Here is a 55455-nt window from a genome sequence, read left to right on the forward strand (position 1 = left end):
TGCGCTGCGAGTCCGAACATCCCCAACGAGCCGTGGACCCGGTGCGGCTTCAGCCAGGATCGCAGATGACGTCGGGCGTGCGATATCTCCTGGTACACCGGAAATAGTTCGGTCAGGCGCACCTCGGGTTCGGGTTTTCTGAAATCCGCGTACAGCGCCTGGACAACATCGGCTTCGCGGCGCTTCATCGTGTCCTTCAGTCGCGCCAGCATCGCCATTCGCGCAGCCAGGGTGAATTTGGTCCTGTTTGCGATGGCCGCTCTGCGCTGGGCCGCAAACAGCGCCTCGATCTCTCCCCCAGTAGCGGGATGAACCGGTGCAGCGGTGACTGCGGTGGCTGCATGAACGTTCACTCGGTTCTCCTCTAGGAAATTGTCAGCTTGCCGAGCCGGCAGGTGATCGTCCGCTCGAATGGATCACCTGTAAAGCTCATAGTCCTCCTTGGTCGCACCACATTCCGGGCAATGCCAGTCGGCGGGAACGTCCGCCCACCGGGTGCCTGGCGCCAGGCCTGCATCGGGATCGCCAAGGGCCTCATCGTAGAGGTGGCCGCAGGTCACGCAGTACCATTTCGCGAATAACTCGGCATCCACCGCAGAACCCGACGGTTGCGCCCCTTGGTTGGCCTTGATCATCGTTCGTTGCCTGGGCCAGCGCCGAGACCGGCATGTTCGCCGACCGCACCCGAGCCCAGCGGAATGAAATCACCTTTGTCGCGCACCGCACAATCGGGGCAGGCCCAGTCGTCGGGAATCTGCGCCCACGAAGTATTGGGCGCAAATCCTTCGTGCACTTCCCCCCTCATCTCGTCGTAAACGTAGCTGCAATCGGGACACTGATACCGGGCCATGGTGCCCTTCCTTTGACGACCTAAATCTTTGGAAAATTTTTTGCACGAGCCTCTCGGCTAGCCGCACAAGATCAGTCCAGTCGCCGCATGACCGTTGCCCGCGCCGCGCTAGCTAGCGTGACGCGGAACCGAACTTGCGTTCAACCTGCTTCCTGCGCGCAGCGTCGATCTGAATCTTGCCCAGATCCCCGCCAGCCCATGCCACGACACGGCGGTCCATCACCGACCGGAACAAGGGCGGGATCATCGCCATGAAGAACATCCCGGGATAGCCGCTCGGCAACTCCGGCAGGTCCTTGAAGTCACGCAGAGACTGATACCTGCGGGTCGGATGCGCATGGTGATCGGAGTGCCTCTGAAGATGAAACAGGATTAGGTTCGAAGCGATGTGATTGCTGTTCCAGGAATGGCGGGGCTGGGTGCGCTCGTAACGCCCATCCGCCATTTGCTCGCGCTGCAGCCCATAGTGCTCAATGTAGTTGGCGCTGGTCAGCTGCCACCATCCGAAGGCGATCTGGATAGGCAAGAACACCAGCAGCTTGGGGTCGGGTCCGAAGGCCAGCAAAAGGGCCGCGTAGAGAACCACGGTCATCAGCAGCGGCGGGATGATCTCGTTGTCCAAACTCCAAGTACCTTTGCCCGCACGCTCCAGCCGCACCTTTTCCAGGTTCCAGGCGCGCCGGAAAGCACCCGGAATCTCGCGCAACGAAAACTTGTAGATGTTCTCGCCCATCCTGGACGTCGCAGGATCTGCAGGGGTCGCCACGTCGCGATGGTGGCCTTTGTTGTGCTCGATGAAGAAGTGGCCATAGCCGACCACGGCCAGAACGATCTTGGCCATCCATCGATCAAAGGCTTCCTTTTTGTGCCCTAATTCATGGCCAGTGTTCAGCGCCAGGCCGTTGGCGATGCCCATGGACAAGGCAAGCGCGACAACTTCCCACCAGGCCATGGGTTGGGTTGCCACCCACCATGCCGAGACGATGAGCGAGGCATAATGCACCGGGACGGTAAGATATGTGAGAACTCGGTAATACCGATCCGCCTCCAGGCGCGGCACCGCTGCTTCCGGAGGATTGTTCTTGTCATTTCCGAACCAGACGTCCAACGCCGGAATGACGACATACCAGATGACCAGCGTAAGCGCGTAAAAAACACTCAGCCCCGTTCTGCTCACGAGGTAGAGGCCTATCAACGGCGCTGCAGGCCAGACGACCGACAACATCCATAAATAGCGCTTCCTGTCCACATAGCGATCTGGCTCGGTATGGCTTGCCGGATTTCGTGCAATGGCGGTCATCTGGCATTCTCCTGATCACGCTGAAAGACAAGGCCACCGCTTCTCGATTCAGCTTTGGCGCTTCCAGCAGGATGTTACCAACAGCTTCACGGGACAATACGACTAAAGTGTGGTAGTCACAGTCCTTCGCCTCCCCGTTGGGAATGGCGCGCAGTGACTCCTGGCGCGTCACCACACCAGTTACCTCCCCACACCTGTGCGTTGATGTGCTTGTGCTAAGGCACCGCTACCGGATAGGACCCAAGCACCTTGATCTGCGCCGAATGTGCCTTCAGCTCGGCCAGCGCCAGCTTCATGGGCTCGTCCTCGACGTGGCCGGCCAGGTCGATGAAGAAGCCGTATTCCCACTTGGCATGGAGGCTGGGCCGCGACTCGATCCGGCTCATGCTGATGCCATGGCGCGCGAACGGGCTGAGCACGTCGAACAGCGCGCCCGGCTTGTCATGGATGAACACCAGCACCGAGGTGCGGTCGTGGCCCGAGGACGGGAAGATCTGCCGGCCCACCACCAGAAAGCGCGTGGTGTTGTCCTTGTCGTCCTGGATCGGGCTCATCACGACTTTCTTAAGGCCATAGGCGTGGACCGCGCTCTCGCCGCCGATGGCCGCCGCATCGTCGCTGTTGCGGGCACGGCGCGCGCCCTCGGCATTGCTCGACACCGGCACCTTCTCGGCCTTGGGCAGGTTGGCGCGCAGCCAGCCGGAGGTCTGCATGAACGATTGCGGATGGGCGTAAACCCGCTCGATGTCCTCGAGGCGACCGCTGCGCGACATCAGGTACTGCTGCACGCGCAGTTCGACTTCACCGCAGATCTTCAGGTTGGAGGTCAGGAACATGTCCAGGGTGATCTGGATCGTGCCCTGCCCCGAATTCTCCACCGGCACCACCCCGAAGTCCGCGTTGCCGTTTTCCACTTCCTGGAAGACTTCCTCGATGCTGGCCATCGGCAGGCCCAGCGCCGAGCGGCCGAAATGCTTGAGCACGGCCTGCTGGCTGAAGGTGCCTTCCGGGCCCAGATAGCCGATCTTCAGCGGCTCCTGCTGGGCCAGGCAGGCCGACATGATCTCGCGGAACACATGCACCAGCAGCTCGTCGGACAGCGGGCCTTCGTTGCGGTCTATCACCATGCGCAGCACCTGGGCCTCGCGTTCGGGCCGGTAATAGTCCACTGCCGCGGCGAGCTTGCCCTTGGCCTTGCCGACCTGGTGCGCGAAGCGCGCACGCTCGGCGATCAGCGCCTGGATCTGGCGGTCGATGCTGTCGATCTTGGCGCGCACGTCGGACAGCGCCGGCGCGGCGACAACGGCCGGCGCCTTGGCAGGTTTCGCGACGGGCTTGGCCTTGGCGGCTGCGGGCTTGGTGGATTTGTTGGTCATGCGCGGTGATCCGTGAAGCGAAGTTTTGACAGCGATGAGAGCAGAGCGAGTTGGCGCGGGCATCTTGTTGCGGGAGCGGCCAAGTCGGCGATGGAGCCTTACGCGAAAGCCTCATCGCCGCCATGGCGACTCCCACCAGAACAGCAGACGATCAGCCGTTGCGCTGCTGGAACTCGCGCATGAAGTCCACCAGCGCCTGCGCGTCAGACACCGGCAGCGCGTTGTACAGCGAGGCACGCAGGCCGCCGACGGCCTTGTGACCCTTCAGCCCAATCAGGCCGGCGGCCCTGGATTCGATCAGGAAGCGTGCGGTCAGCGTCTGGTCCGGCAGGAAAAACGGGATGTTCATCCGCGAACGCGCCGCCGGCACCACCTGGTTGCGGTAGAAGCCGCCGGAGCTGTCGATCGCGCCATAGACCAGCTGCGACTTGGCCGCGCTGCGCCTGGCGAACTCGCTGACCCCGCCCTGGTCGAGCATCCAGCGGAACATCAGCCCGGCCAGGTACCAGTTCCAGGTCGGCGGGGTGTTGAGCATCGAGTCGCGCGCCACGTGGGCGCGGTAGTCGAAGATCTCCGCCCGCGGCTGCCCGGCGCGCTCCAGCAGGTCGCGGCGGATGATGACCACCGCCACGCCGACCGGGCCCAGGTTCTTCTGCGCCCCGGCGTAGATCAGCCCGTATTTGGAAACATCCAGCGGCTCGGAGGCGATCGAGGAGGAGAAGTCGGCGAACAGTGGCACCTTGCCCACCTGCGGGGTGTCGCGGAACTCGACGCCGTGGATGGTCTCGTTGGCGGTGATGTGCACGTAGGCCGCATCGGCACGCAGCTGCCAGGTATCGCGCGGCGGGATGTCGGTAAAGCCACCGGCTTCGCTGCTCGCGGCCACGTGCACGTTCACGTAGGGCTTGACCTGCTTGATCGCGGTCTTGCTCCAGTGCCCGGTAACCACATAGTCCACGGCCTGGCCGGGACCGGCGAAGTTCAGCGCCAGCAGTGCCTGCTGGGTGGTCGCGCCCCCGGCCAGGAACAGCACCGCATGGTCGTCCGGAATGGACAGCAGCGTGCGCAGGTCGGCCTCGGCCCTGGCCGCCACCTCCATGAACTCGGCGCTGCGATGGCTGATCTCGACGATCGAGGCGCCCACGCCATTCCATTCCAGCATTTCGGCCTGCGCCTGGCGCAGGACGGCTTCGGGCAGCGCCGCAGGGCCGGCGCTGAAGTTGTGGACGCGTGCCATGGCAGCCTCTTTCAGGGGGCGCATAGTATGCCGCAGCGTGAATCGGCAAAGGTCCGCGAACGCATCCACGCTGGCGCGATTTGCGTAATGCGAGGGAAACGCAGTGACGTGGTCCCCGAAAAATCTGGCCCTTGGCGGGAATTTTCCGGCGTGTCGTGCGTTCAATTGGTTGCCATTGTGACTTTCACAGGAGATGTCCGTGTCCATCCGCCACGCTCTGAAGCTCAAGGACCACCAGGTCACCGATGAAGCCATCTACCGCGGGCGGCGCGACCTGCTGGGCCTGATGGTGGCCATGCCCGCGCTGGCGCTGTCTGGCTGCAGCCAGGCCCAACCCCCGGCGGCACCCGGGGCGGTGATCACGCCCGAACAGGCCCGCTCCGGCTTGCGCACCAGCGAGGAGCTGACCAAGCTCGAGGACGTCACCAGCTACAACAACTTCTACGAGTTCGGCACCGGCAAGACCGATCCGGGCCAGGCACCCAGGACGCTCAGGACCTCTCCGTGGACGGTCGAGGTCAGCGGCGAGTGCGAAAAGCCCGGACGGGTCAACCTGGAAGACATCCTCAAGGCCGCCCCGGCCGAGGAGCGGATCTACCGCCTGCGCTGCGTCGAGGGCTGGTCGATGGTGATTCCCTGGACCGGCATTCCGCTGGCGGCGGTGCTCAGGCCGTTCGCGCCGACCTCCAGGGCCAAGTACGTGGCCTTCACCACCTTGGCCGATCCGCAGCAGATGCCGCAGATCCGCTACCGCTCGATCAACTGGCCGTATCGCGAAGGCCTGCGCATGGACGAGGCGATGCACCCGTTGGCGTTCCTGGCCACAGGCCTGTACGGCAAGCCGCTGCCGCAGCAGAACGGCGCGCCGCTGCGGCTGGTGGTGCCGTGGAAGTATGGCTTCAAGAGCATCAAGTCGATCGTGCAGATCCAGTTCGTCGAGAAGATGCCCGAGACCGCCTGGCACGACCTGCAGCCCAACGAATACGGGTTCTTTTCCAACGTCAATCCGCAGGTGGACCATCCGCGCTGGAGCCAGAAGACCGAGCGCCGCATCGCCGGCAATGCCAGCAAGCTGTTCGCCGAGCGGATCCCGACGCGCATGTTCAACGGCTATGCCGACCAGGTGGCGTCCATGTATGCCGGGATGGACCTGCGGCGATGGTTCTGAGCAGGCAAAGCGCCGCGCCGGCTGCGCGCAAGCGCCGGCCCCGGCCCAGGACGCCGGGCTGGCTGATCGCGGCCAAGGTCGTGGTGCACCTGCTGTGCCTGACGCCGCTGGCGCTGCTGGGCTGGCGGTTCTGGGAGGTGTTCAGCACCGGCAGCAACGCCCTGGGTGCCGATCCGGTCGCCACCATCGAGCACTTCACCGGGTTATGGGCGCTGCGGTTGGTGCTGATCTGCCTGGCCATCACCCCGCTGCGCCAGCTCACCGGGCGGGCCGAATTGATCCGCTTCCGCCGGATGCTGGGGCTGTACGCCTTCGCCTATGCCACCGTGCACCTGTCGGCCTACCTGGGCCTGGACCTGCGCGGTTACTGGACCCAGATCTTCACCGAGATCCTCAAGCGCCCCTACATCACCGTCGGCTTTATCGCCTGGCTGCTGCTGGTGCCGCTGGCGATCACCTCCACCAGCGGCTGGATCGGCCGCCTGGGCCGCAACTGGGGCCGGCTGCACAAGGCCATTTACGCCATCGGCGTGCTGGCGGTGCTGCACTTCTGGTGGCTGGTGAAATCCGACATCCGCGAGCCGATGCTCTATGCCGGCATCCTGGCCGTGCTGCTGGCCTGGCGTGCCTGGGTGGCGATCAACCGACGCCGAACAGCAGCAGCAGCGACAGCAGCCCGGCAAGTCCCGCCGCGGCCAGCAGCAGCCAGGGCCAGCGCTTCATCGACGGCCCCGAAGGCTTGACCGTGGTCGGCGCGGCGGCCGGCGCCGGGTCTTCGCCTGCAGCCGATGCGTCGGGATCGGGCTGGCCCCAGGGAATCTCCACCACGAAGCGCGACTGCGGGTCGAAGGCGACCTGGTCGCCTGCGCCCAGCAGGGCCTCATGCACCGGGAGGCCGTTGACCACGCTGGTCACCGCGCGGTCGTGATGGCGCAGCACCACGCCCCCGCCGTGCAGGCTCAGGCGGGCGTGCTGTGCGCCGCTGTGCGGGCCTTCGACGCGGATGTCGGCCTCGCGCGAAGCGCCGACCACGCAGCCGGCGCCGATTGGGAACGCGCGCCCGTGATGGCGCCCACCGATGCCGCGCAGGACGATGCGCGGATCGGGTTCGCCATTGTGCGGGGCCGAATGCGGGGCCTGGGCCACGGCCTGGCCGCGCACCAGCACCTCCACGCCATCGACGTAGACCGTATCGCCGGGCCGCAGCATCGCCATGCGCCGTACCGGCCGGCCGTTGACGTGGACCCCGCGCATGCCGGGCGGCACCTGCAGCCACAGGCCGCGCCGATCCAGGCACATCTGTACCAGCAAGGCGCCGGGGACGGCATCGCCCACGCCGATGGTGCCGCTGGCTTCGCGCACGATGCGATGGACGCCGGTGCCGAGCGCCCGGTCTGCGGTCCGGCCCTGCGGGAAATGGAGACTGAGGTTGCGCACGCGGCGCGAGCCTAGCATGCAGCCGCCGCGCTTGGCGCTGCGCGCCCGGCTTGCGCACAATGCATCTTCCTCTTTTCGCGCCAGCGCCATGTCCCGCATCGAAATCCAGCATTCCCACGGCAAGACCCCCGCCCAGAGCCGCCAGGCCCTTGAAGAAGTGGCCGGCAAGCTGTCCAGCCGATTCGGCGTGCGCCATCGCTGGGATGGCGACACGCTGGCCTTCGACGGCCCCGGCGTGGATGGCCGCATCGCCATGCAACCGGGCGTGCTGCATGTCACCGCCGAGCTGGGGTTCCTGATGTCGGCGATGAAGGGCCCGATCGAATCGGAGATCCGGCGCGTGCTCAGCGAGCGCTTCGCCTGACCGTGGTCTTCCCGGCCGCGCGCTGGCCCGCAGCGGATTTGCGCGGCTGATCCCAGCCGAACGGATCGGGCTTGCCGGCGAACAGCCGCCGCGCACTGGCGCGTTCGTGGCGATGGATCTCCTGCAGGAAGGCCGCCGCATCGCCCAGCAGCGCGAAGGCCGCGAAGCCACGTTCGAGAAAGCCCTGCAGGTCGGCCAGCCCGGTGGCCCGTGCCGGACCACGCGAGAGCCGCAGCAGCATCGCCATACCCGGCAGCCGCACCGCCTGGGCCAGGCCTTGGCCGACCCGCACGATCAGGTCGATCTGGCGCTGGCGCAGTCGCCGATGGCCCACCTGGCGATAGGCCAGCGCGTAGAGTTCGGTGTCCAGGGTCTTTCGGCGCGGCGCCAGCGCTTCCAGCGCCTGCGCCATGTGCAGGTCCAGCGCATGGGTCAGCGCGTCCAGCTCGATCGCATCGGACAGCGTGGCCAGCACCGAGGCCGGCAGCAGCCTCTGCATCATCGGCACGATCCTGGCCACGCTGGCATCGCGCCGGCTGAAATCGTGGTCGCCATAGACCTCGGACAGGAAGAACATCGCCGCATCACGGCGCTGCGGGTCCTTGAGGAAATGCCCGAAGCTGCGTTCCACGCGCCATGCCTGCCATTGCCGCAACGGCGAAAGCCAGCGCGAGCCATTGCGCGGTTCGCGCTGTCCATCATGCAGCGCCTGGTGCCAGGACAGGCGCCGGGTCAAGCGTGCGGGAATGGGATTGCCTCGCGCCATGGCCTGCATGATCCACGCGCCGCCATCGCCACCGCAAGCCGTGTTGGTGACGTGGCGCTCACCTGCGGCCGTGGACACTGCGCTCACGCCCGCACGCGGGCTTCCCAACATCCGCTCCGGAGGCACCGCATGGCCGCCAAGAAGACCAGCCGCACGCGCAGCACCGCATCGTCCGAACCATCCCTGCAGGAACAGGCCGAGCAGCTCCAGCGCAAGCTGGGCGAATCGGCGCAGCAGATCTGGCTGGCCGGCGTGGGCGCCTTCGGCCGCGCGCAGACCGAAGGTTCGCGCCTGTTCGAGACGCTGGTGAAGGAAGGCAGCCGCGTCGAGCAGCGCGCCGGTAGCGGTGCCGGCAAGGTGCGCGAGGCGCTGGACAGCGGCGTGCATGGTGCACGTACGCGCGCCGCAGAAACCCTGGGCCGGGTCGACCAGGCCTTCCGCGGCAAGGTCCAGGGCGCCCTGAAGTCGCTGGAGGTCCCGACCCGCCGCGAACTGGGCGCGCTGCTGGATCGCATCGATTCGCTCAACGCCCTGCTGCGCCGCTACAACGGCCAGGCCGACACGCCGGGCGCCAAGGCGCACAAGTCCACGGCCCGCAAGACCGCCACGCGCAAGACCGCCGCTGCCGGCGGCCCGCCGGCGCGCAAGGCCGCGGTGAAGAAGACCACGCACAAACCCAGACCACGCACCGCCGTCACGAAGGTCGCCGGACCGGCGGCGGGCGAGGCACCGGCGAAGAAGGCCGCAGCGCGCAAGGCGCTGCGCTGAACATCCTGGCCACCCGCCTGCGGGGTGGCAACGGCCGCGGACCGGCCCGATTCGTGTCGCAGAGCATCGCCCGGCCTGGGCAGGATCGTGCCAGGCCCGCCAGTGCCGGCTTCAGTAAGGCGCCCTCCCCTTGACGAATTCCAGCCCTGGCCGGTCTTTTCGTCCCGGCCACGTCCCCCGTGTGCGCGCTGACGTCCGAAGGCGTTCTCCTTAAACTCCTTCTCCTGTTTTACCGGACGAATTCAATATGCCTTCCTGGCTGATCGGGGTCCTCATCGCCCTGGTGCTTGGTCTTGCCGCGACCTTCTATTTCTGGATGATCCGCCGTCGGCAGGATGAAACCGCCGCCGGCCTGCTGGCCCTGGCGGCGCTGCGCTGGCGCGACTTTTCGCGCCTGGTGCTGTCCTCGCTGCAGTTGCGCGGGCTGCAGCGGCTGTCCTTCAAGCCCGAGGATGTGCGCAACCAGCATCCGAGCTATCTGCTGGGCGATGGCCAGGGCAAGCACGTGCTGCTCAGCTGCAAGCATGGCACCGCTTACCGCATCGGTTCGGTCGCCATCGAGGAACTGGCCTCCGAAGCGCGCTTGCGCGGCGCCCATTACGGCATCCTGGCCACCGAAGGGGTGGTCGATGCCGCCGGCCGCGAGAAGGCCGAGCGTTCCAGCGTGGAAGTGCTCGATGGCGCGTCCCTGTGGGCCGAGGTCAAGCCGATGCTGGACAGCGCCACCGTCCAGCGCGTTGTCGGTCAGGCCAACGCGCTGGCGCGCCGACGCATCGGCCTGTGCTGGATCCTGGCCCTGCTGATCGGCGTCCTGCTCAGCACCGTGCTGACGGTCAACGACGCCGACCCGCCGAGCGCATCACAGTCCGCCAGCACACCGGCGCCGGCTCCTGCCGAACAGCGGGCAACCACCAGCGCCCTGCCGCAGGCCAGCCAGCCGGCCGCGCCGCGGGCGCGGCCGACCGATCAGGAGCTGGCCCAGCAGCGTGCCCAGGTCGCCAGGGCGCTGGCCACGACCGGTGGCCTGCGCCAGCCGACGTGGATCTCCGGGTCGACCCTGGCGGTGGACGTGCTGGCCAGCGAAGCGGTGGTGATGGCCGCGGTCTGCGCCGAACTGGCCAGACATCCAGACCTGGCCCTCTCGCGGATCCAGCTCAATCCGGCACCCGGCAGCAGCGATCGCATCCGCTGGCGCCAGTGCGAAGCGCCGCCGCTGGCGGCGCCACCGGCCAAATCCTGAAAGACATGGAGGCTTTCGGCGCCCGCGATCCACTGCGCGGGCAAAGGCCTGAACCTGCCCACCATCCTGAGCTCACCGCGCCTTGGCAGCAGTACCCGGGCGACAGCCATGCCATCCATTTCCCCTGTTTGAACGCGCCTTGGGCCGCCGCTTTCAAGTGCCTTACGTATACCAAAAAAATAAAATATAAGTTGACAGGAGCGCCTGCGAGCCGGACATTGCCCGCCCGCTGCCCCCAAGCGCCCGGTCCTGGGACATCCGGCCGCGCCTTCGCAAAGACGATCCTGTTCGATGACCACGCTGCTGCTCTCCCATGGCGCCATGCGCCACCCCATCGCCCGCCTGGCGATGGCCCTGTTCGCAGGCCTCGCCATGCAGGCCGCCGACGCCGCCACGCCCGATCAGGCGGTCACGCTGGATGCGGTCAAGGTCGCGGCCAAGCGCGACGATGAGATCGAACCGGCGCGCAGCCAGCTGGAGCGGGTGGCGGGCGCCGGCAACGTGATCGACCTGTCGCAGGCCGCCGACGGCCGGAGCGCTGGCACCGCCGACGTGCTGGCCTACCAGCCCGGCATCCATGCGCAGTCACCGGGCAACGAGGGGGTCAAGGTGTCGATCCGCGGGTCGGGCATCAACCGTGCGCCCGGTGCCCATGCCTCGGGCATCTCGGTGTCGCTGGACGGCCTGCCGTTGACCTTCTCCGGTGGCACGCCGTACGAGCTGCTCGAGCCGCTGTGGGTCAGCCGGGTCGAGGTGCTGCGTGGGGCCAACGGGCTGGATCGCGGCGCATTGGCCCTGGGTGGGGCGATCGACTACATCAGCCGCCGCGGGTTGGACTCGCCGGGCCTGGAACTGCGCCTGGAGGCGGGAAGTTTCGGCTACCGCAAGCGCGCCCTGGGCGTGGGTGGCGTTGCCGGCGATGTCGATTACTACCTCAGCCTGGTCGACAGCCAGACCGACGGTTACCAGCAGCACGCCGCCGGCGACGGCCGGGGCGCGATGGCCAATATCGGCTGGCGCATCGATCCGGACCTGGAAACCCGCTTCTTCCTGCGCTGGCGCCAAACCGACCACCAGACCCCCGGCCGCCTGACCCGCGCGCAGATCCGCGACAACCCGCGCCAGGCCAACCCCGGCTACCTGGCCATCGATGCGCAGCGCCCGCAGCATGGCAGCACCTGGATCGGCAACACGACCACGCTGCAGCTCGATGCCGACACCACGCTCCAGGCCGGACTGGTCTACCACAGGTTCCCGATGGACCTGAACGAAAGCCTGTACCGCCAGCAACTGGACTACGCCGACCTCAACGGCACGCTCGATTACACGCATCGGCACACGCTGTTCGGCCGCCACAGCATCACCACGCTGGGCCTGCGCTTCACCCATGACCTGGACGCCAACGTGCGCGAGTCGCTGCGCTTTGCCAGCAACGGCTATCCGGCCGGCACCCTGACCCGCAGGTTCGAGCACCTGGGCACCGACGTGGTGCTGCACACGGGCAACGACATGGCGCTGACGCCCCGGCTGCACCTGGTGACCGGGCTGGCGCTGATCCACACCGCCCGCCAGGTGCAGGTCACCTGGCCCAGCAGCGGCGGGCGGCTGTCCGAACACGACTGGGACCACGCGCCGCGGATCGGCCTGACCTGGCAGGCCACGCCGCAGGCGCAGCTGTTCGGCAACCTGAGCCGGTCGGTGGAGCCGGCACATCCGTGGTCGATGATCTGGAGTTCCAGCCAGTTCTTCGCCGGCAATGGCGCCTCGACCGGCCGCCAGCGCACCCCGGTGCAGCTGGACAACCAGCGCGCGGACACGCTGGAACTCGGTGCGCGCGGCGAAGCGGCGCTCGGTCGCTGGGAGCTGACCGGCTACTACGCCCACGTCCGCCACGAACTGCTCGCGGTCGAGGTCCAGCCCGCGCCGAACCTGATCGTGACCGAATCCAACGCCAGCCCGACCGTGCATCGCGGGATCGAGGCCGGGTTGGACAGCACGCTGTGGCAATCCGGCACCGCCCGCCTGTCACTGCGCCAGGCCTATACCTTCAGCGATTTTCGCTATCGCCACGATGCGCGCTTCGGCGACAACCTGCTGCCCGGCCTGCCACGCCACTTCTACCAGAGCGAGCTGCGCTACGACCATCCCTCCGGCCTGTATGCCACCATCAACACCGAATACGCCTCCAAGATGGCCGTGGACTACGCCAACAGCTTCTGGGCCGATGCCCATGTGATCTTCGGCACGCGGCTGGGCTTCGATGCGCCCGGCGGCCGCTGGCAGGGCTGGCTGGAAGCACGCAACCTGGCCGCCCGCCAATACGCCGCCACCGTGACCCCCGGCTACGACGACGCCGGCGCCGACGCGGCCCGCTCCACGCCCGGCGAAGGCTTTGGTGTGTACGCCGGCTTGCGCTGGCGGTTCGAGTAAGTGGGCAGCTGGCATCCCATGCACGGCAACATCGCCGTGACACGACGTGCGCGGCGGCCGGGCTAAGCTCCAGGGTCCCTTCTCATCCCGGAGCTGCGCACATGGCCAAGGTCCTCGTCCTGTATTACTCCGCCTACGGGCACATCGAAACCATGGCCGGCGCGGTGGCCGAAGGCGCGCGCGCCGCCGGTGCCACCGTGGACATCAAGCGCGTGCCGGAACTGGTGCCGCAGGAGGTGGCCAAGGCCTCGCACTACAAGCTGGACCAGGCCGCGCCGATCGCCAAGGTCGAGGAGCTGGCCGACTACGACGCGATCATCGTCGGCGTCGGCACCCGCTTCGGGCGCATGGCCTCGCAGATGGCCAACTTCCTGGATCAGGCCGGCGGTCTGTGGGCCAAGGGCGCGTTGAACGGCAAGGTCGGCGGCGCGTTCACCTCCACTGCCACCCAGCACGGCGGGCAGGAAACCACGCTGTTTTCCATCATCACCAACCTGATGCACTTTGGTCTGGTGATCGTCGGGCTGGACTACGGCTTTCAGGAAATGACGACGCTGGACGAAGTGGTCGGTGGCGCGCCGTATGGCGCCACCACGCTGGCTGGCGGCGACGGCTCACGCCAGCCGTCCAAGATCGAGCTGGACGGCGCCCGCTACCAGGGCAGGCGGGTGGCGGAGGTCGCCATCAAACTGCACGGCTGACCTTGCGCTGGCTACAGGAAGAAGCCGGGCATGGCCCGGCTCTCGATCAGCTTCTGCAAGCGGACCCGGCTGCAGGCGTCCATCGGTACGCGCACGATCAGGGCAGGCGACCTCCAATGCCGCCGCTGGCAGTCGTGGGCGCGCACCCTGGCACCGGCGCCGGTCGACCCGCGGCGTGCGCCGGCAGGACCCGGTCGTTGAACCAGGCCGGCCGTCATCCCCCGCCCCGCTTCACCAGGGCAGCGCTTTGCCCAGGTGAGTGAAGCTGCCATTGGGGCCGTCGGCCTCCAGCAAGGCCATCTGCACGCTGCTCCTGGCGCCGGTGGCCAGGTCGAGGTCGCCGTGGCCACCATTCATCTCGGTCCTGACGTAACCGGGATGGATCGCGTTGACCTTGTGCGGGGTGTCGCGCAGTTCGTAGGCCAGGTGCACGGTCCAGGCATTGACCGCGCTCTTGGAAGTGTCGTAGGCCGGGATCTTGACGTTGTAGATCGGCGAGGACGGATCGACATGCAGGCCGAACGAACCCAGCTGGCTGGAGACGTTGACGATGCGCGCGGCCTTGGACGCCATGAGCAGCGGCAGGAACGCCTGGGTCACTTCGACCACGGCGAACACATTGGTGTCGTAAGTCGTGCGCCAGGCGTCCAGGGTCTGGGCGGACGGCGCCTTGCCTGGATCATCGACCAGGATGCCGGCGTTGTTGACCAGGATGTCCAGGCGGCCGTGTTCGGCCTGCACCCTGGCCACGGCTGCGGCGATGCTGGCGCTGTCGGTCACCTCCAGCGTGATCGGCTCCACGCTCAGGCCTTGGTCCTGCAGCGTCTTGGCCACCGCCTTGGTGCGCGCCGCATCGCGACCGGCCAGGTAGGTGTGCACGCCGGCCTGGGCCAGCTGGCGCACGGTTTCGGTGCCGATGCCGCGGGTGGCGCCGGTGACCAGTGCGATCTTTTCGGGAACTGCCATGTCGATTGCCTCGTGTGCGGTGGGAAAAAGACCGCGCCGTCATCGCCTCGTGCGACGCAGCAGCGGCCCTTCGATTGTGCCACCGCGCAACCGGCGCCTGCGCTCGCATGCCACAGTGCCGGTCAACGCAGGTCGCCTGCTGGCCCGCAACTGGCAGCATGGAGCCGAGGCCGTTCAGCGCGGGTGCGGCGCGAAAGAAAAAGGCCACGCGTCACGGCATGGCCCTGTCGATCCTGACACTCGGAATATGATGGTGGGCGGTGCAGGGATCGAACCTGCGACCCTTGCCGTGTGAAGGCAATGCTCTACCGCTGAGCTAACCGCCCGCGATGCCGGCGCTCAGGCCCGATCGGGGCGCAAATGGTAATGGCCTTGGCCGATCCGGTCAAACCGTTTCTGCATCTCCCACGAGGCCCCGCATTCCCGGCCAGGCAGTGTGGATCGGCGGACGGCGGCGAGGCCTTGCAGTGGTGCCCGGAGCCGGAATCGAACCGGCAAGGGATTGCTCCCGGCGGATTTTAAGTCCGATGCGTCTACCAGTTTCGCCATCCGGGCAGGAAGACAGGCGCGCAGGCTAGCACCGAAGCCTGCGGATCGCCCAGCGGCCAGTACGCGCATCCAAATGATCGCCTGCAGGGACCGCGCGCCCACGCACGGCCGCGGCGTCCTTCCCGGGGCCGTTACAAGGTTGCCGCAATTGGCTGACGTCGATGCGGCAGTGCACACCTGTCCGCGGAACCTTCATAACCATATGATTTATAAGTTTTTCTTACAAATTTATGAGACTCAAAAAAATAGCTTGACACCGCTGAAGCTCCATCCTGTATCCTAGATACCAATCACTTGGTATGTTTTCGACACAGGACCCCAGTTGCTTTGGCTCTGGACAAAAAGGAGTCCACCGAATGGCACAGCAGAAAGAGGTTAGCCGCCCCGCCGATAGCGCAACTGTTGATCCGGCCACCTTGATCCAGGAAGACTACAGGCGTGGCAGCTATATGAACGACTGCTGTTTGAACAGAGGCCCTGGATATTTCTATGCGGCGGCTGGATATTTCGGACGCACCGCAGGAAATCAACGCCGCAGCATCATCGGCCAGCAAGAATTTACTGTTCTTTGCCATAAGTGGATTCGCTTCGCGTTATCAAATCACAGCGTAACCTGCGGAGACCTGACGCGAAGGAGACCTGACGCGAAATCGGCCAAATCCAAGGAGGCATTGGTTGCAACATTTGCAGACCAAAATATAGCGCGGAGCAGTACGATCAGGTCAACGCCGTTTTGCTCGAGATGAAAGGGTAGATCTAAAATCGGCCCCATAAGAACTTCCCCGCACGGCAAGCACCTGTTTTTTTCCAATTTTCGATCACCTGGAGATAGCGATGGGCATTATGCGAATTGGTCACGTCAGCATCAAAGTGATGGACATGGCAGCCGCACTGAAACACTATGAAAACGTGCTGGGCATGAAGAAAATGATGGCGGACAAACACGGCAACGTGTACCTCAAGTGCTGGGACGAGTGGGACAAATATTCCCTGATCCTGACGCCTTCCGATCACGCCGGCATCAACCACGTCGCTTACAAAGTCGAAAAAGACAGCGACCTTGACGACTTGCAAAGGAAAATCGAAGCCTACGGTGTCACGACCACCATTCTCGAAGAAGGAAACTTGCCGTCCACCGGTCGCATGCTGCAGTTCAACCTGCCCAGCGGCCACGAAATGCGCCTGTATGCCATGAAGGAGTACGTGGGGACCGAGGTCGGCACCAGCAATCCGGACCCGTGGCCGGACAACATCAAGGGCGCGGGCGCCCACTGGCTCGACCATTGCCTGTTGATGTGCGAGATGAACCCGGAAACCGGTGTCAACAAGGTGGCGGAAAACACCAGGTTTGTCGTTGAGGTGCTGGACTTTTTCCTGACCGAGCAGGTCCTGGTAGGTCCCAATGGCGACATGCAGGCCGCAACCTGGCTGGCGCGCACCACCACGCCACACGACATTGCTTTTGTGGCAGGTCCGCACATGGGGCTGCACCACATTGCCTTCTTCCTGGACTCGTGGCATGACATCCTGAAGTCGGCCGACGTGATGGCCAAGACCAAGACCAAGATCGACGTGCCACCGACACGCCACGGCATCACCCGCGGTGAGACCATTTATTTCTTCGATCCGAGTGGCAACCGCAATGAAACCTTTGCCGGCTTGGGCTACCTGGCGCAGCGCGACCGCCCGGTCACCACCTGGGATGAGTCCCACATGGGCCGCGGTATTTTTTATCACACGGGTGAGATGGTAGCTTCCTTCACTGAGGTATACACCTGATCCATCGAATGGGGCTCATTACGCCGCGCCCCAGCTTGGGCGCGGCTGATCTTTATTCTGCCTAGAATGTCTTGGGCTTCGCAGGCCATGAAGAATTTTTTCTGACTGCAATTACCATATTTACGGCATCGGCCGGCATGGCGCCAAGACCGCGCAGTTCCAGGCGCAGCGTGAACGACGTACTGCATGGTGCGCTGCCTGGTGTGTATCCTCTGGTGCCACAAGCGACCATCAGCGTCGGCGAAATCAGCCAGCGCTGAACCGGCAGGCGTTCCTTCTCCCAATCCGGAACTGGAGACCTTGAGCATGGCAATGACCGATGGTTTGTACCCTGGCCGCGAGCGCCAGCGCGAGGGCGTTTTTTCGGGTGGGGTGCGCTGATGCAGGTCGCTGTTGCGCAATCGGTGATCGGCTGGGAAGCCGCGACCACGGCGGTGCATGCTGCTGCGCAGCATGCCGACAGCCTGGGAATCCGCGTCAACATCGCGGTGGTCGATACCGGCGGCAATCTGGCGGCGTTCCTGCGCATGCCGGGCGCGTTCCTGCATTCGATCGATATTGCCATCGACAAGGCCTACACGGCGGCCAGTTTTGGCCTGCCGACCAGCCACTGGCATGCGGCGTTGCAGCAGGAATCTGCGGCAGTGCGCGAAGGCATCGTGCGCCGGCCCCGGTTTGTGGTCTTTGGCGGTGGCCTGCCGATCAAGCAGGCCGACCAGCGCATTGGCGGCATCGGGGTCTCCGGGGGCTCGGAGGCGCAGGATGAGGCCTGCGCGCAAGCGGGGCTGGCTGCCATCGGGCTGACCCTTTAGCTTTCGAAAGCGACAACCGCCTGATCGGCACGCGATGAAGTCCGGCCAGGCCGAAGTCGACGCCGCCCGCGCGGCCCTGCATCGGAACCTCGCGCCTGACCGTCACCCTCAAAAGAATGCCTGCAATCCTGTCTGTGCCCGACCAAGGATCAGCGCATGTACGTCGTGCGTCCCCTCGTAGGTGTTGACCACTTCCAGGTTGACCAGGTGGCGGGCCACGCCGAATTCGTCGCTGATGCCATTGCCGCCCAGCATGTCGCGCGCCATGCGGGCAATGTCCAGCGCCTTGCCGCAGCTGTTGCGCTTCATGATCGAGGTGATTTCGACCGCGGCGGTGCCTTCGTCCTTCATCCGTCCCAGGCGCAGGCACCCTTGCAGGCCCAGGGTGATTTCGGTCTGCATGTCGGCCAGCTTCTTCTGGATCAACTGGGTCTGTGCCAGCGGACGGCCGAACTGCTTGCGGTCCAGGGTGTACTGGCGCGCGGTGTGCCAGCAGGCCTCGGCCGCCCCCAGTGCGCCCCAGCTGATGCCGTAGCGGGCGGCGTTGAGACAGGTGAACGGGCCACGCAGGCCGCGCACTTCGGGGAAGGCGTTTTCCTCGGGGCAGAACACGTTGTCCATCACGATCTCGCCAGTGATCGAGGCGCGCAGCCCAACCTTGCCGTGGATGGCCGGTGCGGACAGGCCTTGCCAGCCCTTTTCCAGGACGAAACCGCGGATCTGGCCGGCATCGTCCTTGGCCCAGACCACGAACACATCGGCGATGGGGCTGTTGGTGATCCACATCTTGGCGCCGCTGAGGCGATAGCCGCCATCGACCTTCCTCGCCCGGCTGATCATCGCGCCCGGGTCGGAGCCGTGGTCTGGCTCGGTCAAACCGAAACAGCCGATGGATTGCCCGCTGGCCAAGCTGGGCAGGTATTTCTGCCGGGTGGCTTCGCTGCCGAATTCGTGGATCGGCACCATCACCAGGGATGACTGCACGCTCATCATTGAGCGGTAGCCGGAATCGATGCGCTCCACCTCACGGGCGATCAGCCCGTAGCACACGTAATTCAGGCCGCTGCCGCCATAGGCCTCGGGAATGGTCGGACCGAGCAGGCCTGTTTCGCCCATTTCGCGGAAGATCGCCGAGTCGGTCTGCTCGTGCCGGAACGCCTGCAGCACGCGCGGCGCCAGCCTGTCGGCGGCGAAGCGCCGGGCGCTGTCACGCACCATGCGTTCTTCGTCGGTGAGTTGCTGATCGAGCAGCAGCGGGTCTTGCCAGTTGAAGCTTGCCTTGCTGGCCATGGGGCCTCCGAATGCGTTGTGGCGTGTGGTTAATCGAGCCGCTCGATGATGCAGGCAATCCCCTGGCCCAGCCCGATGCACAAGCTGACCAGTGCATAGCGCCCGCCGGTGCGTTCCAGCTGGCGCATGGCAGACAGCGCCAGGCGCGCGCCGGAAGCCCCGAGCGGGTGGCCCACGGCAATGGCGCCGCCGTTGGGATTCAACCGCGGATCGTTGAAATCCAGGCCGAGCTGCACGCGGCGGCGCAGCCAGGGACTGATCCGATAACGCGGCTCCTGATACAGGTCATGCAGCTGGTGCAGGATCTGCATGATCCTGGATGCCCGGTAATGTTCGCCAAAGCCCAGCGGCCCGTGTGGATAGCCCAGTGCCAGTCGCACCGCGTGGCGGGGTCGGCGATCCGTCGCTGGGCGATCTCGCAGCCGGAGGACTAGCAGGCTCGCGACCCCTTCCTGCCCTTCGCGCGCTGCGGTCATGGGTTTTGTCGGCCGCAGTAGGTGGACGAGGTCGCGGTGGACAACGGCAAGCTGCGCCGCCGGCCATCGCCTCACGGGCTCGGAGCGGCACGATCGGTCAGCCCTTCATCGGCCTGCGCTGGCTAAACTTGCCTGCCGTGGCAGCCACGCCGCGACATCAAGAACATCGCCTGATCTTCCATTCTCCCTTCAAGTGCCGTTAATCACGGATAGACCCACAAGCGTGCCCTGGCCGGGCGCCTGCTTCACACAGGACTACACCATGCATGTCGATGACGCCGTTGGCTCGCGCAAATCCGTTCGCCGTTTCCTGCCCCTGGAGGTTCCCCGTTCCGTGGTCGAGCACATCCTGCAGGTGGCTGCCCGTGCTCCGAGCGGCAACAACGTGCAACCCTGGCACGTGCATGTGCTGGCCGGCGATGCCAAGCAGGCCCTGTGCGCGGATATCCTCGCGGCCGCCGAATCCGGGCAGACGCACCAAGCCGAGTACCGCTACTACCCGGACAACTGGTTCGAGCCCTATCAGGGCCGGCGCCGCGCGAACGGCTTCGGTCTTTACGAAACGCTTGGCATCGCCCGCGACGACCTGCAGGCACGCAAGCGCCAGATGCTTCGCAATTACCAGTTCTTCGATGCCCCGGTGGGTCTGCTGGTCAGCCTCGACCGCCGCCTGAACACCGGCAGCTACATGGATCTGGGCATGTTCATCCAGAACATCCTGCTCGCAGCCCGTGGCCAGGGGCTGCATACCTGCGCCCAGGCCGCGTTCGCCTGGTACCACCGGATCGTCCGCCAGCATGTCCCGCTGCCCGACGAGCAGCTCCTGGTCTGCGGCATCGCCCTGGGCCACGAAGATCCGAACGCGGTGGAGAACACGTTCAGAACCCCGCGCGAACTGGTCGCCGGCTTCGCCACCTTTCACGGCTTTCAAGCGCAGGAGCAGGAGCAGGAACTCGCTCCGCCGGCGCGCCCGTGAGCGCGCCATCGCTGCAACGAAAAAAGGAGCCGAAGCTCCTTTTCTCCATCATCCACAGGCGTCGGTGAAGCCTGTGGATCATGCATCTGGAGCGGGATAAGAGACTCGAACTCTCGACCTCGACCTTGGCAAGGTCGCGCTCTACCAACTGAGCTAATCCCGCGGATGACACGCAAGTCCGGCGAACCGGGCTTCATTGCAAGTTGTGGAGGCCTGGGTCGGAATCGAACCGGCGTACGCGGATTTGCAGTCCGCTACATGACCACTCTGCCACCAGGCCGGTGACGCGCGGTTGGCCTTTCGACCTTCCGACAAAACAAAACCCCGGTGAGGGGTTTCATTGACGCCCTGGAAGCAAACCAGCCTTCAAGCGCGTCTTGAAACATGGAGCGGGATAAGAGACTCGAACTCTCGACCTCAACCTTGGCAAGGTTGCGCTCTACCAACTGAGCTAATCCCGCGTTTCGAGAGGCGAAATTGTAGTGTCTTTCCTGCCGCTGTCAACGGCCGCCTGCTCGTCCTGGCGCAGGCTCGGCCAGGCGGCGCGCAGGTACTGGTAGCCGGAGAACAGGGTCAGCAGCGCGGCCACCGCCAGCAGCCAGTCGCCGATGTGGAACACCGGCACGCTCATCCAGATCTGGCTCAGGCCATGGTTGGCCGGGCGCACCGAATACAGCAGGCAGGCCAGGGCGATCATCTGCACGGTGGTCTTGACCTTGCCGATCCAGGCCACCTTGACCTTGCCGCGCTGGCCGATCTCGGCCATCCATTCGCGCAGTGCGGACACGGCGATCTCGCGACCGACGATCACCGCCGCCCAGAACGCCATCCACGGGGTGGGATGGCCCTGCACGATCAGGAACAGCGCCACGGCCACCATCAGCTTGTCGGCCACCGGGTCCAGGAACGCGCCGAAGGCCGAGGACTGGTGCCAGCGGCGCGCGATCCAGCCGTCGAGCCAGTCGGTCACCGCCGCCACGGTGAACACCGTGACCGAGGCGATGCTGGTCCACCAGAACGGCAGGTAGAAGACCACCACCAGCACCGGGATCAGCACGATCCGGAGCAGGGTCAGCCAGGTGGGGATGGTCAACTTCATGTTCGATCGGGCCCGGGCACGGTGGGATTGGCCGGTGCAGACAGCCCGTGCAGGTTAGCGTAGATGCGCTCGGCGAGCGCGTGATTGATCCCTTCCACGCGCGCGATCTGCTCCACGCCGGCGGCCTTGAGCCCGGACAATCCGCCGAAATGCTTGAGCAGGTTGGCCCGGCGGCGCGGGCCGATGCCGGCGATGTCCTCCAGTTTGGAGGTCATGCGCGCCTTCTGCCGCTTGCCGCGGTGGCCGGTGATGGCAAAGCGGTGCGCCTCGTCGCGCACCTGCTGGACCAGCTGCAGCGCCGGCGAGGCCGCGCCGGGATGGACCTGGCGACCATCGGCCAGGATCAGGGTCTCGTGGCCGGCGCGACGTTCCACGCCCTTGGCCACACCGACCAGGGTCACGCCATCGACACCCAGGTCGGCCAGCGCGGCGCGGGCCTGGTTGAGCTGGCCGGTGCCGCCGTCGATCAGCAGCACGTCCGGCAACATCCTGCCCGACTGGCCCTCGCCGGCAGCGCCCGGGCCTTGGTCGGCGCGCGAACCCGTGCTTCGCAAGCGCGCTTCTTCACCCTCCTCCATCGCCCGGCGGAAGCGGCGCTCGATCGCCTGGCGCATGGCCCCATAGTCGTCCCCGGGCGCGATCCCGGTGATGTTGAAGCGCCGGTACTGCGAGCGCACCGGGCCGTTTTGGTCGAACACCACACACGAGGCCACGGTCGCCTCGCCCATGGTGTGGCTGATGTCGAAGCACTCGATTCGCTGGGCCGGCTCGGACAGGCCCAGCAGCTCCTGCAACGCGGCACTGCGTGCGCTCTGGGCGTTGCGGCTGGTCATCTCGGTGGCCAGGGTGATCTCGGCATTGCGCCTGGCCAGGTCCAGGTACCCGGCGCGCTCGCCGCGCACGTTCCACTTCAGCTGCACCTTGCGGTTGGCGGCGGTGCTGAGCGCGGCCTCGATCAGCTCGGCCTCGGGAATCTCGCGGTCCAGCAGGATCTCGCGCGGGGCCAGCTGCTCGGCGTAGTACTGGGAAACGAAGGCGGCCAGCACTTCCTCGGCGCTCTCCTCGCCGTTGGTGCGTGGGTAAAAGGCGCGCGTGCCCAGGTTGCGGCCGTCGCGAAAGGCCAGCAGCAGCACGCAGGCGGTGCTGCCGTGCATCGCGCAGGCCAGCGCGTCCAGGTCGGCCGCGTGGCCGTCCACGTATTGGCGCGACTGCATGCCGCGCAGCCGCTGCAGCAGGTCGCGCAGGCGCGCGGCTTCCTCGAAGTCCAGCCTGGCGGCGGCGCGCTCCATTTCGGCAGTCAGCTCATCGCTGAGTTCGTCGCTGCGCCCGCCCAGAAACAGCGAAGCGCGATGCACCGACTGGTCATAGTCGGCCTGGCTCACCAGGCCCACGCACGGCGCGGTGCAGCGGCCGATCTGGAACTGCAGGCACGGCCGGGTGCGGTTGCGGAACACGCTGTCCTCGCAGTTGCGCAACTTGAACAGCTTCTGCATCAGGTTGAGCGTGTCGCGCACCGCACCGGCGCTGGCATACGGGCCGAAGTAACGCCCCTGGATCGCGCGCGGGCCGCGGTGCAGGGCGATCCGCGGGAACGCCTCGGCGGTCAGCAGCACGTAGGGATAGCTCTTGTCATCGCGCAGGGACACGTTGTAGCGCGGCGCCAGCGACTTGATCAGCTGGTTTTCCAGCAGCAACGCTTCGGATTCGGTGCCGGTGACGGTCACGTCCATGCGCGCGATCTGGGCGATCATCGCCAGCGTGCGCGGGTTGCGCGGGGCGTTGTTGAAATAGCTGCCAACCCGGTTGCGCAGCGCGCGCGCCTTGCCCACGTACAGCAGCGTGCCGTCGGCTGCGTACATGCGATAGACGCCAGGGGCGGTGCTCAGGCCAGCGGCGAAGGCCTTGCCGTCGAAGGGGTGTTGCGGGTCTTGCACAGGGTGACGGCTCATTCGTCGATCGGGACCTGGGTCAGCGTGTTGCTTGCCAGGTCCAGGCACAGCACCGCATGGGCGTCGGTTTCGCAGATCCACAGCTTGCCACCGAAGGCAGCCACGCCGGCCGGGCCGGCCAGCTTGCGCAGGTCCAGCCGGGTGACCACCCCGCCACCCAGGCGCAGGCTGCGGATGCAGCCGTTGCCGGTGTCGGCGATCCACAGCAGCGGCGCATCCGGATCCAGCGCCAGGGCCTCCGGCGCCTGCAGCCGCGCCTGCTGGCGCTGGCCGTCGGCGTCGCCGAATTCCCACATGCCCTGCCCGACCAGGGTCTGGGTCAGGTCGCCGCGCAGCTGCACGCCGCGAATCGAGGAGCCCAGGGTATCGGCCACGTACAGCGCCTGCTGGACCTGGGCCAGGCCAGAGGGCTGGGCGAAGCTGGCCAGGATCCCGGCGCCGTCGCGCTGGCCCAGTTGGCCCGAGCCGGCCCGGCATTCCAGTATCCCCAGGCCGGCGCTCTGGTTCCAGGTCCAGATGCGGTTGTCACCGGCCAGGGTCAGGTGCAGGTAGCTGTTGCCGGCCACCAGCGCGGTTGGCGAGGGCAGCGAGACATCCTGCAGCGACTGGATCGGGCCTTCGGCCGGGGTGCGGGTGAGACGATTGCCCAGCACGGTCTGGACCGCGCCGCTGCGCAGGTTGATCCGGCGCAGCAGGTGGTTGCCGGTATCGGCCACGTAGAGCTCCTCGCGCAGCAGCGACAGGCCATTGGGCCGGCAGAAGCTGGCGATTTCCGGCTCGCCATCCAGCGCGTCGGCGGTGCCATTGCCGAACCGGCGTAGCACCCGGCCGGCGTGGGTGCATTCCAGGATCTGATGGTGGCCGGTGTCGGCCACGTACAGGCGCTCGGCGGTGACGACCAGGCCAGTGGGAAAGCGCAGCGGCGCGCGTGGCTCGGGGTTGGTTTCGACGGCGCGCGTGGTGCCCGGCGGCTCGAGGACCTGCTCGCACAATGCGCTCACCGCCGCTTCCAGTGCTCCCACGCCGGGCGTGCCGACGATGCGATCGGCCAGCATGCCGTGCGCGTCGATCAGCACCACCGTGGGCCAGGACTCGATGTTGAAGCGCTGCCAGGCATGCCAGTCCCGGTCGTGCGCGACCGGCAGGCTCACCCCATGCCGGCGCAGGCGCTTGAGCGTGGCCAGCGGATCGCGGTGCGCATCGAAGCGCGGCTGGGCCAGGATCCGCACCTGCAGGCGACCGCGGTAGCGCCGTTCCAGCACGGCCAGGTCGGCCAGGCGCTGCATGCACCAGGCCGAGGCAGGATCGACGAAGGCCAACGCCACCACGCTGCCCTGCAGTGATCGCAGTTCGGTGGGGGCGGCATTGAGCCAGTGCAGGCCGTGGGGAAAGTCCGGTGCGTGGAGGGGCGTCATGTGCATGAGATTATGCCGGAGCCCGGTCCACCCGATCGGCGCGCGCCGACCGCCTGGACGGCCGGTTCGCCCCATCGCCAGACATCGACATCACCTGCGCACCCTGCCGCCTCGATCACGCCAGACCATCCAGATGGCGCTGGGCGCGTTCCAGGTCCTCGAGTGTATCCACGCCGGGCGGAAACGCGACCGGGGTCAGCGCCACGGCAATCCTGAAGCCCGCTTCCAGCGCGCGCAGTTGTTCGAGCGACTCGGTCCGCTCCAGCCGCCCCGGCGGCAATGCAGCAAACTGGCGCAGGAACCCGGCGCGGTAGGCATAGATGCCGATGTGGCGCAGGAACGGCGCCGCCGATTCCGGCAACACCTGGCGGCTGCGGGCGAACCCGTCGCGATGCCACGGCAGCGGCGCCCGGCTGAAATACAGCGCATCGCCGCGCGCGTCGGTGACCAGCTTGACCGTGTTGGGGTCGAAGAGCTGCGCGGCCTGCTCGATCGGGGTGGCCAGCGTGGCCATGGGATGGCCGCTGGACGACAGTGCCGCGGCCACCGCGCGGATGCCTTCGGGTGGGGCGAACGGCTCGTCGCCCTGCAGGTTCACCACCAGGGCGCCATCGCCCCAGCCGGCGATCCGCGCGCATTCGGCCAGACGGTCGCTGCCGGAGGCGTGGCCGGTCGCGGTCATCGCCACCTGCACGCCCTGCCCGTCCAGTACCCGCGCCACGCGTTCGTCGTCGGTGGCCACCCACACCTGGTGCGCGCCCGCGGCCAGGGCGCGCTCGGCCACGTGCAGCACCAGCGGCCGGCCGCCCAGCAGGCGCAGCGGCTTGCCCGGCAGGCGCGAGGCATCGTGCCGCGCGGGAATGGCGACGACGAAGGGTTCGTTCAGCTCAGGCATGCAGGCGCCTCCGCGCGGGTTGCAGGACACACCATCCAGATGGATGGCGTGGTGGCAGCGCGGACCAGTTTAAAGGTCCACGTCTGTAGGCTCCGGGCAGTGCGTCGCACGCCATGAGGGCCACAGGCAACGCCGGCGCGGCCGCTCAGCGCCTGCTGCCGCGGCCGGCGGCCGGTTCGCGCAGCAGCTGCAAGCGCGCCTCGAGCGCGACCCAGAACGCCTCGGGCAGTTCAGCGTCGATCGGCACGCTGTAGCTCCACGCGCTGGCGAACGGCGCGCACTTGACTGCGTCCTTTTCGGTCATCAGCACCGGCAGCTGACTGCCGAACTGCAGATCCTGCGCCGTGTAGGCGTGGTGGTCGTCAAAGGCATGCGGCACCACGCCGATCCCGTAGTCGCGCAGCATGTCGAAGAACCGTGCCGGATTGCCGATGCCGGCCACCGCATGCACGCGATGCCCGCCGAAGGCGGTGAGCGGCAGGGGCTTGCCGCCCGCCAGCGGGACCGCACCCTCCGGACGCAAGGTCATCGGCCATTCGCCGAAGCCCGCGCTGCCACCGTTGACCACCCGGAAATCGCAGCGCGCTGCCCGCACGGCCGGTTCACGCAGCGGCCCGGCCGGCAGCAGGCGGCCATTGCCATAGCGACGACGGCCGTCGATGACCTCGATCTCCAGGTCGCGACGCAAGCGGTAATGCTGCAGGCCGTCGTCGCAGACCACGATGTCGCAGCCAGCTGCCGCCAGCGCCCGCGCGGCGGCCACCCGATCGCGGTCCACGCGCACGGGCACGCCGGTACGACGTGCGATCAGCACCGGCTCATCGCCGCCTTCTGCCGGCGTGGTCTGCAGCTCCACCCAGCGCGGGGTGGCTTGATCGTGGCGGCCGTAGCCACGGCTGGCCACGCCCGGATTCCAGCCGGCAGCGCGCAGGCGCTTGACCAGGGCGATGGTCAGCGGGGTCTTGCCGGTGCCGCCGACGGTGAGGTTGCCGACCACGATCACCGGCACCGGCGCGCGCTTGCGGCGCAGCAGGTGCAGACCGAACAGGCCGGCGCGCAGCTTCAGGGCGCCGGCGTAGACCGGTTCGAGCAGGCGTGCGACCGGCGGCACCGGGGCGCCGTCGAACCAGTGGCGCGGGGTCCGCGGGGCCTTGCTCATTGCGCTTCGCGGAACTGCGCACCATGCAGCTGCGCGTACAGCCCACCCCTGGCCAGCAGCTCGGCGTGGGTGCCCTGCTCGACCAGCTTGCCGTGATCCAGCACCAGCACCTGGTCGGCGTGTTCGATGGTGGACAGCCGGTGGGCGATGACCAGGGTGGTGCGGTCGGGCATCAGCTGGGTCAGCGCATCCTGGACCAGGCGCTCGGATTCGTTGTCCAGCGCAGCGGTGGCTTCGTCCAGGATCAGGATCGGCGCGTCCTTGAGCATCGCCCGGGCCAGGGCCAGGCGCTGACGCTGGCCGCCGGAGAGCCTGCTGCCCTTGACCCCGATCGGGGTGTCCTTGCGCTCCGGCAATTGTTCGATGAACTCCATCGCGTGCGCATCGCGCAGCGCCTTGTCCAGCGCCTGCGGATCGGCCGAGCGCATCTCGCCATAGGCCACATTGGCCGTGACGCTGCCATCGAACAGCATCACCTGCTGGCCGACCAGCGCGATCTGCCGGCGCAGGTCCGCCAGCGCGTACTCCTGCAGGGGCACGCCATCGACCAGGATCTGGCCGCCTTCCGGCTCATAGAAACGCGGGATCAGCTTGATCAGGGTGGATTTGCCGCTGCCCGAACGCCCGACGATCGCGGTGACGGTGCCGGGCCGGGCGACAAAGCTGATGTGCTCCAGTGCCGGTTTGGCCTGGCCGGGGTAGCGCGCGCTGACGTCGCGGAACTCGATCATCCCCCTGGCGCGTGCCAGCGGGCGCAACCCGGTGTCCATCTCGTCCGGCGCGTCCAGGACCGAAAACAGGCGCTCGGCCGAGGCCACCCCGCGCTGCAGGACGTTCTGCACGCTGGTGAGACTCTTCAACGCGGGAATGATGCCGATCATCGACACCATCAGGCTGACGAAGCCGCCGGCGGTCAGGCGGCCAGCGGCCGCTTCGTGCCCGGCCAGCAGCAGCAGTCCGGCCAGGCCGATCGCGCCCATCATCTGGACCAGGGCCGAAGACAGGCCGCGGGTGGCTTCGACCTTCATCGCCAGGCGCAGATTGTTGTCGGCCAGGGTGGCGTAGCGCCGCAGTTCCTCGGGCTGGGCGCCGTAGACCTTCACTTCCTGCTGGTTGGACAGGGTCTGGTCGGCCGCCTGCAGCAGCTGCGCGCCGCTTTCCTGGATGCGGTGGCTGACCCGGCGGTAGCGCTTGGCGACCTTGTTCATCACGAAGGCCAGCGGGGGGGCCAGCACCAGGACCGAAATGGTCACCTGCCAGCTGATGTAGAGCATGATGCACAGCGCGCCGATGACCTGCAGCGACTGCTGGACCATGGTCTTGAGCGCATCGACTGCGGCCTGGGCGACCTGGTCCGAATCCGAACCCAGGCGCACCAGCATCGACGGCACCGGCTCGGCATCGAAGCGCGAACCGGGCAGGCGCAGGTACTTGCCCAGCACCCGCACGCGCAGGTCGCGCGCCACGCTGCGCGCCGCGCGGCCCATCGACATGTCGGTCAGGTAGCCGGCGATGCCGCGCACCAGGAACACCGCGATGATGGCCGCCGGCAGCCAGGCGGCAAACTCCATGTTCTTGGAGACGAAGGTCTCATCGGTGATCGGCTTCATCAGCCACAGGAACAGGCTGCTACCGGCGGCTTCGACCAGCGCGGCCAGCGCCGCCAGCACCAGCAGGCCACGATACGGCTTGGCAAAGGTCAGCAGCCGGCGGTAGGTCTTCCAGGCCGAGCCGTTGAAGGCTGCATTCACTTGGCCGGCTCCGGCGCGGTGGCGATGGACACGCGCTTGAAGTTCAGCTGGGCCAGCGCGTCCAGCGCGGTCACCACGGCCTGATGCGGGGTGCGGGCATCGGCACGCAGCATCACCGGGCGATCGCGGTCGTTGCCGGCGGCCTGGGCGATGGCCTGCTTGAGCGCATCGACATCGGTGCGCAGTACCTCGCTGTCGCCGACGAAATAACGGCCTTCGGCATTGACCAGCACGCTCAGCGCCCTGGCCGGCGCCTCGGACGCCTGCTGCGAGGCCGAGGGCAGCTGCAGCTGCAGGGTCGAGCGCGCGTCGAAGGTGGTGGTGATCACAAAGAAGATGACCAGCACCAGGATCACGTCGATCAGCGGGATCAGGTTGATCTCCGGCTCGTCGTGGGCGCGGTCGTCGCGGATGCGCATGCGGCGCAGCTCAGGCTTGGGGCCGCGCGGCGGCGGCGTTGCGCGCTTCCAGCGCATCGGACAGGGCCATGGCCTGCTGCTCCATCTCGATCACATAACCGGTGACCTTGCCGCGGAAATAGCGATGGAAGATCAGCGCCGGGATCGCCACCAGCATGCCGGTCGCGGTGCACACCAGCGCCTTGCCGATGCCGCCGGCGAGCTGGGTCACATCGCCCACCCCGTGGTCGAGAATCCCCAGGAACATCTGGATCATGCCGATCACCGTACCCAGCAGGCCCAGCAACGGCCCGGCCGCGGCGATGGTGCCCAGGGTGTTGAGAAAGCGCTCCATGCGATGGACCAGATGGCGACCGGTATCCTCGATGCGCTCGCGCACGACATCGCGCGAGCGGTGGCGCACGTCCAGCGCGGCGGCCAGCAGCGCGCCCAGCGGCGAGGTCTGGCGCAGCGATTCGATGTGCGAGGGCTCCAGGTTGGCCGACAGTGCCCAGCGGCGGACTTCCTCGCCCAGGCCCGGCGGCAGGATTTCCTTGCGACGCAGGCTCCAGAACCGTTCCACCACGATGGCCAGGGCCAGCACAGCCAGCAGCAGCAGCGGGATCATGGGCCAGCCACCCGCCTTCACCAGTTCCAGCACGTTCAATCCTTACGGCACGCCGGGCCGTGTAGTTGCAGGCCGATAGGATAGCCCAGCCGCCCGTTTTGCCTGGACCGCGTCCCACAGCCGCGGCTTCCAGCGCCGGCGCTCGCGCACGGCCAGGCCGTCGGCGCGCAGCCACACGCCCAGTGCGCCGCTGTCGGCGGTATTGAGCACTTCGGCCCCGGCGTGTTGCCAGCGCCGCACGATCTGCGGGCGCGGATGGCCAAAGCGATTGCCGTAGCCGGCCGAGACCAGCGCCAGGCGCGCACCGGTGGCCTGGACGAAGCCCGGATCGGACGATTTCTCGCTGCCGTGGTGCGCGACCAGCACCACTTGCGCGTGCAGCTTGCCGGGCTTGCGCGCGAGCAGGTCGCGTTCGATCACCTGGCCGATGTCGCCGGCCAGCAGCGCCGCGCCGTGCGCGGTGTCCACCCGCAGCACGCAGCTGGCCTCGTTGCCCAGGTAGGGAAAGCCGCGCGCCGGATGCAGCACCTCGAAACGCACGCCGTCCCAGTACCAGGCCTGGCCGGCGCGACAGGCGCTCTGCAGCGGCACCGGCGCGCCCGCCGGGCTCAGTACTTCCAGCACCGGCAGGCCCAGCCGCACTGCGCCCAGGCCGCCGGCATGGTCGGCATCGCCGTGGCTGACCATCACCCGGTCCAGCCGCGCCACCCCCAGGGCGTGCAAGGCCGGCACCACGACCCGCTCGCCGGCGTCGAAGCCGTCGGCCACGGCCGGGCCGGTATCGAACAGCAGCGCGTGCGCGCGAGTACGGACCAGCACCGACAGGCCCTGGCCGACGTCGAGCACGGTCAGGGCCGCCTCGCCCACTGCCGGCCGGTCGGTGTCCGGCCACAGCAACGGAAGCCACAGCAGGGCCGCCAACGCCTTGCCGGGTACACCACGCGGCAGCAGCAGCCAGAACGCGCCGATCAGGGCCAGCGGCAACGCGTACCACGCCCCTTCGGCCAGCCACCACAGCGCGAAGCGGCTGCGCGCCATCCATCCGAACAGCTCCCAGCTCGGCGCGAACGCATGCCCGGCCAGCGACCACGCCCAACCGCCCCAGCCGGCGTGCAGCGCCTCCAGCGCGGTCCCCAGCAACGCCAGCGGCACCACCACCAGGCTCCACCAGGGGATCGCGACCAGGTTGGCCAACGGCCCGGCCAGCGAGGCCTGGCCGAACAGCACCACCGTCAGCGGCAGCAGCCCCAGCGTGGCCACGCCCTGCGCGGACAGGAACTGCCGCAGCAGCGGCGCGTCGCTGCGCGGCAGGCACCACAGCAGCCAGCCGACGCCGGCAAAGCTGAGCCAGAAACCGGCCGTCAGCGGCGACAACGGATCGGCCAGCAGGACCGCGATGGTGGCCAGCGCCAGCGATTGGGCAGCGCTGGCACGCCTTCGCCCGCACCGTGCCAGCGCCACCACCGCGATCATCAGCAGCGTGCGCACGGTCGGCAGCGAGAACCCGGACAGCACCGCATAGCCGGCGGCCAATGCCATGGCCGCCACGCCCGCCGCCATCGCCCGCGGAAAGCGCCGGCCCAGGCGCGGAAACAGACGCCAGAGTCCAGCCGCCAGCAAGGCGCCGAAGCCGGCCACCAGGCCGACGTGGAAGCCGGAGATCGCAATCAGATGGGTCAGGCCCGCGGCCCGCAGCGTGCTCCAGTCGGCATCATCCAGGCCGCCGGTATCGCCCAGCGCCAGCGCGCGCACGAACCGCTGTGAACCGGCCGGCGCCTGCGCCGCGATCCGTGCCGACATGCGCGCGCGCCAGCCATCGACCCCGGCCGCGGCGGACAGGGCCCGCGCCTGCTCGACCTGGCGCACATAGCCGGTCGCGCTCACCCGCCGCGACAGCGCATGGCGCTCGCTGTCGAAGCCGCCTGGATTGGCCAACCCCCGCGGTGCGCGCAGCCGCACCACCAGGTGCCAGCGCGCGCCGGCCTGCAATTGGGTGCGCGGGCCTGGCGCGGTGGCGCCGAAATCGTCGTACCAGGCCAGTTGCAGGCGCCTGCCGCAGCCCGGCGTCTGCGCGCCGGGGCAGGCATCGGCGACAAAGTCGAACCGCGTGCGCCGGGCTTCGGCCTGTGGCAGGCCGGCGATGCGCCCTTCGATGACCAGGTCGCGCCGTTCCCAGCGCTCCGGCAGCTGCGCCGACAGCGCCCAGCTCGCCTGGACGCCGGCCAGCGCCAAGCCGGTCAGCACCACGCCCAGGCCGCGCCCGGGCATCGCCCCGCAGCGCCACCACAGCACGGCGCCGACGCCCAGCATCGGCAGCAGCCATCGCAGCGATGGCTGCGCCGGCAACAGCAGGCATCCGCACACGCCGACCAGCAGCCACAGTGCGGCCCAGGCCCCGAACGGCGCCAGATGCACCGCGGACGCGGCCCGGCACAACGTGCGGACCCGCTGCCAGATCCGTCCGGCACCGCGTGCCCGCGCCTGGGTGATCGCCATCGAAGGCCTCCTGCCATATCGATGCCACAGCATGCGCGGGCACGGCAGACCGGGCGATCGGCGCAGGCCGCGCCGGCGCGTGGGGAAAATCCGAATCGCCCGCCCCGGATCACGCGGGCCATCGCGTTGCGGCGCCAGCACCGCCTGCAGCACCGCCATCGCCTGCATGGGGCTGGGACCGACCCGCTGGCTGTTCTTGGCAGCGATGCTGCCCAAGGCGCCATGGGGCCTGGCGATGCCAACCCCGCAGTCGCCGATGCCCCCGGCGAATGTCCGACTTCGAGCATGGCCAGCTACGGGGCACCAACGACAGCCTAAGCGTTACGCCTGGTTGCTGTCGCCGGTGCTCTTCGGCGCGGTGACCTCGACCCCGGTCGGACCGCAGCCAGTCTGCCTTGCATTGCCACCGCGCTCCTGATCGCCGCCGTCGTGCTGGCCGCGGCGGCGGTCATGGCCCAGGTCGGCGGACGCCGGTCGCTGCCGGATCACGCCAGCGACCAGCGCCCCAGTTCCTGGTAAGGCGCGTCGCCCGCCCCGCGCAGCAGGACGACGGTGTCCAAGGCCAGACGCACCGGTGGGCAATTCACCGGCGCGACGCGGCGACCGTCGTTGTGGCCAAGGGTCAGGTGCGGATGGAACGCCGGCGCCCTGGCCAGCAGCAGCCGGTTGAGCAGGGCCGCAAGGCGCACGCGCTGCTCCAGCTCGGCCAGCGCGCGTGGGGTCTGCGAGGCTGCCAGCACCACCGAATTACGGCCGAACACCGCCACCTGGTCCAGTGTCAGCACGAAGGACTCGCCCTGGATCGTCGCCATCGCCCGCCCCGCACCGGCGACCAGCGAGGGAATCTGCTCGTCCATCGGCTGGCCCAGGTAAAGCAAGGTCACATGGCGCTTGGCTGCCAAGATGGGTTTCATCCGGCCAAAGCGCGTGGCATGCAGGCGCGCGGCTTCGTCAAGCGCCGCCTGGTCGCTCGCGGAAGGCATCAGGGCGAAGAACAGGCTCAGCAGCTGCGCATCGGAGCGGGCGAAGAGGTCGTCGTGCATCACCTTCGAAGACTCCCCAAGAGGCGCTGCGACCCGCTGGCGGGGTGCCCAGCCGCATCCAGCTCGGCCCCGCATCAGACCGCAGCGGTAATGATGATCTCGACCTTCCACTCCGGCCTTGCCAACTGCGCCTGCACGGTGGCGCGGGCCGGGGTGTGGCCCGGGGCGACCCAGGCTTCCCACTCGGCGTTCATGCCGGAAAACTCAGCCAGGTCGGCCATGAAGATCTCCGCGCGCAGGATCCTGGACTTGTCACTGCCGGCCCTGGCAAGCAGCGCATCGATCTCGGCAAGCACCTGGCGGGTCTGGGTGCCGATGTCTCCACCGGATTCGGCAATCTGACCGGCAAGGTAGGCCACGCCGTTATGCACGGTCATCTCGGACATGCGGGGGCCGGAATCGAAACGCTGGATCATGCGAGGACACGCTCGTGAGGAGGTAAGCGCGCAACGCTACCGGCCCGTCATGCTCCTGCCAAGAGACTCCTGCGCGAACGGCTGGAAGGGACGCTCACGCTCGTGCGCCAGCTTCAGCACCATAACTCAGGCACATGCGCCATTGGGCTCAAACAGGATTTTTAACGACTTTCCATTCAAGGCCATTTCAAACGCATCCTGTGCATCGGAAAGGGCCACGCGATGCGAAACAAGCGAAGACAAGTCGACACGCCCGTTGGCGAGGAGAGTTGTTGAACGTTCCCAGGTTTCGAAAAGGCCTCTTCCATGAAGCCCACGGACCACAAGTCCCTTGAAGAGCCACTCTTCCAGGTTGAGTGAAATCTCCTGCGAGGGAACGCCCATCAGCCGCAACTCACCCCCATGAGTGATGGATTGAATAAGCGCTTTCAGTGCCGACGCCTGCCCAGAGTAGTCAATCGCGACATCGACCCCTCTCTCACCGAGCAATGAGCGCACCGTCTCGTAAACACTGTCATCAGCTGCATTGACACATTCGTCGACCCCCATCCTGGCTGCCGCGGCCAGGCGGAGCGGATGGACATCCGTAGCAATCACCTTGCTTGCGCCCAATGCCCGGGCAGCTGCAATGTTCATCAGTCCGATCGGCCCGCAACCAGAGACAAGGACATTCAATCCCGAGACCCCGGAACCCTCCATGCTGGCGTGTACCGCCAGTCCAAAAGGCTCCATCATGGCCGCCTGCAGTGGAGAGATTTCAGGCGGCACCGGCCAACACACACTTTCCGGAACCATGACGAACGGGGCAAACCCCCCGTCAAAGTCGACGCCTGGATAGCGCGTATGAGGACACACATGGGCCCAACCACGCCGACAGGTGTAGCAGACTCCACAAGGAACATGGCTCTCCAGACTGACTCGCATTCCGGGTCGCAGGCCCTTGACGTCCGAACCGACCTGTTCAACCACCCCACTGATCTCGTGACCGATGATGGTCGGCAGTTTCATCCGCTTCGCAAAGTCGCCCCACTTGTAGATCAGCAGGTCAGTACCGCAGATTCCAGCTGCCTCGACCTTCACCAATACGTCGCTGCCGCGGGCCTCCTTTGGCGCAGGCACATCGTCTACAGACAGACCCCCATGCCCGGCGGTAATTTTTCTTATCGCCAACATCGCGCCACTCGCCCAAAGGTCAAATGTTATAGATATCAAGCACAGTGGGAATCAAATCATTCATCACAATGACTTTCTTGGCCCCGATACGGAACTCGCTTCCATCTTCGATAAGATGGTAATGGTAGGTTCCGTAAAACGTCGTGGTTTCTCCATTCAGCCATTACTGCTCTCCTTCAAGCCCCATGAGTTCCAGCCACCCTGGCGTGCTGCGCCAGGAAGATCCCTTCATCTTCGATTTTTGCACCACTACTCGCCGGACTGATGCCCAATTCTTTTGCGAGATCGTCGGGACCCAAGATTTCATGACTCATGCCTCTGGACATGTCGCTCCAGCGAACCACATCATGCGCCCGCGAACCCTTCTGGACCTCGGAAAACTCCGTCAGAGATCGGTGGGGCAAAACAGTAGATCGTCACTTCCGTCTTATCCACCGCCAAGGGACGAAATACCCTGATCTGACTGCTGGTCTGGTCCATGAAAAACACGTTGGGATAAATGAGCAGATTTCTCAACCTGCCCCCATGCGCGACTTGAGCTCGTCCTTCACAGGAAACAGAGGCCTATCCTGAGGATTTGTCCAGTCCGACCAGATAAGGGTATGGCCGTTCTTCAAGTCATAATAACCACCCCGGGCATTCGGGAGGTCTCCCACATTCATGGCCTTCGTCTTCTGACCCTTGGTGGTGGAACTCGCCCGGTTTTTTAGGGTCTGAACATAGTTTGCATGAGTGGCCGCAACGTGATAACCGTCACCTTCTTTTCGAAGCCATCGGGGTAGCCGGCGTCTTGCTCATTCATCGGGGCGATCAAGGAACCGTTATCGTCAAATGCCCAGCCGTGAAACGGGCAGACAAAATTTGCACGCGTTCCCTTGGAAACGCGGCACAGCGTTGCACCTCTGTGCGTACATACATTTACAAACGCATTGATTTCGCCGGCCTTGTTGCGGTTGATAATGACCGGCACGCGGCCGACCCACCGGGTAACGAACGAGCGAGGCTTGGCGATCTCGCTCTCATGGGCGCCATAGACCCAGACCTTTTCCCAGATCCTGGGAAACTCAAGCTCGAAAAGCTCGGGGCTCGTGAATATCTCACGACTGACCCGTCGTGGCCCGGATTCAGCTTGATCCAGGAAAGGAATCGTCTTTTCCAACATGTTCATTTGTCTACTCCATTATCAATGAGTTGAAGCGCGTTCAAGTGCAAAACCCCCGCCACCTGCAACGCAAAAACCGCACAAAATCAACTTAAATCAATCCAGACCGAATTATTTATGATCCTGGTCCTGTAGGTTTTGATCGGCACCACACAAGGATATTTGCATGCGGCGCCACTTCTGACGTCAAATGTCCCGCCATGGAACGGACAACTCACCTCTCCATTCGAAAATAACTCTCCGTCCGATAGAGATGCATCACCATGCGTGCACGTATCGTCGATGACAAAGAACTCGTCGCCCAATCGGAACACTGCCAACGGGGGAGCCCCCTCTCGCTCGACCTTTGCGCCAAAATCCTCCTCCACCTCGTCACACGCGATCAGTTCTACCAGGTTCTCTTGTTCAATGTGTCCCATGAATCTCAGTCCCATCAGCCATTTACGCCGTCGACAGCATGGCAATGCTTACAAGTTAGGTACCGCACCATCCCGCCACGTACAGGCCTTAACGGGACGGGGGGCTCGCGTGCAATCGTCTCTAGAGGAACCTTATCATTCCTCACTCGGCTGAGCTATATTGCACTGCAGCAAAAATGAGGCGGCCGCCCGCTATCGCGTGCTTGGACGCGCGACCCAGGGCGCCCGGAGCAAAATTACGTCCTCGCCGGCCCGAATCTGGGCACCCCGCCCCCGGCCCCGGTGGAGCGCCAGATGCAGATCTTTAGGCGCCGACCCGCATCATGACGCGTCGGCCACGCCGGCGAGAAGCGTTTTATACCGTAAGCTTTTGATTTCATTGAAAAATTGTCCGTTTAAGGGATTCCGGGAGACCGCTTGACACCGCCGGAAAATTGTTAGTACCATTAATACCAATCAATTGGTATGTTTACGCACTCGGCGCCGGTTGTTTCGCTATCGACAAAACCGGGCAAGACGAGAAGTGCATTGGGCATTGGAAGGTGGTGTCCCTCCCCTGCTAGCCCAGCGAGGGGTCTGGATTGCCTGATCCGCACGAGGAGCGCACGCCGGGCTTGAAAAGTACAATGGGTTGTCCTAAAGACCTAAAGAAAGGTGGCAGGCTCTCATTGGCGGCTGGACATTTTTCACTTTTCCACCGAAGTTCGGAGGGAGCAAGTACCAGCACCGCACGACTGGCCGGGAGGAAGCCTGCGTGGTGCTCAAGAGCGACGAATCGACCGCTATCCTGTCCAGCCGCTGTGCGCGCTGCGGCAGCATGATGCGCAGCGGCAGAAGCGTGAAAATGAAGTTTCTGATTCGCGCGCAGCGGGGTTGGGTGCACGGACTGGACCGAGACCTGCTTGATCCGCTCGGCATCGAGGCCTCCCAGGAACCTGTCAATGATTCATGCTTGCCGCCCTGATGACCGGCTAGGTCTCCTCGGCGATCATTTGGGTGAGGGCTCTTCCTTGACGCGACGATTAACTCTGGAGAGGCGCCGGGCCCGTAACCATCAGCTGGAGGCGCGCCACAGATACGAAGGTACAGTAGAAATAATAAAAATATAGCGTCCACCGATTTTGAACTCCCAGCACGAAGAGGGTTTCCAGATCCCGTATTTCGCGGGTTCGATGGAAGTCGCTGAAGCGCCTTGGTTGCTGGTGAGCCTGGCAGAGACCGGGCAAAAGGAGCCAATGGGAACGTTGGCAGCAGTGCGGCTGGAGACCAGTGGCTTGTTTTTCAGTGATCCCATAAATATTCGCCGAGACAACAAAGAACAGGAGACGAGACCTTCATGCTTTATCTACGCCAGATGATCAAGCGCTGCGCCAACAACTACCCAACCAAAGTGGCGTATTACTGTGGGGACCATAAAGCCACCTGGAAGCAGATGAATGAGCGGTCTGACCGCTTTGCAGTCGCCTTGCAAAACATGGGGTTCGGCAAAGGTTCGACCGTCTCCATCATGACGCTTGAATCCATCGAGGTGTATGAGCACTTTTATGCCTGCATGAAGATGGGTGCAGCAAGGGTCGGCGTCAATACACAATACGCATGGCCAGAAATGAAGCATGTTCTCAAGAACAGCAAGACGCGAGTTTTGCTGGTCGATGCACGCGTTAAGAGCATGGTTGTAGAACAACGCGAGGAGATCGAAGATCTCGGCATCACACTGATCGGATATAATGGTGAGCACGACTTTGCATTCGATTATGAAAAGCTGCTGAGCGAAGCGACGGGCGAGCCCGAATGGCCGGAACTCGCACCAGACGACCTGCTGCTCATCAGCTATACCTCCGGAACCACCGGCGTTCCCAAAGGCGTGATGCTGACGCAGCGAGGCGGCTCCGACTGCGTCATTCACTCGGTGATTTCGTTCGGCTTTAACCCGGATGATGTCTGGTATATGCCCGCCGCATCCGCCTGGGTGGTGGTCCTCATGAATTGCTATGGCCTCGGCAACGCCATGACCACGGTGATTCCTGACGGTTCCTTCAAGATTGATACCTACCTGCGCGATGTCGGGCGCTTCCGCGTGACGGTGGGTCTGCTGGTGCCGACGATGATCCATCGCGCGATCACCGAGTACCAAACCGGCCAATACGACATGTCATCGATGCGGGTGTTGGTTTACGGCTCGTCACCTGCCACGCCGAAGCTTATCCGCGACGCACGCGAAAGCTTCAAGGTCCAGATGATCCAGACCTATGCGCTGACCGAGTCAAGCGGCGGCTGGGTCACGTTTCTCACCGAGCAGGACCACAAACTCGCGCTTGAATCGGAGCCGGAGCTGCTGAAGTCAGTCGGCCGCCTGGGCCTCCATTTCGACTGTTCGATCCGCGACGAGGAAGGCAGGCCAGTGCCTCCCGGTACCAAGGGTGAGATCTGGCTGCGCGGCACGACCATGATGAAAGGTTATATGGACATGCCAGCGGAGACCGCCGAGGTATTGAAAGACGGCTGGCTGCGCACCAACGATATCGGCCAACTTGATGAACGCGGTTATCTGTACCTGCTTGACCGGCAGAAATTCATGATCATCACAGGCGCAGTCAATGTCTTCCCAACCACCGTCGAAGCGGTGCTGGTCGACCATCCGGCGATTCTGGAAGTGGCAGTGGTTGGCGTGCCCCACCCTGAATGGGGCGAGGCTGTCGTGGCAGTGGTCAATCGGCGATCCACGCACCAGGACGCGACGGCCGCAGACATCATCGCGTTCTGCAATGGCAAGCTGAGCAAGCAGGAAACGCCAAAACATGTAGTATTTGTCGATGAGTTGCCAAAGACTTCGAACGCCAAGGTCAAGAAAGCGGAAATAAAAAAGTGGCTGAGTTCCGAAAAAGGTCTGGTGCCCTGGAACACGGAGATTGAATGAAACAGAACACCAACCAACCTGCGGCCACGGCCGCCACTGCGGGCCAGTCGCATGCCGACGCACTGGCCAAGCGATGCATCGCCAAGCTGCGTTCCAAAGACCGCGTATCGGAGGGTCTCGGCATTACAATCAAGTCGGGTGGTCCAGGACGTATCGCGCTGTCGATGGCGGTAACCGAGGAAATGTTGAATGCCTATGACACTTGCCATGGTGGTTACATTTTTACCTTGGCGGATGCGGCTTTTGCTTATGCGTCGAGCACCCGCAACAATGCCGCCGTCGGCTTAAACTGTCATATTGATTTCATGCGTCCAGCGAAAAAGGGCGATCACTTGTACGCACATTCGGAAGTGACCTACGTCGGCCGCACCACTGGCACCACCTTGGTGAAGGTCGTTGATCAAAACAACCGCCAGATCGCGGAACTGCATGGCCGTTATTTCAACGTCGGACAGGCCGTTCTGGATGACGAGGCAAGCTTCGGAGACACGAGTGCCTGATCAAGCAAACAAGCAGCGCGAATTGACTTTTCTTGCGCAGACTGCGGATGTCCAGCCGGATTGCGGCACCCTGGTGGAACTGGCTGGACGAGCGCCGATCGCCGTCTTTCGCCTGGGCGACGAGTTCTTTGCAACGGACGATACTTGTACGCATGGTGCAGCGTCGCTTTGTGACGGCGAGATTTTCGACGGCCAGGTTGAATGTCCTTTTCACGGCGGCACGTTTGATATCCGCACCGGCGCCGCAACCACATTTCCCTGTACCAAGCCACTGGCTGTCTATCCAGTCGTGGTGGAAAACGGCCGAATCTATGCACGCCTGGACAGCGAAGATGGAGGCTGAGAGATCGAGCAGGCGTCCATGACATCACACGGGTGAGGCCGAAAATTTTTGAGGCAACCCTGAACGATTTGAAGGTCGGCAGTGCGGTGGGTCAACCGAGAGACTGGTGGCCCACGGACAGGAACGTGCCGCTGAAGCCTCAGACTGGCGATGGCCGTCGGTCAGGGTGTCGGCGTGGAGCTGAATCACAGTCGTGCCCGAGGGACGGGTTCCTGGACATGCTGAACCGGCCGTGGCCAGCCGTGTTGCGCTGGTCGATCCGTCCTGTCCGGAGCGCAGCACGCCCATCGATTAGCCTGGAGCGCATTCAGCCGATCAATCTGGCCGACTTCCGCTGCTCGGGTTGGCCGAAGCAGGTACGCGGTTGTGCATGACCGCGTGGCCGCCTCGGATTGGATAACGCCGAACCGCGATCGCCCCCCCCGTCCGGGGGCCTGATCAGGAGCGGCGGTGCGGTGGAAATGGTGCGTCTCACCGATATGGGGATCACATTGAAGCGATGGGTGCTAGCATGAACGAGTCACATTCACGGGCAGTGGAGGGTTGCATGCCGGTGTCAAGCCAAGCCGTTCCCGCAATTTACCAGATTCATATCGTGGACAACGATGCGGTCTATCGTTGCTCGGCCGATGAAACGCTTTTGCAAGGCATGGCACGTCTGGGTAGGAAGGGCATTCCGGCGGGCTGCCTGAATGGCGGCTGCGGCGTGTGCAAGGTCGCGATCCGCAGCGGCAAGGTAAACAAGACCGGCCCGATGAGCCGCGTTCACGTCAACGAGCAGGAAGAGGCGCAGGGAATCGTGCTAGCTTGCCGAGTCGCGCCAGCCAGCGCCATCGAAGTCGAAGTGGTTGGAAAATTGAAGAAAGCGATCACACGCAGCCCCTGGGGGGCGATCGTGACATGAGCAAATTGCACCCGCCGATTTCAGCTGCGCTGGGCGGGCCGGGGTTTGGGTCGTAACTCGCGTAACCAATAGAGCCTGAGGAGATAGAAAATGGGTGTGATGAGAATAGGTCATGTTGCCCTCCGCGTGATGGACATGGAGGCGGCGCTCAAACATTATGAAAATGTCGTGGGCATGAAGGTCACGCACAAGGATGACCAAGGCAATGTCTATCTGAAGTGCTGGGACGAGTGGGACAAGTACTCGGTGATCCTGAGCCTTGCCGACCACGCCGGCATGAACCATGTTGCCTACAAGGTCGAAAGCGACCAGGACCTGGATGTCTTTAGGACCGCCATCGAAGCCAAAGGCGTCAAGACCGAGTTTCTGAAGGAGAATTCGCTGCCTTTCGTCGGCCGTATGCTGAAGTTCAACCTGCCGAGCGGACACGACATGCGCTTGTATGCGCAGAAAGAATGTGTCGATACCGATGTCGGCTCCACCAATCCTGATCCCTGGCCGGACGATTTGCGCGGCGCCGGCTCGCATTGGCTCGACCATGTGTTGCTGATGTGCGAATTGAACCCGGAAAAAGGCATCAACAAGGTCGAGGAGAACACCAGATTCTTCAAGGAAGCGCTCGGGTTTTTTCAGACCGAACAAATCCTGGTCGGCCCAGGCGGATCGATCCAGCTGTCCTCATTCCTGTCGTGCTCCAGCAAGCCACATGACATCGCCTTCGTCGGTGGCGATCGTCCAGGCCTGCATCACGTGTCGTTCTTCCTCGATTCGTGGCACGACATCCTCAAGGCTGGCGACATCATGGCCAAGAACCGCACCCGCATCGACGTGCCGCCAACCAGGCACGGCCTCACGCGCGGTGAAACCATTTATTTCTTTGACCCTTCCGGCAACCGCAATGAAACCTTCGCCGGCCTCGGATACCAGGCGCAACCCGACAAGCCCGTCATTACCTGGACCGAAGACCAGGCAGCACGTGGCATCTTCTACCATACCGGGGTGCTGGAGGAGAGCTTTACCAACGTCTATACCTGATCGCGGCGGTGCGATTGCGCTTTCCGCTCCCAGCAAGCTTGGCGCGGGAAGCGGCGTCAGGCGGGATGTCGAACCGCCAGCGAGGCGCTGGGAACGGCGTTTCGGGCGGGTCCGAGCGGCCTATGAACTATGCGCACAGGCAGGCTTGCCTGCGGCGGTCTGGCTTGCGGCCGGACAGGTAAGGAGCATCAAGTGAAAGAAGTCTTGAATTTCATCAACGGTGAGTACGTCAGCACCGGCAAGTGGTTCAACAAGACAGCACCCTACGACGGCCAGATCATTGCACGCGTCAGCGAGGCCGGGCGTGGTGAAGTCGATGCTGCCGTGCGCGCGGCGCGTGAAGCGCTGCATGGCCCATGGAGCAAACTGGCAGTCGCGGAGCGCTCGGAAATGCTGTACGCGGTGGCCGATGAAATCACGCGTCGCTTCGAGGATTTCGTCGAGGCAGAAATCACCGACATGGGGCAGCCCGAGCATTTCGTGCGGCATGTTGACGTGCCACGCGGCGCGGCCAATTTCAAGGTGTTCGCCGACGTGGTGAAGAATGTACCCAGCGAGTTCTTCGAGATGGCCACGCCCGACGGACGCGGGGCATTGAATTACTCGCTGCGTCGCCCGGTCGGGGTGGTCGCGGTGATTTGTCCGTGGAACCTGCCGTTTCTGTTGATGACCTGGAAACTCGGCCCGGCCATGGCATGCGGCAATACGGTCGTTGTCAAGCCATCGGAAGAAACGCCGCAGGCGGCCGCCCTGCTCGGCGACGTGATGAACAAGGTCGGCGTGCCGAAGGGTGTCTTCAACGTGGTCAATGGCTTCGGCCCGGATGCTGCCGGCGAATTCCTCACCACCCATCCGCAGGTCGGCGCCATCACCTTCACCGGCGAAACCCGCACCGGCGCGGCGATCATGAAGGCTGCGGCCGACGGAGCAAGACCAGTCTCGCTGGAAATGGGCGGCAAGAACGCGGCGATCGTGTTTGCCGATTGCGACATGGATGAGGCCATTGCCGGCACGATCCGCTCCACGTTCGCCAATTGCGGACAGGTTTGTCTGGGCACCGAACGCATCTACGTGGAACGACCGATCTTCGAGACCTTCGTCAACCGCTTGAAAGAAGCGGTGGAGAAAATGAAACCGGGCGCGCCTACCGATCCATCGAGTGGCCTCGGGCCGCTGATCTCCCAGGAGCATCGCAACAAGGTGCTGTCGTATTACGCGAAGGCGCTGGAGGAAGGTGCCACGTTGGTGACCGGCGGTGGCATTCCGGACATGCCCGATGCGCTCAAGGGCGGCTCGTGGGTAGAGCCGACGATCTGGACCGGCTTGTCGGATACGGCCGCGGTGGTGCGCGAAGAAATCTTTGGCCCATGCTGCCACATCGCTCCCTTTGACAGCGAGGACGAAGTGATCCGGCGCGCCAATGACAATCCGTACGGGTTGGCCTCCGCAATTTGGACCACCAACCTGCAGCGCACGCACCGAATGGCAGCGGCGATCGAGGCCGGTATCGTCTGGGTCAATTCCTGGTTCCTGCGCGATCTGCGCACGCCCTTCGGCGGCGCCAAGCAATCCGGTATCGGCCGCGAAGGCGGAGTGCATTCGCTGGAGTTTTATACCGAACTGAAAAACGTGTGCATCAAACTGTGACCATGGACAAGACACTGATTACATCGCTCGGCGATGAGCTTTACCAGGCGCTGATGACCCGCAGCATGTGCGAGCCGCTGACCACCCGCCATCCGGAAATCACCATCGAGGACGCCTATCAGATCCAGCAGCGGATGATTGAACGCCGACTGCAGGCGGGCGAGAGCATCGTCGGCAAGAAGATCGGGGTCACCTCACATGCGGTGATGAACATGCTGGGCGTGTTCCAGCCGGACTTCGGCTACATGCTTGACGGCATGATCTACAACGAGGGCGAGGCGATCGATATCGGCACCCTGATCCAGCCCAAGGCCGAGGGCGAAATCGCCTTCATCCTGAAAAAGGATCTGATGGGTCCCGGCATCTCAAACGCCGACGTGCTGGCTGCCACCGAATGCGTGATGCCATGCTTCGAAATTGTCGACTCGCGCATCCGCGACTGGAAAATCAAGATCCAGGACACGGTGGCCGACAACGCATCCTGCGGGGTGTTCGTGCTCGGTGACAAGGCGGTCGATCCGCGCAAGCTCGACCTGTCGCTGTGCGGCATGGTGCTTGAAAGGAACGGCGAGATCATCGCAACCGGCGCTGGCGCCGCTGCCCTGGGCTCCCCGCTCAACGCCGTGGCATGGCTGGCCAATACCATGGGCCGCCTGGGGATTCCATTGAAAGCCGGTGAGGTGATCCTGTCCGGCGCGCTTGCCGCGATGTTCCCGGCAAAGGCCGGCGACAACTTTCGCGTCACAATCGGTGGCCTGGGCAGTTGCTCGGTCCGGTTCAGCTGACAAACGCGCTCAGGAGAATGCACCATGATGCTTGACCAGGACACTATCGCAAAGCTCGCTGCCCATCTCGAAGACTGCGAGCTGAAGGCGAAGGACACGCTGAAGATCACCAACGATCATCCCGAGATGGATTGGGAAGATGCCTATGCGATCCAGGATGAGATCCGCCGCCGCAAGATCGCGCGCGGCAACAGGATTGTCGGGCTCAAAGCGGGGTTGACCTCGCACGCCAAGATGAAACAGATGGGCGTGGAAACCCCGGTGTTCGGCTTCATGGCCGACTACTATGCCGTGCCGGAAGGCGGCGAGTGCAAGGTGTCCGACCTGATTCATCCCAAAATCGAGCCTGAGATCGCCTTCGTCACCAAGCGCGCCTTGAAGGGGCCTGGATGCCACATCGGCGCCGTCCTGGCGGCCACCGACTTTGTCTTGCCGGGCATCGAAGTCATCGATTCGCGTTATCGGGATTTCAATTTCGACCTGAAAAGCGTGATCGCAGACAACACCTCGGCCGCACGCTTCGTGGTCGGTGGCCAGGCCGTGCCAGCCAGTGAAGTCGATCTGCGCACCGTGGGCATCGTGCTCGAGAAGAACGGCAAGCAAGTGGCATTCGGGGCCGGCGCTGCGGTGCTCGGCCACCCCGCAGCGGCGATCGCGATGCTGGCCAACCATCTAGGTGCGCGCGGTGAGGAACTCCCCGCCGGAACGCTGATCCTGTCCGGCGGCATCACCGAAGCGGTTGCGGTCCAACCGGGCGACGCCGTCACCCTGCGCGTGCAAGGCATGGGCAGTGTCGGCATGCGCTTTGTCTAGCTTTCATTGGGAAGGAATTGATCATGCCGTTCGCGCAAGTGTATTTGCTGGAAGGCCGCACCGAGCAACAAAAGCGGGCCGTGATTGAAAAGGTCACACTCGCGCTGACAGAAGCGCTGGGCGCGCCAAAGGAAAACGTGCGCGTCTGGATTCACGACGTACCCAAGGAAAACTGGGGAATCGCCGGCGTCAGCGCAAAGGATTTGGGCCGCTGACACAGCGCCCTCGGCCTGGCGCAGGCTCGCGCCGGGCTTCATTGCAACATCGAACGAAATGATCCCGCGCCGGGGCGGATGACGCCGGCGTGCGAGCACAACCGGTTCAAGCGACCTGAGACTGAGGAGACAAAGCATGAGCACCAATCCGGAAGTCGGCAAATCGATTTCTGCCAACGGCATCCAGACCAACTATCACGACCAGGGCAGCGGTACGCCGGTGGTGCTGATTCACGGCTCGGGGCCCGGCGTCACGGCCTGGGCCAATTGGCGCTTGACGATCCCGGCGCTGGCTTCGCGCTTTCGCGTGCTGGCGCCGGACATGGTCGGATTCGGCTACACCGAGCGGCCGCAGGGCGTGCACTACAACATGGACACCTGGGTCAGCCATGTGCTCGGCTTCCTGGATGCCCTCGAGATCGACAAGGCGCATGTGATCGGCAATTCCTTCGGCGGCGCGCTGGCGTTGGCGCTTGCGATTCGTGCGCCGCAGCGCGTGGGCCGGCTGGTGCTGATGGGAAGCGCCGGCCTCTCCTTTCCGATCACCGAAGGGCTGGACCGCGTCTGGGGCTACACGCCTTCGCAGGACGCCATGCGCCAGATGCTCGATATCTTTGCCTACGACCGCTCGCTGGTCAACGATGAGCTGGCTCGCATGCGCTACGAAGCCAGCATCCGGCCCGGCTGCCAGGAAGCGTACTCGCAGATGTTTCCGGCGCCGCGCCAGCGCAGCGTCGATTTGTTGGCCAGTCCGGAATCCAGCATCAGTGCATTGCCGCAGCAGGCGTTGATCATCCATGGACGCGAGGACAGGGTCATCCCGCTGTCGAGTTCCTACAGGTTATTTGAGCTGATCCAGAAATCCCAACTGCACGTGTTTGGTCAGTGCGGACACTGGACACAGATCGAGCATACGGCCCGATTCAACCGTCTGGTCAGCGATTTCTTTGCCGAAGACGAAGCTTGATCTTGACAGCGCGCATCTTGCGATCGGGCTGACCTCCGAGTGGCGTACAAAGGACCAGTTCCTGCGTACGTCACGCGTTCTCGATGGAGAAGCGTGAGGGATGCGCGTTCGTATCACCTGTTCCATGTACGCACCCGATTGGATGTGGATTTCCTGAAGCGGAAGATTGCGGTGCAACCTGCAATGTGTCCAGAAACTTAAGGGAAGGTGCAGCAATGGTGGCCGTGAGTCCCTGATGGGTACTGGGGCACTTGGCTTGTTTGTGTTTGGTCGTGGACGCTTGCCACAACAGGAAAGAGGCAATCAATTGGCTAAAACGATAAGTGCGAAGCGACAGGAGCGTAGAGCGCCGGCATCCGGCGAGGTACAGGAGCGCCAGCCGCTGACCCGGTATCACCAGTTGATTCGTGCGGCCGGAAAGTTGTTCGAGGAGAAGGGTTATCAGGGCGCCAGCGTGCGCGACATCACCCATGCGGTCGGGATTACTTCAGGCAGCTTCTTCTATCACTTCGCGACCAAGGAAGATGTGCTGTTCGCGGTGCTGGAAGGCGGCATGACCGAAGGCCTGCAAGTGGTCGCAAGGAAGCTGGACGGCGCGCGCACCCCGCGCGAGCGCCTGCATGCGCTGATATCCGGCCATCTGGAAGCGCTGCATTCCGAGTACAGCTATGCGCACAAGGTCTGGCTGCGCGAATGGCGCCAGATCTCGCCTGAAAAACGGCTGCCGCTGGAAGCGCTTAGCCAGACTTATCGCAATGTCTGGCTGAGCGTGCTCCAGGAAGTCAAGAGCGAGGGATTGATCGCCACCGACACCGCGCTCTTCCGCAGGAATGCGGTCGGCGCGCTCAACTGGACCATTCACTGGGTTCGCAATCCGACACCGGAACAGTTGCGGCGCCTGGCCGACGACTTCGTTTATGCGCTTTTGAATGAAGCCAGACCGGGCGACGCCGTCGTGGCGGGACCAGACATGGGTGGCGCCGAACCCGGCCGTTGACGCCGATGGGCCTGTCCGCCGGCGCACCGGCCGACTTGCCTGCAACAGAGGATTGCTTGATGGCAGGGCCGTTGCAAGGCTTAAAAATTCTGGAAGTCGCCGGCATTGGCCCAGGGCCCTTCTGCGCAATGATGCTGGCGGACATGGGCGCCCAGATCCTGCGTATCGACAGGCTGGATGAGGTCGGCAAGGACCGCGACGGCGAATTCTTGAAACCGGGCCGCAGCAGCGTTCTCAACCGCGGGCGGCGCTCGTTGGCGCTTGACCTCAAGTGTGCGCAAGGTGTCGCAACTTTCCTGCAACTGGTCGAATCGGCCGATGCCTTGATCGAAGGGTTCAGGCCCGGGGTGATGGAACGTCTCGGCATCGGTCCCGAACCGTGCCATGCGCGCAACCCGCGTCTGGTCTACGGGCGCGTCACAGGCTGGGGGCAGGATGGTCCGCTCAGCCAGGCCGCCGGCCATGACATCAATTACATCGCCATCAGCGGCGCCTTGCATGCCATTGGACGTGCCGACAGTGGGCCGGTGGCGCCGCCGGCAATGATCGGCGATATCGGCGGCGGCGGGATGATGCTGGCGCTGGGCATTGTCAGCGCCCTGCTGGAAACCCAGCGCTCCGGGCAGGGCCAGGTGGTTGATGCCGCCATTACCGACGGTGCCGCGCTGATGGCATCGATCGTGTACGAGTTCAAGGCGATGGGGATGTGGAACAACGCGCGGCAATCCAACCTGCTCGACGGCGGCGCGCATTTCTACGATACCTATCAGTGCGCGGACGGCAAATGGATCTCGATCGGCTCGGTCGAACCGCAGTTCTACAAGCTGTTGCTCGACAAGCTCGAGATCAACGACCCGGCATTCGCGCCGCAGTTCGACACCGCCGTCTGGCCGGCACTCAAACAGAAGCTGGCCCAGGCGTTTCGTGGAAAGACCCGCGATCAGTGGTGCGCGCTGATGGAAGGCAGCGACGTGTGCTTTGCACCGGTACTCGATCTGGACGAAGCCCCCCACCATCCGCACAACGCCGCACGCAACACCTTCATCGAGCGTGATGGCATCACGCACCCGGCGCCGGCGCCGCGCTTCAGCCGCACCGCCACTGAACCGGGAGGTCCCGCGCCATATGCCGGCGAACACACCGAACAAGCGCTTGCCGACTGGGGGGTGACCGGCAGGGAGCCGGCGATGACCGACGCAAGCTCCATCGTCGGCACCGCTTCAGGCCGGCGGGATTAAAGCGATCGAGTCGGTGGCCGCGCACGACACCCGCGCGCTGCCACCAGTTAGCGCCAGTGCGCATGCGCGCGCGCCAGCGCACCCTGCTGGACGCAGCGTTCCAATGGTGGGCCGGCCTTGCACCCGACGGCAACGCTGCGGCAGGCATCATCGCGGCCTTCGGACCCCCACCTTCGAGATACTCCATGACTGACGCCAGCATCCTGTTCTCCCCCACCACGCTGGGCGACATCGCTCTGGCCAACCGCGTAGTGATGGCACCGCTCACCCGCAATCGGGCCATCGAAGGCTGCGTGCCCACGCCGCTGGCCATCGAGTACTACCGCCAGCGTGCTAGCGCTGGCCTGATCATTGCCGAGGCCACCCAGATCAATCCACTCGGCCAGGGCTACCTGAACACGCCGGGCATCTACAGCCAGGCCCAGGTCGCAGGCTGGAAGGCTGTCACCGACGCAGTCCACGCTGCCGGCGGCAAGATCGCGCTGCAGCTGTGGCACGTGGGCCGGATCTCGCATGTGAGCCTGCTGCCCGCAGGCGAAGTTCCGGTCGCTCCCAGCGCCATCGGCGCCAACGCACAGACCTTTACTGCCAACGGCATGGAACAGGTCTCCCAGCCGCGCGCCCTGAGATTGGAGGAGATCCCGCAGCTGATCGCCGACTACCGCACCGCCGCGCGCAACGCCATCGGCGCCGGCTTTGACGGCGTGGAAGTGCATGCAGCCAACGGCTATCTGATCGACCAGTTCCTGCGCGACGGCAGCAACCACCGCACCGATGAATACGGTGGCAGCATCGAAAACCGCACCCGCCTGCTGGCCGAAGTGGTCGGCGCAGTCGCCGAGGAAATCGGCGCCGGCCGCACCGGCGTGCGCCTCTCGCCAGTGACCCCGGCCAACGATGCGCACGATTCCAACCCGCAGCCCTTGTTCGAACGCGCAGTCGAGCGCCTGGAGGCGATCGGCGGCCTGGCTTTCGTCCACGTGATCGAGGGCGCGACCGGCGGTCCCCGCGACGACATCCCTTTCGACTACGTCGCGCTCAAGTCCAGGTTCAGCGGCCCGTGGGTGGTCAACAACGGCTACGACAAGGCCATGGCGGTGGCCGCATTGAGCGAAGGAAGGGCCGATGCGGTCGCCTTCGGCCGCCCCTTCATCGCCAACCCGGATCTGGTCACCCGCCTGCGCCTGGACGCGCCGCTGGCCAGTTTCAACCCGGACACGCTGTATGGCGGCGGCGCCGAGGGCTACATCGACTATCCGCCGCTGGAACTGTCCACTGCCGGCTGACCGAGCCGGGCACGGCCGAGCACGCCCTGCACGCCCTTCATCTGCGGTGAAGGGTCTGTGGAACACTTGTGCTATCATGCACACGTTCCACGCAACTCCGCGCGCGTTTCGTCCGGCCAAGCAGGCGCCCGTCTCTCGCTCTCTTTTTATCCGGTTTCATCCGGTCCGTCAGTCAGTGCATGCTGATGGATCCCAGCGGGAGTGCCCGTGTCGGGCTATCAGACCCAGATCAGCGATTACGCCTTTGGCGACCAGCATTTCCGTATCCGTGCCCTGAGCGACCTGCAGCAGTACGCGGACCCTGACGCGTCGGCCGCCGAGGCCGGCATTTCATCGGCCCAGTGGAGCCTGTTCGGCCACGTCTGGCCGGCTGGGCTGGTGCTCGCAGATGCCATGCAGATCCACGAAGTGGCTGGCAAGCGCGTGCTGGAACTGGGTTGCGGCCTGGGCCTGGCCAGCCTGGTGCTGAGCCGGCGCGGTGCGCAGGTGGTGGCCAGCGACCACCATCCGTTGGCCGAAGTGTTCCTGGCCTACAACGCTGCCCTGAACGATCTGGCCGCGGTGCCGTACCGGCGCATGGACTGGGCCACGGGCCGCGCAGGCATGGGCCGCTTCGACCTGATCATCGGCAGCGACGTGCTGTACGAGCGCGGGCCGACGCTGGCCCTGGCGGCACTGCTGCCTTCGCTGGCGCGGCCGGCGTGCGAGATCGTCATCAGCGACCCGGCGCGCGGCCATGCCGGGGTATTCGCCCGTGATCTGGCCGCGCATGGGTTTGTCCTGAGCACGCCGCGGCTGCCGTCGGCACCGGGCCGCAAGCGCCAGGCGCAGCTGTTGCACTACCAGCGCGGCGTCGGCGGCCAGGCGTGAGCTCCGATGCCGACAGCGACCGCGATCCGTCGGTGCAGTGCGATGCCTGCGACGCGATCTGCTGCCGCCTGACCGTCGTGCTGGATGTCGACGACCGGGTGCCGGCCCACCTGACCACCCACACGCACGAAGGACTGCGCGTGATGGCTCGCGACGAAGAAGGCTGGTGCGTGGCGGTCGGCCCCGACATGGGCTGCACCATCTACGCAAGCCGGCCGGAAGTGTGCCGCCGCTTCGTGATGGGCGCCCCGTACTGCCGCGACATCCGGCAGGTCCACCACGACCAGCTGCGCCGCGGTATTCCCTTGACGATGTACTGACCCAGGAGATTCCAATGCCCCGTACCAGTTCCAAGATGACCATGGCCAGCAAAGGCAAGAGCGGCAATGAGAAAGGTGGCGCGCTGACCCACGAGCGCATCAAGGCCGACCTGGAAGCCTTCCGCAAGGCAGGTGGCCGGGTCGAAGTGCTCGGCAATACCCGCGTGCTGAAAAAGGTCGACAACCAGGAAGGCGCTTGATCGCGCCTGCCGTGGCAGACACAACAAAGGCCGCACGAGCGGCCTTTGTTGTGTGCGTTGCGCGCCGCCCGCCGGTAGTGGTCGCTCAGTCCGGCTAACGGGCTTGCGGCGTCGGTGATGCGAAAACCAGGTCTGGAGCACGCTCGGCACCGGGCGGCGTGGCCCGGCGCCATCACCTGCCACGGCGCATGCGTGCGCGTTCGTGAACTCGACCGGTGGAGGCATGTGCCGCTACTCGATCCGCTGCCGTCGCCGGGTTGAAGCGCAGCGCTCAGGCCCTGCGCAGGAAGCAGGTCTTGAGCACCAGGCCCTTGATCTTGTCCGAGTGGCCTTCGATGTGTTCGGCGTCGCCCGTGACCAGGCGGATGCCGCGGATCATGGTCCCCTGCTTGAGCGGGATCGATGACCCCTTGACCTTGAGGTCCTTGATCACCACGACCGTATCGCCCTGGACCAGCACGTTGCCGTTGCTGTCGCGCACGACCACCGAGGGCTCGGCCGGCGTCTGCGCCGCCCACTCGAAGCCACAGTCCGCGCAGACCATCAGCGCGCCATCGGCATAGGTGTTGGGCAGCGTGCATTGCGGGCAGGCGATTGGATCGGACATGGGTATCGGTCGGGACAGGGCATGCGATTGTAGCCGCCGCCGTAGCGATCGGGGTCGCCAGGCGCGGGCGCGACGAGAGCACCTGCATATCTCACGTGGTGCGGACGCCAGCCTGACCAAGATGACAGCTGCCCTCGCCTCTCCGCCTTGATCCATGGCCGGACCCTCCGGCCCACGCCTTGTCGTTTACGCCGCACTGGCCGGCAACCTGGCCATCGCCATCGCCAAGTTCGTCGCGGCCGGTTTTTCCGGAAGCTCGGCGATGCTCAGCGAAGGCGTGCACTCGCTGGTGGACACCGTCAACGAACTGCTGCTGCTCTACGGCCTGCACCGTTCGGAAAAGCAGCCCGACCCGACCCATCCGTTCGGCTACGGGCGTGAGCTGTACTTCTGGAGCTTCATCGTGGCCTGCCGGCTGAAGTCCGGCTGCCGCCGTGCCCACTGCGCGCCCGCAGGGCTCGCCGATGGCGGCCTGGGCGCGGCGGCCTGCAGCATCGGCGCCGTGTATCGGACCGGCAAGAGCAACTGAATGCGCGACGACGCCAATGCCTTGCATGGTTGTATCGGCGCTGGCCTTTGCCTAAGGTAGTGCGGCAATTGCAATCCGCGTCGTGAAGCTGCCGGCGTATCCCTCACTGTCAACTTTCAACGGAGGTTTCCCATGGAGATCATGGACGGCCGCGTCGCCACCATTCATTACACCCTGACCGACGACGATGGCATCGTCATCGACAAGTCCGCGCCCGATGCGCCACTGAGCTACCTGCATGGCGCCGGCAACATCGTGCCCGGCCTGGAGCAGGCGCTGACCGGCAAGCAGCCCGGTGACACACTGACCGCCGAGGTGCCGCCGGAGCTGGCCTACGGCCCGCGCCACGAACAGCTGGTCCAGCAGGTCGCGCGCGCGGCGTTCCCCGAAGGCGCCGACATCAGCCCCGGCATGCAGTTCGAAGCCCATGGCGACCGCGGCCCGCTGGTGGTCATGGTCACCGAGGTCGGCGAGGCCGAGGTCACCATCGACGGCAACCATCCGCTGGCCGGCCGCACCCTGCACTTTGCCGTGGAAGTGGCCGGGGTGCGCGAACCGACCGCTGACGAGCTCAGCCACGGCCACGTGCACGGCCCGGGCGGCGCCCACGACTGACCATTGACCCCTGCGCGCTTGCTTGCGTGCGAGACGAAGAAGCCGGCCATCGCGCCGGCTTCTTTATGGCGGGTCTTGACCCGCCATCCACGGCCAATGCCGTGCGCCCGTTGCCGCCCGGCCGGTTCGCGTGGAGGTGGAGCGGATGGTGACAAGGGCGGTGGCGAGTCGAGACCCCCGCCTACGGCCTTGTCGGCTTCGGCACGGATGCGTGCGGGGTGATGTACCGCAATGGCGGGTCGAGACCCGCCCTACACGGCCGGAGCGCTTGGGTGCGAAGGACCCGGTCCGTGGCTGCAACAGGCGTGGACGACATCGCGCGGGTGCGCCGGCGTTCACCGCTGAGACCGGCAGAACGGGACACAAGGCACAATGAGGGCCATGGCATCCCCTTCTGCGGCCGCGCGAACCGGCAAGAGTCCCAGCCTGCGCGAGCGCTTCGAGGCGATGCGCAACCTGCCGCCGTTCCTGCGCATGGTGTGGTCCACCAGCCCGTGGCTGACCGTGGGCAGCCTGGGCCTGCGCCTGGTCAAGGCGCTGCTGCCGGTGGCGACGCTGTATGTCGGCAAGCTGATCATCGATGAGACCGTGCGTCTGGTCGGCGCCGGCCCGGGTTTCGACTCTCTGAGCCAGGCGCTGGCCAGTGGCCAGCTCTCCAGGCTGGCCGAGCTGCTGCTGCTGGAATTCGCCCTGGCGATCGGCTCGGACCTGCTCGGCCGGCTGATCAGCTATGCCGACACGCTGCTGTCGGAGCTGTTCACCAACGCCACCAGCATCCGCTTGATGGAACATGCCGCCACCCTGGACCTGGAGGATTTCGAAGACCCGGACCTGCAGGACAAGCTGGACCGTGCGCGGCGCCAGACCATGGGCCGGATGAACCTGCTCAGCCAGCTGTTCGGCCAGGTCCAGGATGCGATCACCGTGGTCAGCTTCGGCATCGGCCTGCTGGCCTACGCGCCATGGCTGATCGTGCTGCTGATGGTGGCGCTGGTGCCGGCCTTCATCGGCGAGGCGCACTTCAGCGCGCTGGGCTATTCGCTCAATTTCCAGTGGACGCCCGAACGCCGCCAGCTGGAATACGTGCGCCAGACCGGCGCCAGCGTGGAAACGGCCAAGGAGGTGAAGATATTCAACCTGCACCGCTTCCTGATCGACCGCTATCGCACCCTCTCACTGAAGCTGTTCGACGCCAACCGGGTACTGGCCAAGCGCCGCGCGATCTGGGGCACGGCCCTGGCCGGGCTGGGATCGCTGGGCTACTACGTGGCCTATGCCTACATCGCCTGGCGCACGGTCAAGGGCGATTTTTCGATCGGCGACCTGACCTTCCTGGCCGGCAGCTTCCTGCGCCTGCGCCAACTGCTGGAAGGCCTGCTGGTCGGGTTCTCGCAGGTGGCCGGCCAGGCGCTGTACCTGGACGATCTGTTCTCGTTCTTCGCCATCCAGCCGGAAATCGTCTCGCCGGCTTCGCCTGCGCCGTTTCCCATGCCGATCCGGCAGGGCTTCGTGTTCGAGAACGTCGGCTTCCGTTACCCCGATGCCCAGCACTGGGCCGTGCGCCATCTGGATTTCGAACTCAAGGCCGGCGAAGTGCTGGCCCTGGTCGGCGAGAACGGCGCCGGCAAGACCACCCTGGTCAAGCTGCTGGCGCGCCTGTACGACCCGGACGAGGGCCGGATCCTGCTGGACGGGCGCGACCTGCGTGATTACGACCTGGACGAACTGCGCGCCAACATCGGCGTGATCTTCCAGGACTTCGTGCGCTATTACCTGACCGCCGGCGAGAACATCGGGGTGGGCCGGATCGAGGCGATGGACGACACCGCGCGCATCCGCCAGGCCGCGCACAGCGCGCTGGCCGACCAGGTGATCCAGGCCCTTCCGGCCGGTTACGACCAGTTGATCGGGCGCCGCTTCAAGACCGGCGTGGACCTGTCCGGCGGCCAGTGGCAGAAGGTCGCCATCGCCCGCGCCTACATGCGCCGGGCGCAGGTGATGATCCTGGACGAACCCACCGCCGCGCTGGACGCGCGCAGCGAGTTCGAGGTGTTCCAGCGCTTCCGCGAGCTGTCCGCGCAGCGCACCGCGGTGCTGATCTCGCATCGGTTTTCGTCGGTGCGCATGGCCGACCGCATCCTGGTCCTGCACCTGGGCCGGATCGAGGCGGTGGGCACCC

Annotated in this window: 56 protein-coding genes, 5 tRNA genes and 3 pseudogenes (2 of these 64 running past the window's edge); 31 read left to right on the plus strand and 33 right to left on the minus strand. The window is 65.2% G+C overall.

The features are described from left to right. From DSC_RS07825 to serC, 6 genes are all read right to left on the minus strand, one after another. Positions 1-353: the start of an aldehyde dehydrogenase family protein gene (locus tag DSC_RS07825; protein ID WP_043290477.1), read on the minus strand. It extends 1108 nt beyond the left edge of the window; only the first 353 of its 1461 coding nucleotides appear in the window; the start codon lies at positions 351-353; its stop codon lies off the left edge, out of view. 63 nt (positions 354-416) lie between these two features. Next, complete coding sequence (locus tag DSC_RS07830; protein WP_014160616.1) at positions 417-635, minus strand: rubredoxin; 219 nt, start codon at positions 633-635, stop codon at positions 417-419. Then, positions 632-850, minus strand: a complete 219-nt coding sequence (locus DSC_RS16040; RefSeq protein WP_014160617.1) for a rubredoxin — start codon at positions 848-850, stop codon at positions 632-634. Before DSC_RS16040 ends, DSC_RS07830 begins: the two co-directional genes overlap by 4 nt. A 112-nt stretch (positions 851-962) precedes the next feature. Beyond that, the gene (locus DSC_RS07835; protein ID WP_043290478.1) at positions 963-2150 is read right to left on the minus strand and encodes an alkane 1-monooxygenase; all 1188 of its coding nucleotides are present in this window, start codon (positions 2148-2150) and stop codon (positions 963-965) included. Between the two features lie 215 nt (positions 2151-2365). After that, entirely contained in the window at positions 2366-3526 is a 1161-nt protein-coding gene (gene pheA / locus DSC_RS07840; RefSeq protein ID WP_014160619.1) for a prephenate dehydratase, read from the minus strand. Between the two features lie 151 nt (positions 3527-3677). Continuing rightward, entirely contained in the window at positions 3678-4763 is a 1086-nt protein-coding gene (gene serC / locus DSC_RS07845; RefSeq protein ID WP_014160620.1) for a phosphoserine transaminase, read from the minus strand. A 199-nt stretch (positions 4764-4962) separates the two neighbouring features. On the opposite strand from serC, the gene msrP reads away from it, so the two are divergent. Together msrP and msrQ are read left to right on the plus strand one after the other, a co-directional pair. Then, complete coding sequence (gene msrP / locus DSC_RS07850; protein WP_014160621.1) at positions 4963-5931, plus strand: protein-methionine-sulfoxide reductase catalytic subunit MsrP; 969 nt, start codon at positions 4963-4965, stop codon at positions 5929-5931. 62 nt (positions 5932-5993) lie between these two features. Further along, entirely contained in the window at positions 5994-6674 is a 681-nt protein-coding gene (msrQ, locus tag DSC_RS07855; RefSeq protein ID WP_043291107.1) for a protein-methionine-sulfoxide reductase heme-binding subunit MsrQ, read from the plus strand. Here the strand turns inward: msrQ and DSC_RS16045 are convergent. Beyond that, entirely contained in the window at positions 6571-7368 is a 798-nt protein-coding gene (locus DSC_RS16045; protein WP_083833602.1) for an FHA domain-containing protein, read from the minus strand. The genes msrQ and DSC_RS16045 overlap by 104 nt on opposite strands. Before the next feature lie 88 nt (positions 7369-7456). On the opposite strand from DSC_RS16045, the gene DSC_RS07865 reads away from it, so the two are divergent. Next, positions 7457-7732: a polyhydroxyalkanoic acid system family protein gene (locus DSC_RS07865; RefSeq protein ID WP_043291109.1), complete on the plus strand. Its 276-nt coding sequence runs from the start codon at positions 7457-7459 to the stop codon at positions 7730-7732. Here the strand turns inward: DSC_RS07865 and DSC_RS07870 are convergent. Further along, positions 7713-8585, minus strand: a complete 873-nt coding sequence (locus DSC_RS07870; RefSeq protein WP_238527627.1) for a DUF8198 family protein — start codon at positions 8583-8585, stop codon at positions 7713-7715. The two genes, DSC_RS07865 and DSC_RS07870, sit on opposite strands and share 20 nt — an antisense overlap. Before the next feature lie 42 nt (positions 8586-8627). Between DSC_RS07870 and DSC_RS07875 the strand changes: the two genes are divergently transcribed. The 4 genes from DSC_RS07875 to wrbA all read left to right on the plus strand — a co-directional run bounded on the left by DSC_RS07875 (position 8628) and on the right by wrbA (position 13637). Continuing rightward, on the plus strand, positions 8628-9266 hold the full coding sequence (locus DSC_RS07875) for a phasin family protein (protein WP_014160626.1): 639 nt from the start codon (positions 8628-8630) through the stop codon (positions 9264-9266). A 247-nt stretch (positions 9267-9513) separates the two neighbouring features. Beyond that, complete coding sequence (locus DSC_RS07880; RefSeq protein ID WP_014160627.1) at positions 9514-10506, plus strand: restriction endonuclease; 993 nt, start codon at positions 9514-9516, stop codon at positions 10504-10506. 348 nt (positions 10507-10854) lie between these two features. After that, positions 10855-12936: a TonB-dependent receptor family protein gene (locus DSC_RS07885; RefSeq protein ID WP_238527715.1), complete on the plus strand. Its 2082-nt coding sequence runs from the start codon at positions 10855-10857 to the stop codon at positions 12934-12936. 101 nt (positions 12937-13037) lie between these two features. Further along, complete coding sequence (gene wrbA / locus DSC_RS07890; protein ID WP_014160629.1) at positions 13038-13637, plus strand: NAD(P)H:quinone oxidoreductase; 600 nt, start codon at positions 13038-13040, stop codon at positions 13635-13637. A gap of 231 nt (positions 13638-13868) precedes the next feature. Here wrbA and DSC_RS07895 read toward each other — a convergent pair whose 3' ends face one another. From DSC_RS07895 to DSC_RS07905, 3 genes are all read right to left on the minus strand, one after another. After that, positions 13869-14603, minus strand: a complete 735-nt coding sequence (locus tag DSC_RS07895; RefSeq protein WP_014160630.1) for an SDR family oxidoreductase — start codon at positions 14601-14603, stop codon at positions 13869-13871. Between the two features lie 251 nt (positions 14604-14854). Continuing rightward, positions 14855-14929, minus strand: a tRNA-Val gene (locus DSC_RS07900). A gap of 142 nt (positions 14930-15071) precedes the next feature. Beyond that, positions 15072-15158: transfer RNA gene (locus DSC_RS07905), tRNA-Leu, on the minus strand. 350 nt (positions 15159-15508) lie between these two features. Between DSC_RS07905 and DSC_RS16610 the strand changes: the two genes are divergently transcribed. The 3 genes from DSC_RS16610 (at position 15509) to DSC_RS07915 (ending at position 17743) form a co-directional block, all read left to right on the plus strand. Then, positions 15509-15898, plus strand: coding sequence for a hypothetical protein (locus DSC_RS16610; RefSeq protein ID WP_148268106.1), 390 nt, complete (start codon positions 15509-15511; stop codon positions 15896-15898). 88 nt (positions 15899-15986) lie between these two features. Beyond that, positions 15987-16931 (plus strand): catechol 2,3-dioxygenase, encoded by a 945-nt coding sequence (locus DSC_RS07910; protein ID WP_014160631.1) that lies wholly within the window; start codon positions 15987-15989, stop codon positions 16929-16931. Positions 16932-17311: 380 nt separating this feature from the next. Beyond that, on the plus strand, positions 17312-17743 hold the full coding sequence (locus tag DSC_RS07915) for a GlcG/HbpS family heme-binding protein (RefSeq protein WP_014160632.1): 432 nt from the start codon (positions 17312-17314) through the stop codon (positions 17741-17743). Positions 17744-17851: 108 nt separating this feature from the next. Here DSC_RS07915 and DSC_RS07920 read toward each other — a convergent pair whose 3' ends face one another. From DSC_RS07920 to DSC_RS17415, 3 genes and pseudogenes are all read right to left on the minus strand, one after another. After that, positions 17852-19033 carry an acyl-CoA dehydrogenase gene (locus DSC_RS07920; RefSeq protein WP_014160633.1) on the minus strand — a complete coding sequence of 394 codons (1182 nt, stop codon included), beginning with the start codon at positions 19031-19033 and terminating at the stop codon, positions 17852-17854. Between the two features lie 29 nt (positions 19034-19062). After that, positions 19063-19263 (minus strand): annotated as a pseudogene (locus DSC_RS17240) (3-oxoadipyl-CoA thiolase); the annotation flags it as partial. A gap of 6 nt (positions 19264-19269) precedes the next feature. Further along, positions 19270-19509 (minus strand): annotated as a pseudogene (locus DSC_RS17415) (hypothetical protein); the annotation flags it as partial. A 262-nt stretch (positions 19510-19771) separates the two neighbouring features. On the opposite strand from DSC_RS17415, the gene DSC_RS07930 reads away from it, so the two are divergent. Continuing rightward, positions 19772-20485: a nitroreductase gene (locus tag DSC_RS07930; protein ID WP_014160636.1), complete on the plus strand. Its 714-nt coding sequence runs from the start codon at positions 19772-19774 to the stop codon at positions 20483-20485. 87 nt (positions 20486-20572) lie between these two features. Here the strand turns inward: DSC_RS07930 and DSC_RS07935 are convergent. The 18 genes from DSC_RS07935 to DSC_RS16065 all read right to left on the minus strand — a co-directional run bounded on the left by DSC_RS07935 (position 20573) and on the right by DSC_RS16065 (position 36503). Next, positions 20573-20648, minus strand: a tRNA-Gly gene (locus DSC_RS07935). A gap of 43 nt (positions 20649-20691) precedes the next feature. Next, a tRNA-Cys gene (locus tag DSC_RS07940) sits at positions 20692-20765 on the minus strand. 105 nt (positions 20766-20870) lie between these two features. Beyond that, positions 20871-20946 (minus strand) — tRNA-Gly (locus tag DSC_RS07945). Further along, a complete protein-coding gene (pgsA, locus tag DSC_RS16050; RefSeq protein ID WP_014160637.1) occupies positions 20937-21584 on the minus strand; it encodes a CDP-diacylglycerol--glycerol-3-phosphate 3-phosphatidyltransferase in 648 nt (215 codons plus the stop codon). The genes DSC_RS07945 and pgsA overlap by 10 nt, the downstream gene beginning before the upstream one ends. Then, positions 21581-23533, minus strand: a complete 1953-nt coding sequence (uvrC, locus tag DSC_RS07955) for an excinuclease ABC subunit UvrC (RefSeq protein WP_043290481.1) — start codon at positions 23531-23533, stop codon at positions 21581-21583. Before uvrC ends, pgsA begins: the two co-directional genes overlap by 4 nt. Next, on the minus strand, positions 23530-24954 hold the full coding sequence (locus tag DSC_RS07960) for a hypothetical protein (protein ID WP_014160639.1): 1425 nt from the start codon (positions 24952-24954) through the stop codon (positions 23530-23532). Before DSC_RS07960 ends, uvrC begins: the two co-directional genes overlap by 4 nt. 109 nt (positions 24955-25063) lie before the next feature. Then, positions 25064-25843 carry a 3-deoxy-manno-octulosonate cytidylyltransferase gene (kdsB, locus tag DSC_RS07965; protein WP_014160640.1) on the minus strand — a complete coding sequence of 260 codons (780 nt, stop codon included), beginning with the start codon at positions 25841-25843 and terminating at the stop codon, positions 25064-25066. 145 nt (positions 25844-25988) lie between these two features. Continuing rightward, entirely contained in the window at positions 25989-27002 is a 1014-nt protein-coding gene (gene lpxK / locus DSC_RS07970; RefSeq protein WP_014160641.1) for a tetraacyldisaccharide 4'-kinase, read from the minus strand. Then, positions 26999-28753, minus strand: coding sequence for a lipid A export permease/ATP-binding protein MsbA (gene msbA, locus DSC_RS07975; protein WP_014160642.1), 1755 nt, complete (start codon positions 28751-28753; stop codon positions 26999-27001). The genes lpxK and msbA overlap by 4 nt, the downstream gene beginning before the upstream one ends. Further along, positions 28750-29172 carry an ExbD/TolR family protein gene (locus tag DSC_RS07980; protein ID WP_043291116.1) on the minus strand — a complete coding sequence of 141 codons (423 nt, stop codon included), beginning with the start codon at positions 29170-29172 and terminating at the stop codon, positions 28750-28752. Before DSC_RS07980 ends, msbA begins: the two co-directional genes overlap by 4 nt. Before the next feature lie 10 nt (positions 29173-29182). Then, positions 29183-29812, minus strand: coding sequence for a MotA/TolQ/ExbB proton channel family protein (locus DSC_RS17000; protein WP_014160644.1), 630 nt, complete (start codon positions 29810-29812; stop codon positions 29183-29185). Positions 29813-29821: 9 nt separating this feature from the next. Then, the gene (locus DSC_RS07990) at positions 29822-32275 is read right to left on the minus strand and encodes a DNA internalization-related competence protein ComEC/Rec2 (protein WP_193384081.1); all 2454 of its coding nucleotides are present in this window, start codon (positions 32273-32275) and stop codon (positions 29822-29824) included. A gap of 485 nt (positions 32276-32760) precedes the next feature. Then, complete coding sequence (locus DSC_RS15695) at positions 32761-33318, minus strand: 2'-5' RNA ligase family protein (protein ID WP_014160647.1); 558 nt, start codon at positions 33316-33318, stop codon at positions 32761-32763. Positions 33319-33392: 74 nt separating this feature from the next. Beyond that, on the minus strand, positions 33393-33734 hold the full coding sequence (locus DSC_RS08000; protein ID WP_014160648.1) for a RidA family protein: 342 nt from the start codon (positions 33732-33734) through the stop codon (positions 33393-33395). Between the two features lie 126 nt (positions 33735-33860). Next, positions 33861-34907: an alcohol dehydrogenase catalytic domain-containing protein gene (locus tag DSC_RS16055; RefSeq protein ID WP_083833510.1), complete on the minus strand. Its 1047-nt coding sequence runs from the start codon at positions 34905-34907 to the stop codon at positions 33861-33863. Between the two features lie 176 nt (positions 34908-35083). Then, positions 35084-35221 (minus strand): hypothetical protein, encoded by a 138-nt coding sequence (locus DSC_RS17075; protein WP_202944874.1) that lies wholly within the window; start codon positions 35219-35221, stop codon positions 35084-35086. 392 nt (positions 35222-35613) lie between these two features. Beyond that, positions 35614-36075, minus strand: a complete 462-nt coding sequence (locus DSC_RS17080; protein WP_014160650.1) for a Rieske 2Fe-2S domain-containing protein — start codon at positions 36073-36075, stop codon at positions 35614-35616. A gap of 80 nt (positions 36076-36155) precedes the next feature. Next, positions 36156-36503, minus strand: coding sequence for a non-heme iron oxygenase ferredoxin subunit (locus tag DSC_RS16065; RefSeq protein ID WP_337998568.1), 348 nt, complete (start codon positions 36501-36503; stop codon positions 36156-36158). 739 nt (positions 36504-37242) lie between these two features. Between DSC_RS16065 and DSC_RS16615 the strand changes: the two genes are divergently transcribed. From DSC_RS16615 to DSC_RS08075, 17 genes are all read left to right on the plus strand, one after another. Beyond that, complete coding sequence (locus DSC_RS16615) at positions 37243-37452, plus strand: hypothetical protein (RefSeq protein WP_148268107.1); 210 nt, start codon at positions 37243-37245, stop codon at positions 37450-37452. Between the two features lie 372 nt (positions 37453-37824). After that, positions 37825-39405 (plus strand): class I adenylate-forming enzyme family protein, encoded by a 1581-nt coding sequence (locus tag DSC_RS08010; RefSeq protein ID WP_014160652.1) that lies wholly within the window; start codon positions 37825-37827, stop codon positions 39403-39405. Then, a complete protein-coding gene (gene paaI / locus DSC_RS16070; RefSeq protein ID WP_014160653.1) occupies positions 39402-39905 on the plus strand; it encodes a hydroxyphenylacetyl-CoA thioesterase PaaI in 504 nt (167 codons plus the stop codon). Before DSC_RS08010 ends, paaI begins: the two co-directional genes overlap by 4 nt. After that, entirely contained in the window at positions 39898-40248 is a 351-nt protein-coding gene (locus DSC_RS16075; RefSeq protein ID WP_238527628.1) for a non-heme iron oxygenase ferredoxin subunit, read from the plus strand. Before paaI ends, DSC_RS16075 begins: the two co-directional genes overlap by 8 nt. A gap of 547 nt (positions 40249-40795) precedes the next feature. Further along, positions 40796-41152 (plus strand): 2Fe-2S iron-sulfur cluster binding domain-containing protein, encoded by a 357-nt coding sequence (locus DSC_RS08015; protein ID WP_043290482.1) that lies wholly within the window; start codon positions 40796-40798, stop codon positions 41150-41152. Between the two features lie 90 nt (positions 41153-41242). Next, positions 41243-42187, plus strand: a complete 945-nt coding sequence (locus DSC_RS08020; protein WP_014160656.1) for a catechol 2,3-dioxygenase — start codon at positions 41243-41245, stop codon at positions 42185-42187. A 192-nt stretch (positions 42188-42379) separates the two neighbouring features. Further along, entirely contained in the window at positions 42380-43834 is a 1455-nt protein-coding gene (locus DSC_RS08025; protein WP_014160657.1) for a 2-hydroxymuconic semialdehyde dehydrogenase, read from the plus strand. Positions 43835-43836: 2 nt separating this feature from the next. After that, the gene (gene dmpE, locus DSC_RS08030; protein WP_014160658.1) at positions 43837-44619 is read left to right on the plus strand and encodes a 2-oxopent-4-enoate hydratase; all 783 of its coding nucleotides are present in this window, start codon (positions 43837-43839) and stop codon (positions 44617-44619) included. 24 nt (positions 44620-44643) lie between these two features. Further along, positions 44644-45432, plus strand: a complete 789-nt coding sequence (gene dmpH, locus DSC_RS08035) for a 2-oxo-3-hexenedioate decarboxylase (RefSeq protein WP_014160659.1) — start codon at positions 44644-44646, stop codon at positions 45430-45432. Positions 45433-45455: 23 nt separating this feature from the next. Beyond that, the gene (locus DSC_RS08040) at positions 45456-45647 is read left to right on the plus strand and encodes a 2-hydroxymuconate tautomerase (RefSeq protein WP_014160660.1); all 192 of its coding nucleotides are present in this window, start codon (positions 45456-45458) and stop codon (positions 45645-45647) included. Between the two features lie 136 nt (positions 45648-45783). Further along, on the plus strand, positions 45784-46614 hold the full coding sequence (locus DSC_RS08045) for an alpha/beta fold hydrolase (RefSeq protein WP_014160661.1): 831 nt from the start codon (positions 45784-45786) through the stop codon (positions 46612-46614). 235 nt (positions 46615-46849) lie between these two features. Next, complete coding sequence (locus DSC_RS08050; RefSeq protein WP_083833511.1) at positions 46850-47611, plus strand: TetR/AcrR family transcriptional regulator; 762 nt, start codon at positions 46850-46852, stop codon at positions 47609-47611. A gap of 5 nt (positions 47612-47616) precedes the next feature. Then, the gene (locus DSC_RS08055) at positions 47617-48849 is read left to right on the plus strand and encodes a CaiB/BaiF CoA transferase family protein (RefSeq protein ID WP_238527629.1); all 1233 of its coding nucleotides are present in this window, start codon (positions 47617-47619) and stop codon (positions 48847-48849) included. Between the two features lie 185 nt (positions 48850-49034). Next, entirely contained in the window at positions 49035-50135 is a 1101-nt protein-coding gene (locus DSC_RS08060) for an alkene reductase (RefSeq protein ID WP_043291123.1), read from the plus strand. Between the two features lie 207 nt (positions 50136-50342). Then, positions 50343-51005 (plus strand): class I SAM-dependent methyltransferase, encoded by a 663-nt coding sequence (locus DSC_RS08065; RefSeq protein ID WP_083833512.1) that lies wholly within the window; start codon positions 50343-50345, stop codon positions 51003-51005. After that, positions 51002-51325, plus strand: coding sequence for a YkgJ family cysteine cluster protein (locus DSC_RS08070; RefSeq protein ID WP_014160666.1), 324 nt, complete (start codon positions 51002-51004; stop codon positions 51323-51325). Before DSC_RS08065 ends, DSC_RS08070 begins: the two co-directional genes overlap by 4 nt. A 14-nt stretch (positions 51326-51339) precedes the next feature. Continuing rightward, complete coding sequence (locus tag DSC_RS08075) at positions 51340-51525, plus strand: hypothetical protein (protein ID WP_014160667.1); 186 nt, start codon at positions 51340-51342, stop codon at positions 51523-51525. A 271-nt stretch (positions 51526-51796) separates the two neighbouring features. Here the strand turns inward: DSC_RS08075 and DSC_RS08080 are convergent, their stop codons facing one another. After that, the gene (locus DSC_RS08080; protein WP_014160668.1) at positions 51797-52132 is read right to left on the minus strand and encodes a zinc ribbon domain-containing protein YjdM; all 336 of its coding nucleotides are present in this window, start codon (positions 52130-52132) and stop codon (positions 51797-51799) included. Positions 52133-52286: 154 nt separating this feature from the next. On the opposite strand from DSC_RS08080, the pseudogene DSC_RS08085 reads away from it, so the two are divergent. The 3 genes and pseudogenes from DSC_RS08085 to DSC_RS08095 all read left to right on the plus strand — a co-directional run. Beyond that, positions 52287-52541 (plus strand): annotated as a pseudogene (locus DSC_RS08085) (cation diffusion facilitator family transporter); the annotation flags it as partial. A 252-nt stretch (positions 52542-52793) separates the two neighbouring features. Beyond that, positions 52794-53276 carry an FKBP-type peptidyl-prolyl cis-trans isomerase gene (locus DSC_RS08090; protein WP_014160670.1) on the plus strand — a complete coding sequence of 161 codons (483 nt, stop codon included), beginning with the start codon at positions 52794-52796 and terminating at the stop codon, positions 53274-53276. A 372-nt stretch (positions 53277-53648) separates the two neighbouring features. Next, positions 53649-55455 carry the 5' portion of an ABC transporter ATP-binding protein gene (locus tag DSC_RS08095; protein ID WP_043290484.1) on the plus strand. It continues 71 nt past the right edge of the window, so 1807 of the gene's 1878 nt are visible here — the first part of the coding sequence; its start codon is at positions 53649-53651; its stop codon lies off the right edge, out of view.

The sequence above is a fragment of the Pseudoxanthomonas spadix BD-a59 genome (assembly GCF_000233915.3).
GTDB classification, from domain to species: domain Bacteria; phylum Pseudomonadota; class Gammaproteobacteria; order Xanthomonadales; family Xanthomonadaceae; genus Pseudoxanthomonas_A; species Pseudoxanthomonas_A spadix.

Excerpts from the sequence above, each read along its gene's own strand:
- paaI (WP_014160653.1), top strand. The coding sequence starts at position 39,402 with ATGAAACAGAACACCAACCAACCTGCGGCCACGGCCGCCACTGCGGGC.
- lpxK (WP_014160641.1), bottom strand. The coding sequence starts at position 27,002 with ATGAGCAAGGCCCCGCGGACCCCGCGCCACTGGTTCGACGGCGCCCCG.
- DSC_RS08055 (WP_238527629.1), top strand. The coding sequence starts at position 47,617 with ATGGGCCTGTCCGCCGGCGCACCGGCCGACTTGCCTGCAACAGAGGAT.
- pheA (WP_014160619.1), bottom strand. The coding sequence starts at position 3,526 with ATGACCAACAAATCCACCAAGCCCGCAGCCGCCAAGGCCAAGCCCGTC.
- DSC_RS07910 (WP_014160631.1), top strand. The coding sequence starts at position 15,987 with ATGGGCATTATGCGAATTGGTCACGTCAGCATCAAAGTGATGGACATG.
- DSC_RS07990 (WP_193384081.1), bottom strand. The coding sequence starts at position 32,275 with ATGGCGATCACCCAGGCGCGGGCACGCGGTGCCGGACGGATCTGGCAG.
- DSC_RS16065 (WP_337998568.1), bottom strand. The coding sequence starts at position 36,503 with ATGGGACTGAGATTCATGGGACACATTGAACAAGAGAACCTGGTAGAA.
- DSC_RS08050 (WP_083833511.1), top strand. The coding sequence starts at position 46,850 with ATGGGTACTGGGGCACTTGGCTTGTTTGTGTTTGGTCGTGGACGCTTG.
- DSC_RS08080 (WP_014160668.1), bottom strand. The coding sequence starts at position 52,132 with ATGTCCGATCCAATCGCCTGCCCGCAATGCACGCTGCCCAACACCTAT.
- DSC_RS08020 (WP_014160656.1), top strand. The coding sequence starts at position 41,243 with ATGGGTGTGATGAGAATAGGTCATGTTGCCCTCCGCGTGATGGACATG.
- DSC_RS07980 (WP_043291116.1), bottom strand. The coding sequence starts at position 29,172 with ATGCGCATCCGCGACGACCGCGCCCACGACGAGCCGGAGATCAACCTG.
- DSC_RS07915 (WP_014160632.1), top strand. The coding sequence starts at position 17,312 with ATGCAGGTCGCTGTTGCGCAATCGGTGATCGGCTGGGAAGCCGCGACC.
- DSC_RS07960 (WP_014160639.1), bottom strand. The coding sequence starts at position 24,954 with ATGCACATGACGCCCCTCCACGCACCGGACTTTCCCCACGGCCTGCAC.
- DSC_RS08045 (WP_014160661.1), top strand. The coding sequence starts at position 45,784 with ATGAGCACCAATCCGGAAGTCGGCAAATCGATTTCTGCCAACGGCATC.
- DSC_RS08090 (WP_014160670.1), top strand. The coding sequence starts at position 52,794 with ATGGAGATCATGGACGGCCGCGTCGCCACCATTCATTACACCCTGACC.
- DSC_RS08000 (WP_014160648.1), bottom strand. The coding sequence starts at position 33,734 with ATGATCCAGCGTTTCGATTCCGGCCCCCGCATGTCCGAGATGACCGTG.
- pgsA (WP_014160637.1), bottom strand. The coding sequence starts at position 21,584 with ATGAAGTTGACCATCCCCACCTGGCTGACCCTGCTCCGGATCGTGCTG.
- DSC_RS07895 (WP_014160630.1), bottom strand. The coding sequence starts at position 14,603 with ATGGCAGTTCCCGAAAAGATCGCACTGGTCACCGGCGCCACCCGCGGC.
- serC (WP_014160620.1), bottom strand. The coding sequence starts at position 4,763 with ATGGCACGCGTCCACAACTTCAGCGCCGGCCCTGCGGCGCTGCCCGAA.
- kdsB (WP_014160640.1), bottom strand. The coding sequence starts at position 25,843 with ATGCCTGAGCTGAACGAACCCTTCGTCGTCGCCATTCCCGCGCGGCAC.
- DSC_RS08015 (WP_043290482.1), top strand. The coding sequence starts at position 40,796 with ATGCCGGTGTCAAGCCAAGCCGTTCCCGCAATTTACCAGATTCATATC.
- DSC_RS07880 (WP_014160627.1), top strand. The coding sequence starts at position 9,514 with ATGCCTTCCTGGCTGATCGGGGTCCTCATCGCCCTGGTGCTTGGTCTT.
- DSC_RS07930 (WP_014160636.1), top strand. The coding sequence starts at position 19,772 with ATGCATGTCGATGACGCCGTTGGCTCGCGCAAATCCGTTCGCCGTTTC.
- DSC_RS17080 (WP_014160650.1), bottom strand. The coding sequence starts at position 36,075 with ATGAACATGTTGGAAAAGACGATTCCTTTCCTGGATCAAGCTGAATCC.
- DSC_RS15695 (WP_014160647.1), bottom strand. The coding sequence starts at position 33,318 with ATGCACGACGACCTCTTCGCCCGCTCCGATGCGCAGCTGCTGAGCCTG.
- DSC_RS08010 (WP_014160652.1), top strand. The coding sequence starts at position 37,825 with ATGCTTTATCTACGCCAGATGATCAAGCGCTGCGCCAACAACTACCCA.
- DSC_RS07920 (WP_014160633.1), bottom strand. The coding sequence starts at position 19,033 with ATGGCCAGCAAGGCAAGCTTCAACTGGCAAGACCCGCTGCTGCTCGAT.
- DSC_RS08060 (WP_043291123.1), top strand. The coding sequence starts at position 49,035 with ATGACTGACGCCAGCATCCTGTTCTCCCCCACCACGCTGGGCGACATC.
- dmpE (WP_014160658.1), top strand. The coding sequence starts at position 43,837 with ATGGACAAGACACTGATTACATCGCTCGGCGATGAGCTTTACCAGGCG.
- DSC_RS16040 (WP_014160617.1), bottom strand. The coding sequence starts at position 850 with ATGGCCCGGTATCAGTGTCCCGATTGCAGCTACGTTTACGACGAGATG.
- dmpH (WP_014160659.1), top strand. The coding sequence starts at position 44,644 with ATGATGCTTGACCAGGACACTATCGCAAAGCTCGCTGCCCATCTCGAA.
- DSC_RS17075 (WP_202944874.1), bottom strand. The coding sequence starts at position 35,221 with ATGAGTCATGAAATCTTGGGTCCCGACGATCTCGCAAAAGAATTGGGC.
- DSC_RS07865 (WP_043291109.1), top strand. The coding sequence starts at position 7,457 with ATGTCCCGCATCGAAATCCAGCATTCCCACGGCAAGACCCCCGCCCAG.
- DSC_RS07885 (WP_238527715.1), top strand. The coding sequence starts at position 10,855 with ATGGCCCTGTTCGCAGGCCTCGCCATGCAGGCCGCCGACGCCGCCACG.
- DSC_RS16610 (WP_148268106.1), top strand. The coding sequence starts at position 15,509 with ATGGCACAGCAGAAAGAGGTTAGCCGCCCCGCCGATAGCGCAACTGTT.
- wrbA (WP_014160629.1), top strand. The coding sequence starts at position 13,038 with ATGGCCAAGGTCCTCGTCCTGTATTACTCCGCCTACGGGCACATCGAA.
- uvrC (WP_043290481.1), bottom strand. The coding sequence starts at position 23,533 with ATGAGCCGTCACCCTGTGCAAGACCCGCAACACCCCTTCGACGGCAAG.
- DSC_RS08075 (WP_014160667.1), top strand. The coding sequence starts at position 51,340 with ATGCCCCGTACCAGTTCCAAGATGACCATGGCCAGCAAAGGCAAGAGC.
- DSC_RS16055 (WP_083833510.1), bottom strand. The coding sequence starts at position 34,907 with ATGTTGGCGATAAGAAAAATTACCGCCGGGCATGGGGGTCTGTCTGTA.
- DSC_RS07835 (WP_043290478.1), bottom strand. The coding sequence starts at position 2,150 with ATGACCGCCATTGCACGAAATCCGGCAAGCCATACCGAGCCAGATCGC.
- DSC_RS07830 (WP_014160616.1), bottom strand. The coding sequence starts at position 635 with ATGATCAAGGCCAACCAAGGGGCGCAACCGTCGGGTTCTGCGGTGGAT.
- DSC_RS07875 (WP_014160626.1), top strand. The coding sequence starts at position 8,628 with ATGGCCGCCAAGAAGACCAGCCGCACGCGCAGCACCGCATCGTCCGAA.
- DSC_RS08040 (WP_014160660.1), top strand. The coding sequence starts at position 45,456 with ATGCCGTTCGCGCAAGTGTATTTGCTGGAAGGCCGCACCGAGCAACAA.